We start from the raw sequence: 51,002 nt of genomic DNA, 5'->3' as shown, positions 1-51,002 counted from the left end.
CGGCAGGCCTCCCCAATTGCGTCATAGACAGACAGTGGGTGCTGGAGAGATTCCAGTGGTACCGGGCGGAGACTGTTATCCAGCAGGGGGGCCTCGTCGCGCCGCACACGGGATGGCAAGGGTTGCAGGTGTTCCCGCTCCTGCCGCCAACGGTCGATGGGGCGCTCGTTCAGGGTGGCGTGGACCCGCACATTCGCCTCGTCTGCCAACCAGTCACGGACGCGTCGGTTGGCAGCAGCACAATCGAGCAGCAGCCCCGTGCCCTTCATCCGGGTCAGCAACGGGTTGTAGAAGCTCTCGCGGAAGTAGCGATTGAAGCGCTCGACCTTGCCTTTGGTCTGGGCCCGATACGGGCGACACAGCCGGATCCGGAACCCCAGGTCATCGGCCAGTTGAAGCAAGCCGGGGTGAAAACGGTGCTTGCCGTCACCGTAGGCATCGCGTTCCAGCACCACGGTCTTCATGTTGTCGAACAACACCTCGCGGGGCACACCGCCCAGATAGTCAAAAGCCAGCAACAGGGAGTCCCGCACGGACTCGAAGGATTCGTCCGGTACGAAGGTGACAAACGTCATGCGGCTGTATCCCAGCGTGGCGACGAAGGCCGACATGGGGGATCTGGCCCGGCGCAAGACCACGAAATCAGCCTGCAACTGCCGTCCGGGCTCGGTCTCGAAACGGACGGCCGGACCTGCTTCGCGGCGGGCGGGCTTGAGCGTGGCGAGGAAGGCGCGCAATAACGAGAGACCGCCGCCATACCCTTGAGCGCGGATTTCCCGATTCAGGACGGTGGCAGGCAGCCAGATGGGGTGGGCCTGCTCGACCCGTTGCCGCAGATAAGATTCAAATGGCCCCAGTTTGGTGGGGCGTGGTTCACGGGGCTGGTATCGCGCTACCGACGGATCGCGGAGGTAGCGGCGCACGGTATTGCGCGAGACCCCCAACGTGCGGGCGATGTGCCGGATGGAGTGGCCCTGTCGGGCAAGAACTCTGATTTCCACGGTTTGCTCCTGGGTCAACATCGACGGCCTCGAAAAGGCCGCCAAACTAGCCCAGGTGGATCAGTTTTACTTCGCTGGGGTGGGTCAGTTTTACACTGCTGCTAACACGGAACCGCTGAAAATTCCGTCACTCCAGTTCCAGGCCTGCGACGATCGCATCGAGATCGATCGTCTTGCCGCTGCTTTGAAAGGTGTAGTGCCCGTTGAGCAGGATGTGCCGCCATGCCGCAGGCGAAATTTTTGTGATGAGTGCCAGCGCCTTGCTGTTGCCGGCCGCCTCGTACTTGGTCACCAGCCGCGACAAGATTGCCGAGTTGTAGAAAATGATCGTGTTGGCGATCAGCCGTGCGCACTGGTTGCTGATCTCGATTTCAATGTCGGTGCGACCGGTCAGTTCCTTCTTACCGCCGACCTGGGCAATGGCCGAGCGTAGCTGATGGTAGGACTCGAGGCGATTTTGCGAGCGGTGCACGTTGCGTTCCAGTTGCGGATCGCGCAGGTAGCGAAGCGTGTAGATGCTGCGGATGAGCTTGTCGAACTCGAAGATCGCGCGCCGCGTCGGGTTCGTCGTGGTGTAGGTGCACAGCTTGCGGATCAGCGTGCCCTGCGTCATTTCCTTCAGCCCGAGTGTGGCGACGATCCGGTCGATGTTCGGCTTCTCGCGATGGATGAGATCGCAGTCGATTTTCCCGACTGGCCGAATCAGGCACGCCTGATACTGTGCTGGATCGTCAGCGCAGTAGAGTTCTTTCAATTGCGCGTTGAGGTCGGTGAAGCGCGGCTCGAACCGCCGGCCAAACCAATGCAGGATGGCGAAGTTGGCCTTGTTGACGCTGTGCATGTCGCCGGTGATCGCGGTCGGCATGATGTCCGACGTGTTGCGATACCAGATGTCGAACACGTGGTGGGCCTCGTAGTCGTGCGCGCCGATCAGGTAGCCGTTGAGCGGGATGTGGTTGCACAGCAGCGTGTAGGCGACCACGCCCTTGCCGCGCCCGAAGTACTTGCGCGAATAGCGCGCCTTCACGGTCGGCCGTTCGACGCTGAATTTCTGCCCGTCGACGGCACCGTACAGCGTTTCGAGGTCGAACGAGTAGTATGGGAAGATCGGTAGCGTGGCGATGGCGTTGCTGATGCAGTCGTTGGCCGCGTGCAGCGTTGCCTGGCGCAGGTACTGCTGGTAGCCGCTATCCAGCACGTGGTACGGGATGTCGCTGGTGCGCGCCATGACGTGGTTGCCGTGGTTCATCGCTTGCGCGATGATGACCGCCATCAGGCTGTCAGCGTCGGCGACCTTCTTCGCGTAGCGCGGCTGCATGGGCGTGAACGCCGACAGAAACTTGCACTCGTCGTTGACGAAGCGAAACACGTCGGCCACGTCGCAGAACGGAAGCTTCTCGTAGAATGCCTTTTCGCGCGCTTTCTCATTCTCGCTCTTGGGCTTGCGCCAGGTCAGTTTCTGCGTGTCCTTGTTGTATTCGAGGTGCGTCAGCTTGCCCTGTTTCAGCTCGCGGTTGAACGCCAGCCACTGCGTGCGCAGTTCGGCAGTCAGCGCATCGAGTTGGGCATGGACGGGTTGCTGCAGGAAGGGGATCTCCATTTTTGCGAGCACATCGATCTTCCTGTCCATCTCAACCAGTTCATCTGAGAAGTGCCGGTGTTGCAGGCTGTCGTCGAGGTAGAGTTCACCCGATTGGAGACGCTTCCTGATCTGGCGGTACAGCCAGAACTCGTAGCGGTCAGCGTGCAGGCCGGTTGGTTTACCGTCGGCGTCGAAGGTCAGCAGGTACGGCCGCAAGCGTTTCGGAAGTGTCGCCGCGGGCCACTCGTCGAGTGGCCGTTGCGACAGCCGCTGCTGCTTGGCAAAAACACCTTTGGCCCAGGCCAGCGCGGCAAGCCATGGACTGTCTGGATTGGAGCCGGAGAGGTCGAGCGCAACGTACAGTGGACGAAGATGGCGGCGCATGCGGTCGGCCAGCCCGTCCACCGCCTGCCACTGCAAGGCCAGCTTGCTCGCCGGCTTCACGCTCATACGCTGCGCCGTGGTTTGCAGCGTATCGCGAGGCATGATCTTGTAGGCGCGCTGCCGCACCTCGCCGAAGGGCGTGGGATCGGCCACGCTATCATCAACGTAGAGTGACAGCAGGCGGCCTACCCGCGGCGTTTCCTGCTGACGGCGCACCTGCTCGTCGGCAAAGGATTGTTTGGCACCAGCGCTGCTTTCGTCCTCCAACTGCTTCATGTGGTACGCCATCGCATCGACCAGGTTGTCGGAGAGCTGCCGGTAGCGTACCCAGGCATAGCACAGCAGGTAGAGTTGGGTCTGATCGGCCTTCAGATTGCGCAGGTCGTGGACGGTGTAGAAGTTTGCCAGGCTCGCGTAGTACAGCAGGTTCTGCTGCGAGACGTCGAGTTTAGGCAGCAGTGTCTTGGCGATTGCGTGCAGCGGCTCCAGCGTGGCGCGCTTTTCGCGCTCGCGGACCATCTGGCGCCAGCCGAAATTCTTGGCGTCCTGCTTGAGCGCCGCCAGTTGCGACAGGGTGTCATCACGGACCAGAAGCTGGCTCAGCGCGGCCTTGGCAGATTCGTCCAACGCTTGCTCCAGCAGATTGCCCAGGCGCCGGCGCTCGGCGGATAGCGTTTCGCTGACCAACTCTTGCAAGGTCGTATAGCCGGGCCGGATAATCTTGTGCTCATTGAGCCAGACGATCAGCTCGGCGGCGACGAACCCCGGCGTTACGTCACGCCGCACGGTCCGTGCGGCCTGCTGCTCGAGCTGCGGCAGGAAGGCGGCCGACCACGGCCAGTAGCCGAATAGTTTGGCGATCTGCTCGCGCTGGGTGTAGCGTTCATGCTTGGTGATCGCCTTGGGTTCGAACACCTCGCCGTGGAAATAGCGGCTCAGCACGAAAGCGCAATCGTCCTCGACTTCGTCCCAGTCGAAACTGAAGAAGGCATGCTTGGCCTTGAAGTAGCCGATCTGCAAGAGGCAATAGACCTTGGCATGAAGACTGGGCCGGCTGTTGGCAAGCGCCAACTCGGTTTCTGTCACAGCCAGATATTCCAGCTGCTGCGCATCATCGAACTCCGGCAGGCCATACAAGGCCTCCTGTTCGGCGTCGGATAGGACGCTGAGTAGCTTGTTCTTCTTGCTCATGGCCCGTTCTTGCTATCTTGAGGTTTCGTAGAAACATGGGGCATTTTCGATTCTACTGAAATAATCGTTATTATCGCGTTACTCGCTTTTCGAATCGCAACCTGTCCATATGAAAACGGGCCAGACTACGGCTTCGAGTTCTACCCCAGTCGGCTTTCCCGATGCGGATTCGCTGGCTGCCTTGCGCGGCTGGTACGCGGGACTCAGCTCTCGCGCGGCCGTTGAACACTACCTGGCGGCACGCAAGGCCGCCGGTCAATCAGCGCGAGGGATGCTGGGGCATATCCGCCGCCAGCTCATCGTTTTCGCCAACAGCCGCCACCGGCCGGATCTGGCCGACGTGTTCCAGCACGCCCCCGAAGAGCGACAGGGGCGCGCGGGTGCCGTCGAACGCGCGATCCGGCTCTTGCCCACGCTGCCGGCGCCGAAGCCCCAGATCAGCGACAGCATCGACCAGTGGCTGTCTCCGAGGACCGTCAGGGCACTGCAGGCGTACGGTATCCACACCCTCTCGGCGCTGACCGTGCGCATTCCCCGCCGGCGTGGCTGGTGGAAAGCCATCGAGGGACTCGGCATGACAGGCGCCCGGCAGGTCGAGGCTTTCTTTGCCGCACATCCGCAGCTCACCGAGCGCGCCCGGGCCCTGATCCCGATTATTCAGCCCAGCGGCATCGTGCCGTGGGAGCAGTTGCGTCTGCCGAACGAAGTCGACGGCTCGCAGGGCAATTTCCGGGCCCCGCGCAACGCTTGCACGCTGAATGCGACCAACGACTACGAGGCCGTGCAGGCCTGGCTGGCGCTGCACGAGACTGTCGCCACACAGCGCGCCTATCGCAAGGAGGCTGCGCGGCTAATCCTGTGGGCCATCGTCGAACGCGGACGGGCGCTATCATCCCTGACCACGGACGATGCAATCGCGTACCGGGCCTTTGTCCGGCACCCGACCCCGCGCGAGCGTTGGGTGGGGCCACCTCGACCACGCGATTCGGTGGAATGGCGCCCCTTCTCGGGCGGCTTGTCCGCACGCTCGGCAGCGTATGCGCTGACGGTGCTCTCGGCGCTGTTCCGGTGGCTCATCGAGCAGCGCTATGTGCTGGCCAACCCTTTCGCCGGCGTCAAGGTACGCGGTCACGCCTTGCGGCCCGCACTGGATACGGCGCGAGGCTTTACCGAGGGAGAATGGCTACTGCTGCGCGCCATTGCAGACGGCCTGGAATGGTCCTACGGCTGGTCCGAGCCGGCAGCACAACGCCTGCGCTTCATGCTCGACTTCGGCTATGCCACGGGCCTGCGCGCTAGCGAACTGGTCGGCGCCGTCCTGGGTAATGTCCGCCTCGACGAGCACGGTGACCACTGGCTGCATTTGGTTGGCAAAGGTGGCAAACCAGGTAAGGTGGCCTTGCCGCCGCTCGCGTATACGGCGCTGGACCAATACTTGGCACAGCGTCAACTGCCAGTCAGCCGGGAACGGTGGAATCCGAAAACGCCCCTGGTGGGCAGTCTTGGGGAAGACGGTAATGCCGGCATCACCGGCCCTCACCTTTGGTGCGTGTTGCGAAGATTCTTTACGCAAGCCGCTGAGGCCATTGAGGCCGATCATCCGGTCGCCGCCGAAAAGCTGCGCCGTGCCACGCCTCATTGGATGCGTCACAGTCATGCCAGCCATGCGTTGGCCCGGGGAGCTCAGCTCACCGCGGTGCGCGACAACCTACGCCATGCGTCGATCGCCACGACGTCGATGTATTTGCATGGCGATGAGCTCGAGCGCGCCAGGCAGATGCGGCAGGCTTTTGGCGCTCGTCACGTCAAGCGAGGAGTCGACTGAATTTTCATCATACGGAATGACGGAATTTTCTGGGATTCCCGCTTAGAACCCCAGAACGTCCAATGCATCATCCAGCGCCAGCGTTTCCCATGCAAGGACAAAGGCAACCAGAACCGCCATCCTTTTCTGCGGTGACATCCTGGCAATATTGAACACCGAAGTCATACCAGCATAACGTGCGAGATTTTTCAGGCGCACAGCCGGGAGTGTACTCAGGTTTTCAGCATGCAGGCCAAAATCGTTCAGAGTTTTCCAGCGTTCAATTGCTTCATTAAACGCCGGACCACTGATGGTCACAGGGCCCTTTTTCAGTGATTCCAGTAAAGACAGGCGGCTGCAATCAGTTGGCCCCAGCAGCATCTCCAGCTGTGAACGCTGTTCGGCTGACGGTATCAGTGCCAGTTTGTTCCACAGGCGCAACGTCGCCTTTTCCCTTACCTCTGAAATCAACCGGGTCAGCGTAGTGGCTCCGGGGAGAATAATACGATGTTGCATAAGCCACCCTGTCGCCAGATCGAAAAGCAGGCCAGGACGTTCGTTGCTTATCCAGCTCCGGGTATATAAAAGACGGGTAAGGCGAAATGTCCAGGGCCAGGCAAATTCACGATACTGATAGTGCTGACGTATCAGCGCTGCATGCTCACGGCGGGTATTTTCCCTCTGACCGTATTCTGCAAGAACGGTGATATCACGAATCCCGAGCTGTCTGGCGGTAAAATGCCGGACGCCGGAAGGAATATGATTCATATCGGTGAGGAAGGTGCCCAGAAAACGGACACATCCAATTTGCAGGGCAATGCCCAGACGGTTGTGATCACCTCTGCTTTTTCCGATAAATTCCTTGTCTGCTTCATCAAGGTGAAAATATCGTGCCAGCTGAAGCTCATCCGGTTCACCGGTGAATCTGCCATAGCTTTCAGTCTGCTCAGTGGTCAGAAAGTCAACGGGCATATCGGCCTCCCTGCCTGACGGGCATTTAGTAACATTTTTCCAACCGTACGAAATGTTATAAATTATCGGACATACTAAAATGGTATTGTTTATGTGTCTATTAAATCGATTTTTTGTTATAACAGACACCTGTTGTCCGATATTTGATTTAGGATACATTTTTATGCGCCTTTTTGGTTACGCACGGGTATCAACTAGTCAGCAGTCGCTCGATATTCAGATCAGTGCGCTCAAAGAAGCAGGAGTGAAAGCAAATCGTATCTTTACTGATAAGGCATCCGGCAGTTCGGTTGATCGTCCGGGGCTTGATCTGCTGCGTATGAAGGTGGAGGATGGTGACGCCATTCTGGTGAAGAAGCTCGACCGTCTTGGCCGTGACACTGCCGATATGATCCAGTTAATTAAAGCATTCGACGCTCAGGGCGTAGCTGTCCGGTTTATCGATGACGGAATCAGTACTGATGGTGACATGGGAAAAATGGTGGTCACTATTCTGTCTGCTGTAGCTCAAGCCGAACGTCAAAGAATATTAGAACGAACAAATGAAGGTCGCCAAGAAGCAATGGCAAAGGGAGTTGTGTTCGGTAGAAAAAGAAAAATAAACAGAGGTGCGATATTAAATATGTGGAAACAAGGTTTAGGAGCCTCACACATATCAAAAACAATGAATATTGCTCGTTCAACAGTATATAAAGTAATAAATGAAAGCAACTAATATAAAAGGTTGAATATGGAATTTAATATTACTTCAAAGTCTAATCCGTTTGGCGATACAACAGCAGAAAATGATAAGAAAATGTTGAGCAGTGCTTTCATCGAAACTGCTGACTTTAGAACTTTAATTGAAACAGATGACCGAACTATTGTTGTAGGCAGACGAGGGACTGGTAAAAGTGCTTTATTCATTCAGCTAAATGAGCATTGGAAGAAAGATAAAAAAATATTAATCCTAAGTTTTTCACCAGACGACACGCAAATAATTGGCTTTAGATCAATGTTGAAGCCATTTACAGGCTCATTCAATTTAGCCAGGGCAGCAACAAGGTTATTATGGCGATATGCTATGTTAATGGAGATAGCATCATATATATCTTCTCATTATAAATTATCATCTCAAATTTCGACAGAAACATTGTTGAATGAGCATTTAAAGAAATGGAATGCTGCACAAGGTGATATTTTAAGAAAGTGTAGGATTGTAGCAAAAGAATATTTAGATGAAAACAATCCTGAAGAATCAATTGGTGACCTTCAATTTAATTTGAATATTTCAGAAATCGAAGGCAATATAGTTTCACTTCTTGAACGCTCAGACAGGAAAGTTGTCATTTTGATGGATAAGCTAGATGAAGCATATGAACCGGATAATATAGGAATCGGAATCATAGCTGGTCTGGCATATGCCTCAATCGAATTAAATCAAAAAGCAAAATGCATTCGCCCAATCATTTTTTTAAGGGATAATATATTTAGATCGCTATCAAAGGAAGATCCTGACTACTCAAGAAATATAGAGGGGCAAGTCATAAGGCTGCATTGGGATTGGGCACAACTCTTAATGCTATCGGCTAAAAGAATGAAAGTGGCATTTAATCTAGATATTGAGAAAGATCAACGGGTTTGGGATAGGTGTACAGCCGATGACCTCAAAGGAAGGAATGGTTTTAAGCGATGCTTGCAATTTACCCTTTACCGTCCCAGAGACTTACTGTCATTGTTAAATGAAGCTTTTTTCTCCGCATTTAGAGAGAATCGAGAAACCATTATTAACACTGATCTAGAATATGCAGCCAAGTCAATTTCCATGGCCAGGCTTGAAGATCTTTGGAAGGAGTACCAGAAGATTTTCCCTTCAATACAAGTTATAACTAGTGCATTCCGTAGTATTGAACCTGAATTAACAGTCTACACTTGCTTAAAAAAAATAGAAGCATCTTTCGAATCAATAGAAGAAAATGAAGACCCAAAAATAATCTCTGAAATACAATTACTAAAAGCTAGTGGGATCCTCCAAAGTTTGTATAGCGTAGGATTTGTGGGTATACGTGATAAAAACACTTCATCCTATTCATTTTGCCATGATGGACGAACCCCAGACAAAGGTTTTGAAAGCAGTGAAAAACTATTAATTCATCCATGTTATTGGCTTGGTTTGAATTTAAATCGCAACGCTCTTGCTCCAGAGGAAGCTGAGGAAATAAATGACGAATATGATATCAATGTTGTTTCCGATAATTCAGCCATTAGAAATAAAACAATAGGTCAAATAACCACTCATCTGGATCAAATACCGACAGGAAATGAAGGGGCTAATGAATTTGAGCAATGGTGCTTAGACGCACTAAGAATTGTATTTGCATCCCACCTGACAGATATAAAACCGCATCCAAACGGTAACGCGGTTCAGAGAAGAGATATTATAGGTACCAATGGTGGAAAATCAGATTTTTGGAAGCGTGTATTAGAAGACTATAAAACAAGACAAGTTGTTTTTGATGCAAAAAATTTTGAAGAATTAGGTCCATCTGAGTACAGACAATTACAATCATATTTAACAGGTCCGTATGGAAAATTAGGGTTTATTATTAATAGAGAAGAAAGTGAGGCATTGAAATCAGGGAGAGATTTGGATTGGACAAAAGAAATGTATCAATCTCATAATTCATTAATAATAAAATTACCTGCGAAATACATATCTAAATTGTTGCAAAAATTAAGAAACCCTGAGAAGCATGACGCTATAGATAGTCAGATGGGGAAACTTTTAACTCTATATGAAACATCATATATGGCCATTAAAAGCACTCAAAAGAAACGAAGAAAATAGCATCAGGTACATCATATGAGAGGGTTCCTGAAAAGGAACTTTCTCATATTTTATAATAAATCAATAATATATATCCTTAGCGTACGTTTTCGTTCCATTGGACCTCAAACCCCTGAAAGATGATGGCTGAGCGTGGAGGCAGGAATCTCAAGGTGCTTCTGCAGTTCGCCAACCGGCAGGCCTTCATGACCCGCCCTGACCAGCTCCCGGTATATGCTGAGACGTGTCGGGTGGCCCAGTTCTCGAAGTGCGTTTGCAGCAGTGTTTAAATCCATAATACCTCCTTTATCTATATTTCCAGAATAATAGAAATATAGCCTGCGTCAATCGTTTCTGCCGTGAGGGTACCGCTTTCCCAATCATGCTCTGTCCGCCAGGTTATGGGGGGCAGAGCCAGAGCACTACCGAAATCCTTGCGAATACCCGTGCAGGGAATAATTTCCGCCCCCTTTATGGCCGGAAAAAAAACTGATAAACGTCGCCTTTTCAGAAGGTTGCTTTCTTAACGTGGTTTTTCGCATGGTTGGACCTCAGACCCCAGCACCAAAGACCCGTCAACGGGCGTGCCCCCAAAATCTACTATGAGCAGCGCACCAGGCTTTATCCCTTCCCGGAAAGAGTAGGTATCACTTCGAAAAAAGAATACTCCCGGCGCTCCTGTATTACAGTGCTGATCGAGTGACAGCCTGTTTTCCTGGTAGTCGGTTGCTGGCGATGGAAAACCCATTTTTAACGGCCTCCGTTGGGGTTAAAAAGCATGAATGTCCGGTTCTCTCCTTCCTGAGTGGAAATGTCTTTAAAAACGGTCACGTAGGTTTCAATCCACTGATTTGCTTGGCGACAACTCCAGTGAAAATTAATCAGCGCAAGCTGGCTGACAAAGGCTTCTGTCGTAACTGTCTGACGACCGTTCGGCTCACGCTTAATGCTCGCACGCCAGGCTGAGTCAATTTCATAGTGTCTAGGCATGAAAAACCTCCGATCAATATAGCTGTATGCATATGGGTCTTCCCTTGTTGTGGTGGCTGAAGGCATGATAATGGTGTATTTAATCGCCAGAGGTCACCGCCATGGACGAAAAGTCCCTCTACGCTCATATTCTCAACCTGTCCGATCCGTGGCAGGTAAAGTCCCTTTCTCTCGATGAAAATGCCGGTTCTGTTACTGTCACTATTGAGATCGCTGAAAACACCCGGCTAGCCTGTCCGACCTGCGGTAAATCCTGTTCTGTTCACGATCACCGTCATCGTAAATGGCGCCATCTTGATACCTGCCAGTTCACCACTATTGTTGAAGCCGATGTTCCACGAATTATGTGTCCGGAGCATGGCTGCCTGACGTTGCCTGTTCCGTGGGCTGGCCCCGGAAGCCGGTATACGTTGCTATTCGAATCGTTCGTTCTCTCATGGCTGAAAATCAGCACCGTTGATGCTGTCAGGAAGCAACTTAAGCTCAGTTGGAATGCGGTTGACGGCATTATGACCCGGGCAGTTAAGCGAGGTCTTGCCCGGATAAAAAAGCCATTATCCGCCCGTCATATGAATGTGGATGAGGTCGCCTTTAAAAAAGGACATCGTTACATAACGGTGATCTCCGATCGCGATGGTCGGGCGCTGGCCTTAACGGATGATCGCGGCACAGAGAGTCTTGCCGGCTATCTTCGCACGCTCACTGATGGGCAGTTGCTGGCTATCAAAACGCTCTCAATGGACATGAACGCGGGCTATATAAGAGCAGCGCGTATCCACTTACCCAGTGCGGTTGAGAAAATCGCCTTTGACCGCTTCCATGTGGCGAAGCAACTGGGCGAGGTAGTTGATAAAACCCGTCAGAATGAACATCCGCACCTCCCTGTTGAAAGCCGACACCAGGCAAAAGGAACCCGCTTCCTGTGGCAGTACAGCGATAAGTGGATGACCGAATCCCGGCAGGAAAAGCTGATGTGGCTGCGTGCACAGATGAAGCTGACGAGCCAGTGCTGGGCGCTGAAAGAGCTGGCAAAGGATATCTGGAACAGGCCATGGAGCGAGGAAAGACGGAGTGACTGGCAGAGATGGTTGGCGCTGGCGGCTAACAGTGACGTTCCCATGATGAAAAATGCCGCGAAAACGATAGGAAAAAGGCTGTACGGGATCCTGAATGCGATGCGACACAGTGTCTCAAACGGAAATGCGGAGGCACTTAACAGCAAGATCAGGCTGCTGAGGATAAAAGCCAGGGGATACCGAAACCGGGAGCGCTTTAAACTGGGGGTGATGTTCCACTACGGAAAGCTGAATATGGCGTTCTGAGCCTTCCCACCATGATCGGGGAAGACCCATGCATATACAGTATAAAGAATCAGTTTTATTCTTCAACACACTGCTTATTATGTTGTAACTACTCCCTACCTTCAGGTTCATGGTTCATTTTGTTAACGGTCTGTTGCTTCACAGCTTTGCTGATAGTCGCCCGGCTACAACCCAGCACTTTTTGAATCTGGCTCCAGGAGCTGCCGCTCGCAATCAGCCTGTTTATGGCGTCATAGCGAGACTGATTAACCTGGCGGCCTTTATACTTCCCTTCCCTTTTCGCCCTGGCGATCCCCTGCTGCTGCCGTTCCCGGCGCTGTTCATAGTCTCGCCTGGCGACGGCGGCCAGCATATCCAGCAACATATCGTTTATGGCCGAAAACATTCGGCTGTCAAAATCATTGTGACCCGATGCGAGCCAGGTTGTCGGAACGTTGACGGCCACAACCCGGATATCTTTCTGCCGGATCATTTTCTTCAGTGTGTTCCAGTCCTCCCCTACCAGGCGTGAAAGCCTGTCCACATCCTCTACCAGCAAGATATCGTTTTGCTGACAATCTTTCAGGAGCCGGAACAACTCAGGGCGTTCAAGCTTAGAACCTGATTCATTTTCAATGTAGTAGTTACAGATGCTCAGGCCGCGCTCGATGGCGAAGGTATTTATCGTGTCCAGGGCGCGTGTTGCATCCTGTTCAGTCGTGGATGCGCGTAAGTAAGCTCTGACAAAGCCTTTCGGTACTGTTTGAGTCATTATAGGGAACCAGTTCATTTTGAGTTAACCAGACACACCCATACAGTACCCATTTCAGTTGGTTCAGGGAAGGCACACTCAAAAAGAACCAGCAAACACCCCCGACCCTATAGTGACAACGTCACACTAAAGATTTACAATATAAAGATATTGTAAAGACACACCACGCTTTACCAAGTAACCATCATGTAAAGACAGCGCTATATTTACCACGTAAAGATTAAATAAAGACATGCTTGTCTTTATTTGTGCTTTACATGGTAAATCTTTTTGATTATAAAGACACTGTAAAGACAAAAATATCTTTACGAAAAACACACGATGTAAAGACAAATAAATCTTTACATGAGCTTTACAACATAAAGAGAGGAGTTGTGAAAATGGGTAAAATCTTGCTTGTCGTATCAGATAAGGGTGGGGTAGGCAAAAGCACCTACGTAGCTAACACAGGCTCAATGCTGGTCAACAAAGGTAAGTCGGTAATTATCCTGAAGACAGATAAAAACCACGATCTGTTGAGCTGGAACGAAAAGCGGACAGATAACGGCTTACTCACTATCCCGGTTCACGCAGCTTACGGAAACGTCAGCAACGAAATTAAGCGCCTTAGTAAGCTGTGTGAAGTCCTCATTGTCGATTGCCCCGGCCATGACAGCCAGGAGTTCCGTAGCGCCCTGACAGTATCAGATATCGTGGTAACACTGGTTAAGCCGTCCTCTGATTTCGAAAGCGAAACACTGACCAGTGTTACAGAGAAAATCCGCACCGCTCAGAAAGCTAACGCAGCTCTGGAACCGTGGGTGCTGTTCACCAGAATCAACTCAGCGAAACCCCGCCACAGAAAAGCGGCCATTGATCTGGATAAATTACTGCGTTCGGACAACATCTGGATTCAACCTCTGAAAACCCGGATATCCGAGCTGGATGTGTATGAAAGCGCCTGTAATGAAGGGGCAGGGGTACATGACGTTAGCCGGGCATCGAGCCTTTCAACAGCGAAAGCACAGATTGAACTTGTGGCACAGGAAATTGGCATTTTATAGCAATATCAACAAGATTCATCGATATCTTTACATTGTAAATACACAATAAAGATACTATGATATTTACAATAAATGCATACCGTACAAGAGGAAATTTTCATGGCTTTAAAACTAAACCGTCCGAACATCGATGAATCTCAGCAACCAGCAACAAACGCAGAAACCGCGCGTTTTATCTCCGGCGCTACCAGAGCGCCTGTAGTGGGTAAACCAAAGTTGATGAACTTCAGACTGCCAGCGTACTTTGAGGAGATCCTGGAAGCTGAGGCGCAGAGAACAGGCCAGAGCAAGACAACCGTTCTAAAGGCAGCGCTGGCCGCATTCGATAACCTGGACGAGAACCTGAAAAACCACTGGCTGCTTGAATCTGCAAAATTAGGGTAGCGTTATGGCTAAGAAAAAGAGATATGTCGTGATGATTAGAGATAAAACCAAATACAGCGGCAATCAGCGATTATTAGCCTGGTTAGTATGGTTCGCTAACAGGCATAATAAGGCCGTTGCCTATGACTGCGGAGAATGGATTGTCGAACCATCATATTGGTTAAGAATTGGAAATCCAAAATAGAAAGCAACCTAAGGAAAGAAAAATGTTCATATTCAGATATATTAAAGCTCTTATTAATATCTACTTGTTATACATCCAACCGATATTGGGGATGTTCCTTATAGGTATAGGCTTATGGGGTTTCTATGCACCTGATGAGGGAACTTGTACTAATCTCAATATTGAGTTATGCGCTGTATCAGCTATTGATGTTCTGAAGCCTGCTATTTTTGTATTTTTAGGCATTATTACCGTTGCCGGATGGTACTTTAGCGAACTTCAGCCGAAGCTAAGGGGGGAGGGCAAGTATATGAAGGTAAAAACAGGTGTAAAACCGGAAGATTTCGTTAAGTAAAAACCGAGCCTAAAGACGTTAACCGTGGGGGATTTATGAATAAATCATGGCTTGAACAACAGGTGCAAAATGAAAAATTAAAAAAAGTACAGGAAGAGAAAAAAGATGGCACTATCCAAAAAGGATTGTACAGGGTTCGTATAAAAGACAAATACAGGTGGGATTTGTGGGAAAATGATTTCAGAGTTGTCATTGCTTATTCGAAAGATGATGCAGAGCTAAAATTTACGGGAATGACAGATTTTAATGAACATTACTATATAGAAAGCATTGAAAAAATAACGCTTTCAGATATAGAAAAAATCTTACTGGAAAACTGAACAGATAGATATCGAGAGGTTTAGTTAAATAATGGCGTTAGTTTTTCAACCAGTAGCAGATCGCTTAAACCGTCTAAAGAAACAACTTCTATACCAGAATCAACAAGTGAATCAACTCCAGATACTTCACCGAAGCCGATAACCATAATCGGCTTTCGGTCTATTAAATCCAAAATCACCAAAGGCAATATTACACTGTTAATCGCCTCAAACTCCTGAAAAAACATTTCAGAGCCGTATTCGCTGGCAGGAAAAAGAATCTCACTTAATCTCAAACCATAAAAAATATGGTAGTGTTCTTTAAGGTTATCCTTTAAAATATTAACAGCCTTAGAATATTTTTCGTTAATAAACTCTTTAACCTGATATTTCATAAATCTCTCCAACAAGAACCGACTGTAGGTCACCGGGCAAACGTTGCGGAATGGCGTCAGAGACGTCATTTTGCGGCGTTTGCCCTATCCTGCATCGCAGTGAAAAGAACTCACCTCGTGCGCTATGATAAACCGATGATAAAAGGCTGAAAGAAGCACTGCAAGCCTACGGACTAACATTGTTGCTTCACAGCTGGTCATCATTGGTTGCCTCAGTGCTGGTATGCTTTGCATCAGGAACCAGAAGGCAATACCACGGCATTTTTTTGTTAAGCAGCTCCATCAGGGGAGTGGCAAACAAACTCAATCCCCACAGCGTTACGATTACTGGAATGGTGAAATTTTGCGGCGTCCAGAACTGATGCTCAAGGTGAAACCATGTAACAACACACATCAGGCCACCAATCCAGAAAATAGCTGTACTGAAAGCCCCCAGGACTGCCAGAGTAATAACTGAGACTAAATGCAGTGCGCCAGCCGTTGCAAGACGCAGATAAAACCAGAACCATTTAGCGTGCCGGATAACCGGGTTACCGTTCTTTTCTCGCAATCGTTTTTTACGTTCCTGGATGATTTCATTTTTCAGCTTACTTCGTTCGGCTCCCAGCGGAAACTCATAGATTTTAGCCATGTTTTGCCTCACTTACTCTTTTTAGAGGGAACCGCTTTATCAAACTCTGCTAAGAAAGCGGCATCATCACCATTCATAAATTCATCTGTTTCACTATCAATACCAGTAAAATTATCTTCAGAGATAAGAAACTCAAAGCGTAAAACACTAACTTTACGACCTTCTTTACTTTCTATTAAACAGGAAAGGAATTCTATCTCTGTTTTTTCTTTGATCTCTTTTATTGCTTTGTTGATCACTTCTCTTTTGAAGATAGGAAACTCAGGATATTTATAAACCAGTTCGTCATCTTCTATAGTATATGCAATCAACTCATCTTTTAATTCGTTAAGCGGTATTGTGAAATAATTCTTTGATTTGAATTTGGAATAATTTTTCCTTATCAACTGATATAAAGCCCATGAGTATTGACCACTTAATCTCATCGCTGAAGTAAGCAATTGAGTAGTAAACTTATTTTCACCACCAATTAAATTTGAAATGTAAGGGTGTATTGTATGTGTAAACTTAAGAACAACATACCCCTCATTCGGGCTATATGCGCAATAATCAGTAATCCCCATATCCAATCGTTCTAAATTCTTGCGCATTGCATCAGGTAGACCTAATTCATTAGATAATGCCAAAATATCATCACTTGAAAGGGAAAGCTTACTAGTATTAAGTAAATCAGCACCTTCCTTTAGTTGACGATATGCAACTGAAGGTTTTACTTTCGTAATAGACGCATAGGTATCAGCGGTAATTTTAAAAATCATACCAGGTTCAAGCGGTTTTTTTGTATCTACAGACACCAATGCCAGACACAAAACCCTCTTTGCTGAAAGAGGTAACTGAGCAAGAGTTTTATTGATTTCATTTCGATGTCGAATTTTTGTCTTCTCGGAAATCTTTCTTATCGGCATTGTTTTATCCTCACCTACTGTTTGTCCAATTAACATACCAAAACAAACATGATGGCTCAACAAAAATTCATCATGTTTAGTGACAAATCCCATCATGTTTAACTCAGCAATTTTAGGGGGGACATGCTATGGCGAGCAGCTAAACAGTGAAAACATGTTTAAAACATGAACTGATCATCTGAAGATCGAAAGATCTGAAGTAAAAGAATCAATCGGTTAATTATGTGACCTAAACCATCATGGTTAGTGACACAGACCATCATGGATAGTGACCTAAACAATCATGGATAGTGACACAGACCATCATGGATAGTGACCTAAACCATCATGGATAATGACACAGACCATCATGGATAGTGACCTAAACCATCATGTTTAATCTTTATTTAATATAAATATCAGCACCTTACCAATCTCCTAAGTCTTTAAGTTTTTAAGTCTTTTAACAAAAAAAAAGAAAATATAAGTTTTTTAATGCACCGCGGCTGTGGATAACTCAGCATAAATCCAGAGGATAGATCCGTCTGGCCTCCCTGAGCACTGCACCACCAAAAATTGAGCAAATATTAACCTTGGCGCGTAAGTGCTTTATTGAAATCCCGTGGAAATTCCGCTTCCTCGCTCACTCGCGGGCTTCGCCCTGTCGTTCGGCTGCGGCGAGCGGTGTGATCTCTCAGAAAAGATCCAGACGCGATCCTTTTTCGATCCAATCCTAAAACGCAATCAGAAGCCCTCAGCGGCGTTATAACGGCTTTTACCCGGTCATGATTCAACGCAACGGGTAAAAAGCGCTTAGAGCGCCATACAGCTCGTTTTACGAAACAAGCCAAAAATTAGCCTGGGGGTGATCTCCGCTCGCACAGGATGCCAGCAAAATTTCACAACCGGCGAGGATGGCCACCGGATTTTTGATGGCAATTGTCGTTCTGCAGCTGGCGCCCGGATTCATTTTTTGCTGTCAGACATCAATCGGTTTCAGCAACACGCCCCGTAATTCGCTGCTAACGCATCTCATAACGCGCAGATACAGCGCCCCGCGCCAGTGTTTCACACTGACCCGGCGTACCGTTCGCAAGCTCACGCGCTAACTGCGACAGGCTAAACGTCGCCTGATAGTCAGAAATTGGCCTGGCAGGGGTGAGGGGGGGTTATCGCTATCATTCGGGCTTGTTGGTTCGCCAGTCCTGGCGAACGTCTCCGGCGCGATGTTACGACAGCGCATTATGTAACTACAGTTCGCGCCTCTTTTGGTAATCCCTTAAGCACGGTAAAGCAATACCTGTCTTTACTCAATCTTTACAATGTAAAGCAAAAAAAAGATGTTATAACCATCATTTGATGGTATAATACATTTGTTGGTTGGGAATGCTTCCCTGCCAGGTTCCAGAAGCCCACACGGGCGGGAGAAAAAATGAAAACTATCACTGAAATCAAAAACGAAGCTCAGGAACTGCTGTTCAAATTCAAGCAAGGCCAAATCAGTAAAAATGTACTGTATGCAGAAGGTTTCACGCTGACAATGCATTTTAATGAGGCTATGAACAACGCAAGTGACGATCCGGCATTCTCTGAAATCAAGAATACCGCGATTGCATTGCAACTGATAAAACATTTGGCGACATCATAAACTTAATAAATATTCAGGGGGATTTTTATCCCCCTTTTTCTGAACAATAATCTTGCAATACCATCATTTGATGGTATAATGAATTTGTTGGTTGGGAATGGTTCCCTGCCAGATTCCAGAAGCCCACACGGGCGGGAGCGAAAAATGAATATTCAGGAAGCATTAAACGTTTTTGGTTTATCCGGTGATCTGACTGAAAAGGACATCAAGGCGGCATACAAAAAAGCGGCTTTAAAATATCATCCAGACCGCAATCCATTGGGTGCTGAGCTGATGAAAGCAGTAAATGCAGCGTTTGATTTTCTCATGGCTAACATTGATAAAATCAATCAGTTTCAAAGCACTGATGAAAATGCACGTTACAACTACGGTGAAGATCTGGAAAAAGTTTTGAATACGCTTTCCGGCCTTACAGGGATTGTCTATGAAGTCATTGGTAATTGGGTCTGGATTAGCGGGGAAACTAAAGAACACAAAGATATTTTAAAGGAAATGGGCTGTAAATGGGCATCGAAGAAAAAACAATGGTTTTACCGTCCTGAAGAACACAAAAGCCGCTGGAACCGTAAAGAACACAGCATTGAAGAAATCCGTGAAATGTATGGTACAGCGGGTAAACGTAAGGCGTCAGGCTGGAGACGTGTAGAAGCTAGCGCATAACCGGAACGGGGGCGAAAGCCCCCTAGAACATGGCAAAGATTGATACGGAGACACGTTGATGAAAAACAAGACCATAACGGAAGCGGAGCTGATAAACATTTTTGAAAGTTACGGAGCCTACATTTGCCCGGATGAGATCGAAATTACAGCAAAAGAATGCAATGAAAATGGTTCAGTCTTACACCGTGGCTTAAACGCAGAAGGATGGGCGCATCTTTTTGCAAAGGAAGAAGCATATCAGCAGGAATGCGAAGCCCAGGAAGCTGCAAGTGATGATGGACACTTTGACGAATAGTCTTAAAACTGCCGTGATTCGATTTGCGGCTTTTTTTTGAGTTCAAAAGGCTGAATCAGATGAAAGAACAGAAAAATTTCTTTGAACGGTATCACCCTGTGTTTGAAATCGTTTGTCGAATCCTGGGGAACGGCTGGCGTGTAAACCTGCTCGATGATTGCCAGTACAGGATAAAGCTAACCTCGCCTCAGTATAAAAATTACTCTATACATATTCGAATGGAAAAGGGAAGGTTAGTTATCATTGGAAGTGTAGACAGTCGAAGCTGGCGAAGTCCTTACCATACTTGCACTGTATCGCCAGTACGTAACCCTGTAGAAATCGCCGCCGATATTGAAAAGAAAATCCTGGCTGATGCTTTAGATAATGTAGATATGGCGCGAGAATATGAACAACAGTTACAGCGAAAACGCGAGAAAAAACAGATCCTGAAAGGAATGTTATCTCGTTTAGTGCGTCTTGAAAGCTGGCATGGGACATTAACCGGGTTTAAAGTTGAGAATGGGTTAGATGGTAACGTATCAGAACGGGGCGACGGATATGAAATGGTAATTCGTGGCCTGAGTGTGGATCAGCTCATAAAGGTAGCGGGGTTTATTAAACAGCTATGAGGCAAAAAATGAATGAGATCCTGAGCGACAGGAAAAACAAAGGTAATGTAACATACAGGATTGTTGTGTCTGAAGATGCAACACGTTTGTTTATTGAACTTGAAAAACTGATGAAGGTACGCTCTAAAGAAGCGGATAAAAAAACAACTAAAAAGGTTGTTTTCCAAAAATCATTTTATTATGAAGAATTCTGTAACGTTAAAGATGAAATTGATGATCCAATTTTATTGCAATTCTATTCAGATACTATCGTGAAGGTACAAAATCATGAGTTTTAAACCAACACCTGAAGAGGTGAAACAAGCACGTATCAAAGCTGGTTTTACGCAGCAGGAAGCCGCTGAAAGGTTTGGTTTTACGTTATCAGCCTGGCAAGCCAAAGAAACATCCGGTAAAACGTCTCGCGGTTTAGCCGCTGGTACGTATGAATTACTTTTGCTCCTGGCTGATGAACATCCAGATTACCAGCTCGTTAAGCGAGAAAAAAATCAGGATAAAGTGACTAAATGAATTGCATTACCATCATATGATGGTATAATTTATTTGTAGGTCGGGAATAGTTCCTTACCATGATCCAGTAGCCCAAACGGGCGGGAGACTAAAATGAACACTTATGTTATCACTTTCCAGGCTTTAAACACTAAGAAAGAAAAAATCACCTGCTCCGCTTTTGTCCATTCAGAAACTCTCTTCCTTGCCGTTCATTCTTTCGAAGATAAAAATCGCGGTCGTGGTTATGCCATCACGTCTGTTAGTGAATTGTTTGATGATGAATTGACGGCTAAAAATTCCCTCAAGAAAAATATTAACTTTTGGTTTAATGAATGTGGTTTAAGTAAATCTGAGGTTATAAACGAAGTAATTAACTGGAAGAATTTCGCATATACCCTTAAAGAACTGGAGGAAGCCAAAAATGAAGCGATAAAAGAACTGCGGAGTTAATTAATTAGGGGTGGTATCAGGTTGTGGAGGCAACCTGATACCGTGACACTCAATTCCCTCGCGAGGAATATAAAATGTCGGAACGCATGTTATCAGCAATACAGACTATTGAAAAGGGTGGGCGTCCAGTTTTTCCCTTGATGCCATTCTCTGCTTTTCCTGAGTACATGGCATTACTTAGAAAAGCCCTGGAAAAGAAAGAAACAAAAGCACTGATAAAAAAACAGGAGGTGCTATGAAAAAACAGGAATTTTTAGATTTTATCAGTGCAGAACAGAGGCGGGGGGCTGTCCGGTTTTCGCTGGGATTTAACAGCAAAGGGGAAATTGTATTGCACTGGACTAACGAGGCCGGGTTAAGAGTCTGGAGTATACTAAGCGGTAACAGGGGTAAAAGTCCCAGCCGGGCAAACCGGGAAAGAATGAGTAACTTTCGTCGCTGGCTCCATGATGCCCGTCAGGGCATGGAAGGCGACACTCCAGAGGCAGAATAAAATTCCCGTTCCTGAATCGCCGAAGCCCTCCCGTTTACGGGAGGTGCTTTTTTGTATATTCCGCAAAACAGCGCTCGCGCCTCCTGCCAGGCCATTCGCGCAGCGAATTTATTTCCACCCAAGCTAGCCGCAAATCCGTTGTCTCCGGTCGCAGACGTACCAGATCACAGCCATGATAGCCTTTCATTCTTTGCATTTCGATGGACGCTGAAGCACAATTTGAGTGTGGAGGTAGTTCACTGCGATGCAGGATAGGGCAAACGCCGCAAAATGACGTCTCTGACGCCATTCCGCGACGTTTGCCCGGTGACCTACAGTCGGTTCTTGTTGGAGAAATTTATGAAAAAAGTTCAATTCAGGATTGAAGAAAGCCAACATGATGATCTACTTGATTGTCTTAAAACACTTTATCCAGATGAACCGGGTTTAACCGTGGCAAAAGGAATGAAGCTGCTTGCCAGTGCTTTACTGAAAAGCAAGGTTAAAAATGAAGATGTTAATGTTTCAAAAGACAATGATGATTTTATCAAAACCACAATGTATTTGACAGGGAAACAAAGAACTTTAATCGAGAAAGCGGCTCACCGTCATGGCTGGAATTTATCCAGAGAATGTCGTTACCGAATCCAGACGACACTTGAAAATGAACTTGATTTCTTCGATCAGGAACTTCTGGTGATGAATCGTTGCCGTAATGCAATAGATAAAATCGGGCGGAACTTTCATTATATTATCGTTAATGATAATGCCAGGGTACTTGATAAAGATGGGTTCTATCAGGACGCTGAGCGGTTGAGTACAGAGATAATGAGTCTCAAAAGTGAGTTTGAAAACTACATTATGTTATGCAAAGGGCGAACTGTTTCTAACAAGGTTGAGGTGTAATCATGGGCGTTTATGTTGACAAGGAATTCAGGGTAAAGCGTAAGTCCTCTGAAGCTGGCCGCAAGTCTGCTTTCGCCCATAAAGTTAAAAATGGTGGTAAGAATTATCAACGCAACGTTCAGGAACGTATCAACCGCAAGGGTGCCAGTAAGGAGGTTGTTGTCAAAATCTCAGGAGGTGCAATTACCCGGCAGGGAGTTCGAAACAGTATTGACTATATGAGCCGGGAGTCAGAGCTGCCAGTGATGAGTGAAAGCGGTCAGGTATGGAAAGGTGATGAGATTCAGGAGGCTAAAGAGCACATGATAGATCGTGCTAACGACCCTCAAAATGTTTTCGATGATAAAGGTAAGGAAAATAAAAAAGTAACCCAAAATATTGTTTTTTCACCGCCTGTATCAGCAAAAGTAAAACCTGAAGATCTGCTTGAATCTGTCAGGAAAACGATGCACAAGAAGTACCCAAACCATCGCTTTGTGCTTGGCTATCATAACGACAAAAAAGAACATCCACACGTACATGTCGTTTTTCGTATTCGTGATAACGACGGTAAACGAGCTGATATCAGGAAAAAAGATTTACGGGAAATTCGTACAGGTTTTTGTGAAGAGCTGAAGCTGAAGGGCTATGACGTTAAAGCCACTCATAAGCAGCAGCATGGACTTAACCAGTCTATTAAAGATGCTCACAAAACAGCGCCAAAAAGACAGAAAGGCGTTTATGAGGTCATTGATGTTGGATACGACCATTATCAGAACGATAAAACCAAACCAAAGCAGCATTTCATAAAGCTTAAGACACTGAACAAGGGCGTTGAGAAAACATATTGGGGGGCTGATTTTGGTGAGTTAACCACTCGTGAGAACGTTAAGAAAGGTGATCTCGTTAAGCTGAAAAAGTTAGGACAAAAGGAGGTAAAAATCTCTGCACTTGATAAGAACGGTGTACAGCATGGCTGGAAGACTGCCCACAGGAATGAGTGGCAGTTAGAGAACCTGGGGATTAAAGGCATAGACAGAACCACTTCATCCAGTAAAGAGCTGGTGCTGAACAGTGCGGAAATGATTAAGAAACAGCAGCTCCAGATGAGAAATTTCTCGCAAATAAAACAGTCGATGATTCAAAGCGAACAGAAAGTGAAAATCGGCATTCGTTTAGGATAATTCATACTCTCCGGTAACTTATTGATTAAGATCGATTTATTTATCTTGTTAGCAGAGTTTTTGTAAAAAGTAACTAGCGTTAAAAAATTTAGTTAACTTGACTATAAAATCAACGCAAGGCGATCAATCGATCTGCTTTTTTGTTATCAAATGGTGTTTAAATCTGGATATAACCAAAAAACCAGCACAAACAAAATGAAATATGTCGTAAATGCGATCTAAAGATCTGCTTGTGTGGTTGAACGCAGCACATGTAGCTGATAAAGTTTTTATGAGATGTAAATTTGTCCTTTTGTTTTTTTTCTCTGCTTCGGGGTCATCCGAGTCGAGAGAGCGCCTGAAAGGAAAAAACTATGGAATGGTATGTTTTGCAATTCACCACTACGAGATTTGCAGCAGTTTTTGCTCATCTCGAACGCCTGAACTTTTCTTACTTCTGCCCTATGGAGACAGAAAGATATCGTCGCCCGGATAAGATAATTTCATATCGAGAAAGACGTTTGCCGCTTTTCCCCGGTTATCTTTTTATCCAGGCAGATTTTGAAGAGGTTCATTCCACTACAATAACTGCTATCCCTTACGTACAACGCTTTATCTCATTTGGCGGTGAGCCTTTACCTGTACCAGAAGATGTGATGGCGGAGCTTTTGTGCAGACAATCGCATACAACAGCTCAGGCAAATATTTTAAGGAAATTAATTCCACACGAATTTGCTGAAATTCTCCTCATGGATAATCCACAGCAAAGAAGTATGGCTTTCATCCACTACATCACAGAGAGAAGCTTAACCCACAAAATGAAACGGAAGAAAAATGACTGCTACCCGGAAAAAAACCGCAACGAGACGCAAGCCCCAACGTAATACACTCTACCTGCCCTCAGCTTCTCGTGAGGAACTGGATAAAATTGCTCTTGAGATTGGCTATCGCAGGGGGCGGCGTATTTCAAGCTCTGGTGTTGTCCAGTACCTCATTAAAAAATATTCCAGCCAGGCTATTGAGGAGCTGATAAACGAAGACGATGACGACTTCGATGACTAACCATTAAGTCTAAACTTTCCGCGCTGTTCTGGCCGGGAGAAAATCATGTTATCTACTACTGCTTTTGCGGCGCTTGCTTTGCAATGCGCGGCCAGCGTTCATCCCGATACTGCGCATGAAGTTGCAAGGGTTGAATCTGGTTTTAACCCATATGCTATTGCCGAGATAATACCGAAGGTTGAACGTAAGCCCGGTGACAAAGGCGTAGTGTCCTACTTTCCCAAAACTAAGGAGGCTGCACTCCAGATCGTAAATCAAATTGAATCACGAAATCATCGTTACTCAGTCGGTCTTATGCAAATAACGAGTACCAATTTTGCAAACTTCAATACAACCGCTGAGAAAATGTTTGACCCCTGCGAAAACCTCAAGGTCTCAGAGCAAATTTTGGTGGACTGTTATAAACGTGGTGGCGACATTTTACGTGGTCTGAGTTGCTATTATTCCGGCAATCCAGAAACGGGAACTAAACCTGAACCAGATTTTAATAACACCAGTTATATACAGCGTATAGGGTTTAATCCGCCTGATAACAAAAAAAACTGGGTGGTTCCTTCAGTTAAAGATGCAATCAGAAAGGAGAATGTAACGCAGAGTATCAAGCCTAAAGAAGTTACCGTATATCCCCAATATGCCATGCGTGGCACTGTTTTAGATGAAAAGGAAACAAACGATGTTAAAACTCAATAAACGTTATTTAACTCTTTCTGTATTTATGGCTGCATTGATGCTTTGTGTAGCAGAACCTGCCTTTGCTGATGATGTATCCACTAAAACAACTGGCTTCTTGCAGAAGATCATCGATTTTCTGACGGATATCCGTAAGCCAGCAATCACCATCATTGCGCTGGTAATTGGTTATATTGCTATCTTCTCACGCCAGCATGCAGCGTGGATTACGCCTTTAATTATCGGGATTATCATCTTTATTGTTGCGCCATATCTGCCTGACTGGTTAGCGTAATATGTAATAAAAGGGGGCGTAAAAATGAGTACCGTTTTTAAAGGGCTGACACGCCCCGCTTTGATTAGGGGGCTGGGCGTTCCGCTCTACCCCTTTCTTGGAATGTGCGTTATCTGCGTTCTGCTTGGTGTCTGGATTCATGAGGCTATGTATGCCCTCATCCTCCCTGGCTGGTATGCCATCAAGCGAGTTACGAAGATAGATGAACGCTTTTTTGACCTGCTTTATCTGCGAATGCAAATCAAAGGTAATCCTCTGGCAAACAAGCGTTTCAATGCCGTCCATTATGCGGGGAGTTCGTACGACGCAGTCGATATATCGAAAGTGGACAATTTTATGAAGCTTAAAGACCAGTCTTCTCTTGAAGAGTTAATCCCGTATTCATCACATATTACAGAAAACCTCGTTGTTACCAAAAATCATGATTTAATCGCGACATGGCAGATTGACGGGGCTTATTTTGAATGTGTTGATGAGGCTGATCTGACATTACTTACTGACCAGCTCAATACGCTGATTCGTAGTTTTGACGGTAAGCCTGTTACTTTTTATGATCATCGTATAAGGGGGAAAAAGTCTGTCCAGCCTACTTTTAAAAGTAAAATCCCATTTGTTAACAGGGTGATGAACGATTATTACAGTTCGCTTTCTGAATCTGAGTATTTTGAAAACAAATTATACATATCTGTATGCTATAAACCGTTCAGTGCTGAAGATAAAGTTACCCACTTCCTTTCACGGAAAAAAGGTAATAAAAATATCTTCGAAGAACCCATTAATGATATGAATGAAATCTGTGGACGACTAAGTACCTATCTGTCCCGGTTCCATTCCCGCCGCCTTGGGTTATATGAAGAAAATGGTGTTGTTTACTCTGACCAGCTCTCATTGTTCCAGAAGCTGCTTTCCGGCCGCTGGCAGAAAGTCAGAGTTACCAACAGCCCGTTTTACACGTACCTGGGTGGTAAAGATGTGTTCTTTGGTAACGATGCAGGGCAAATCACCGCTTCAGATCATGCCCGGTATTTTCGTTGCATTGAGATTAAGGACTACTTTCAGGAAACGGATGCCGGAATTTTTGACGCCCTGATGTATCTCCCTGTTGAGTATGTTCAGACATCCTCTTTCACGCCGATAGACAAACAGTCGGCAATCAAGGCGCTGGATGATCAGATCGACAAACTGGAAATGACGGATGACGCGGCTCAATCCTTACTGACTGATTTAAAAGTTGCTCTCGACATGGTGTCCAGTGGTTACATTTCTTTCGGTAAAAGTCACCAGACCCTGATTGTCTACGCTGACACGCCGGAACGCCTGGTGAAAGACACCAATATCGTGACGACTACTCTGGAGGATTTGGGGCTTATCGTCACCTACTCAACTATGAGTCTTGGCGCGGCTTATTTTGCTCAGCTACCCGGTAACTATACGTTACGGCCACGCCTTAGCCCTATCAGCAGTCTGAACTTTGCCGAAATGGAAAGCTTCCACAACTTCTTTACGGGCAAAGAGAAAGGGAATACCTGGGGGAATTGTCTGTTAACTCTGGGGGGATCAGGCAATGATATTTATCACCTCAACTATCACATGACTACCGAGCATCAAAATTACTTCGGTAAAAACCCCACGCTGGGGCATACCGAAATTCTTGGTACGTCAAACGTGGGTAAAACGGTAGTGATGATGGCTAAGGCTTTTGCCGCCCAGCAGTTCGGTACGCCGGAGTCTTTCCCTCCTGAAAGGAAACACAAGAAACTTACTACCGTATGGTTCGATAAAGACCGGGCAGCGGAACCCGGTATACGTTCAATGGGAGGTGCTTACTATCGGGTAAAAGAAGGAGAGCCGACAGGCTGGAACCCTGCGGCTTTGCCCCCCACTAAACGTAATATTTCCTTTATGAAAGACCTGGTGAGGTTAATTTGTTCGCTAAACAGTGAGCCGCTTGACGACTACCAGAACCGCCTGATTTCTGATGCCGTTGAGCGCCTTATGCAAAGGTCAGATCGCTCTTATCCGATTAGTAAGTTGCGACCACTTATTCTGGAGCCTGATGATACTGAAACCCGGCGGCATGGGCTTAAAGCCCGTCTGAAGCCCTGGACTCAGGGAGAGGAATTTGGCTGGGTGATCGATAACCCTGAAGATACGTTTGATGTGGATAATCTGGATGTGTTCGGTATTGATGGAACGGAGTTCCTGGATAATAAGGTACTTTCCAGCGTTGCTTCATTCTACCTGATCTACCGTGTCACCATGCTGGCCGATGGCCGCCGACTCCTTATCTACATGGATGAGTTCTGGCAATGGATTAACAACGAAGCGTTCAGGGATTTTGTTTATAACAAACTCAAAACCGCTCGTAAGCTGGATATGGTGCTTGTCGTAGCGACACAATCGCCGGATGAACTAATTAAATCACCTATCGCGGCTGCCGTTCGTGAGCAATGCGCAACACATATTTATCTGGCGAACCCTAAAGGGAAACGTAATGAGTATGTGGACGAGCTGCAAGTCAAAGAGCTTTATTTTGACAAAATTAAAGCCATTGACCCGCTCTCTCGTCAGTTCCTGGTCGTTAAAAACCCACAGAGGAAGGGGGAAAGTGATGATTTTGCGGCTTTTGCAAGACTGGATTTGGGGAAGGCGGCGTATTACCTACCGGTTCTCAGCGCATCGAAACCTCAGCTTGAACTGTTCGATGAAATCTGGAAAGAGGGAATGAAGCCGGAAGAGTGGCTTGATACCTATCTGGAACGTGCAAACCTGATTTAAGGAACCTCCTATGAAAAAGCATATCGTTGCGGCACTTATCGCCTCTGTTACGGTTATCTCTGGTGCTCAGGCTGGTATTCCCGTTGCCATTGATGCAAGCCCTGAATGGGCTATCGAAGCGCAGCGCTGGACAGAACGTCTCAAACAGTGGCAGGACACGGTGAGCCACTACCAGAAACAGATCAATGCCTATAAGCAGGAGCTGCTGACCAAAACGGGCATTCGTGATGTTCAGGGACTGGTGCAGTCTGCGCAATCTGTCAGTAAGGAGCTGGAGAAGATTTACGACCAGGGGAACTCCTTCATTGATGATTACATTAAGAACCCGGAAGCCGCCCTGTCTGAGCAAGCCAGATCTCTTCTGGCCGATTATAAGGTGACAAACACCTGTAAAGGCCTGGGTTATACAGGTGACCTTGTGCGGGGCTGTGAAGCCTCGTTCCTGTCCCAACTGGCGGGGATCGAGTACGGCAATAAGCTGGAAAGTAAACTGCGTGAAGATAATCAGGAGATGGCCGATCTTATCGACCAGGTGAAGAACGCCCAGGACACGAAAGCCACGCAGGACGCGACAAACGCTGTATCTCTGGCAAGCCTGAAATTTAACAAGCTCAAATTTCAGTATGAAATGTATCGCGATAAGCAGCGCGATCTTGCAGAATACAAGGAGAAAATGTTACAGGCCGCATATCAGCAAAAACAATTAGGAGCGGTTAATACCGATACCCCTGTTGTAGACTATAAAGCGGCGTTTGATCAGCAGAGCTATGAAATGAACTGAGGAGGAATCTTGAAAAAATATGGAGTAGTTGCAGCGTTGGGGCTTACTTTCTTTCTTGCCGGGTGCGAAGAGGTTAAATCTGTAGATTGGTGGCAATCTCATCCTGACGAAGCAACTAAAAAAGTAGCTGAATGCAAAAAGTCAGGTAGTGATAGTGATAATTGCAAAAATGCTAAAGACGGTTTATTTAGATATAAGCAATTACATCCTAAGCACGTTGATTATAAAGATGCATTCAAAGATGTTTTGGGTAAAGAGGGAAGTTAAAAGGAGCCATTATGGCAACTTCTAGGTTTTTCCAAGCCGCCCATGACGTTATTGTTAAAAACATTGACCAGTCTTTGACTGGTCAATTAGATAATTTTTCTTCAATAGCGTATCAATTGGGTAAGTATGGTATTTCTATCTATATATTATGGTATGCATACACCACTGTAGTTGGTAAACAGAAAACCGCAGTTCAAGATTTTCTATGGAACTTATGTCGATTTTGGCTGATTCTTATCTTTGTCAGAAATATCGGTGGTTGGCTAGATAGTGCTAATCAGGCTATGGATGGGCTAAGGGAAACATTTGCAGGTGGTGACCCGTGGAAATGGGTTGATGAACTTTGGGAAAAAGTTCAGCAAGTGGCAGCATATCTTATGTCTAAAGATACATCTACATATGTTAAAACTGATGGCTCAATCGCAGCGATATTGACATATGCTGGCGGTATCTTAGCTCTGTTGTTGACATCTATAGTTTATCTTGCCGCTGAGGTGACGCTTAAAATGCTAGCTGTTACTGCACCTCTGTTTATTATTTGTCTGTCTTTCGGTTTTTTACGACAAATGTTTAATAGCTGGCTACAGCTAATATTTAGCTCATGCTTGATATTTCTGTTTTGCGGTTTGGCAATTAGAGCTGGGATGACTTTTTTAAATGGCATCCTGACAATATCTATAGCAAATGCAGATGAGCTAAATCTAATCTCAACTGGCGCTCAGGCCGGGGTTGCAGGTGCATTCATGGCCTGGATTATCTGGCAAGCCAAAACCTATGCTTCCCAGCTCGCAGGGGTAGGTGTTGAAGGCGCGATGCAGGGGGCAGCCGCAATGGGGATTGGTGCTGGCGTGTTCGGCGCTTCCCGTATGGGGCGCAATATGCTTGGCATGGGTAAAAATGCAGGGATAGGAGCATGGAAAGGTGTTCGCCGTCAGGATAATGGTTTTAGCCAGTCGCCTGGTGTTTCTGGCAAGCTGGGGAATCTGACAGGACAGGGAGTTAACATTGGTGCCAAGAGACTTCGACAGGCTGCTATTGATATGGCGAAAAAGAAATACGGAGGATAATTTCATGGATGCTCTTAATACAGGTTTGTGTATTCTTATTATCCTTCTTTTGATTACGATAATCTCAAGCATCTGCGTATAATATTCACTCCTTTGTTTAGGTAATATTAATATGAAACTACTTATCACGGCTATCGTGACGCTTTGCCTCGTCGGATGCCAGGCGTCACATAAACAACCCCCGGTGTCCGGGAAAAGCGAACCTGTTAATTCAGCAGAGGTAATGCGCAATGGGGTTTAATCTTTCAGAATTAAAACTGCCTGGTTTTAACAAGAAAAAAGAAGTAACGGACTCTTCAACTACTTTTGAAGAGAAAAATGTATTGATGCAGGAGAAAATGAACCGCATTTATAAATTCGGTGGTATTGCAGGGATGGCCGTAGGTGTATTGTCTCTGCTGGCTCTGAATGGGGCGCTGCCGTTAAAGAGTACGGTTGTCGAAGCTTATCTTATTAATGGTGTCACTGGTGTTGCTGAAAGGCTGACTTCCGTTAAAAAAGAAAACCTCTCTGAAAATGAAGCACTGGCGAAATACTTTATTACTCAGTATGTGAAGCGTCGTGAAGGGTATAACTATTTCAGTCTCCAGCATGATTATGATTATGTTCTGTTATACAGCGCTGAGAATGTTGCGACGGATTACAACGCTTTAATCAACAGCAACCAGTCACCAAAGGTTATTTATAATAAAGCGGAAAAAACAGCATCCGTTCAGGATAATCCCTCCGTGATTATCAGTCCGTCATCACGGCGCGATGATAAGGATATGGGGGCATATGTCAGGTTTAAATTAACCATTCGAAATGTCGCGACAGGCCAGGATGATTATGAATACTGGAACGTCAGACTGACCTACCGTATTGAACCACAGGTCGAAATGGCATCGGGTGACCGAAATAATAACCCGCTTAAATTCGTTGTAACGAGCTATGTACGCGATAAAGAAGTGAAAGGGTGAAAACTATGAAAATGAATAAAGGAGCGCTAATCGTGGCGCTTCTGTTGGTGTCTCACGTCTGCCATGCAGCCGTTACGCCAGCAGCCAGCCGTTTCGACCCCCGTAATCAGGTTGTCAGTTATAACCCGCAAAACACGACTGTTATAAACAGTGCGGTCGGCTATACAACCACACTGGTATTTGACGAGGATGAAACGGTAATCAGTGCCAGAACCGGCTTTCCCCAGGGCTGGGAAGTGAACAAAGAAGATAACCTGGTGTATCTGGAAGTAAAGCCCGTCAAACAGACAGTACAGAAGAACAGTACCGATGACAGTGGCAACCAGTCTTCAGAGGTGGTCAGTGTTGCTCTTGATCCTGAAAACGACCTGGAACGCTGGCGAACAAACCTGTTTGTTCGCACAACAAAACGTAATTACAGCATGGAGCTGAACGCCCGAACGTTCCGGCAGCCGGACAAGATCGCTTTTGTTGTTAATTACCAGTACCCGCAGGAACGCCGGAAGGAACAGGCCGAAATCGAGAAGAAACGGATTGAGGCTCTCAACAAGCGGCAGGAAGAACAGGCAATCAACCGTTCTCTTGAAAACGCGAAGTCCCCCCGGAACTGGGATTACTGGAAGCGGGTAGCTGACGGCAGTCAGTCAATCAGCCCGGATTATGCGTATGACGATGGCCGCTATACCTGGTTTGGCTTCAGCCCCCTGAAAAAAATCCCCAGCGTCTTTGTTATGAGTGGCGAACAGGAAACGCTGACTAACCCGGTAGTCAAAAACAGCGGCAGTTTCACCGTTGTTGGTGTTCCTGTAGACCAGCGTTTTGTATTGCGTATGGGAAATCAGGTTGTTGGGGTTGAAAACCGGGGCTTTGGCAAAGTCCGGCTTCCGGCAGGAGATACCGTTTCCCCGAACGTTGAGAAAGAGGTGATCCAGTGAGCGAACAGGAAAATAAAATCCCGACCGCAGTAGAAATTGAACAGGCACTACGGGAGAGACTTCAGAAAGATAATGAGCAAAACGATAAAACGGATAACGGAGAAAGTGAAGGACAACCAGTTAAACGCCTGGGTATCGAGAAGCTTAAAAAATCGCGTAAGGGGCTGGTGATTATTATCGCTGCATTTCTTCTGCTGGCCGCCGGGGTGTCGGTCTACTATATCCCGTCGATTATCCGTGCAATGTCCAGCGGTGACGAAAAGCCAGCCAGTAATGCGGTATCTACTGGTTCAGTAAAACGCGCGACAGGTCTCAGCGATGATGTTGATCCATTCAACACCAGGGCAGAACCGGCTAAGACGGAAGAGCGGAAGGAAAGCAGCGACAAAGCGGAAATGCCAACGGAAAAAGTACAACAGAACTTCAGTCGTGCGCTGGATGTGGCCTATGGAGGAAGCAGCTCTGCTTCCTCAGGTTCCGGTGGGAGTTCTTCATCGGCCAGCAATACAAGGAACGAGGAGAACGGCAGTGACAAACAGGCCGAGGTTCAGCCTGTTAACTCAGGGCAACCCGCGCAGCTTTCAAAAATTACACGCGTTCCTTATGACCCTAACCTTTTCATTCCTGAAAATACCGCGATTAAGTGCTCGCTGGACAGACGATTTATCTCTGATCTGGCTGGCAAGCTGGTCTGTACGATTAATGAGGACGTATACAGTGCAAACAGGAATGTAAAACTAATTGAAAAGGGAACTGCCGCATATCTGATGTATAAAACGGGAACGTTCAATCATGGTCAGGGAGCCGTGTTTATCGCTGCTACGAAGCTGAGAACACGCAAGGAACCTTTCATTGATATTCCGCTGATTGATACGCAGGCGGCGGGAGCGCTGGGTGAGGCCGGGGCTTCAGGCTGGATTGACACACATTTTGCAGATCGCTTTATGGGCGCGATGATGGTTGGCATGATCCCCGATGTGGCACAGGCGGCAAGCGGAGCAGCCAAAAGTAATAAAGACAATCAGACCGATTATACAGCTAACAGTCGCCAGGCTTTTGCTGATATAGCACGCGAAGCGTTTGCAAACAGTGTGAATATCCCGCCAACGCTTTATAAAAACCAGGGGGAAATCATTACTCTGATTGTTGGTCAGGATCTGGATTTCTCCAGCATCTACAAATTAAAAATGGTGGGTTCCCGGAGGTAATTTGATAACGCTGGATATCAAAGAGTTTTCAATGCTGTCAGGAATAAGGGAAAGCGAAATATACCATCATATTCGTAAGGGCATACCAATAAATGGCGTTCCTTTCCCCAAACCACTGAAACAATTCAAAACGCACCGATTTAATTACGAAGAAGTCATGCGTTTTATTGGAGATCTTAAAAGAAAAGGTGGATTATGAAGGATGCAGAGAACAGACATATTGTTTACGAAATAATAGATGAATACTTCCACCACTGGCTTAATGAAGTTGATGGTTTAACTGAAATCGCGGTAAATCGGCCTGATGAACTTTTTGTTAAAGTGAGTGGGAAATGGCAGCAGCATGAATTAAAAATGGATTTTAAAGATTGTATGTCATTTGCAGGAGCTATTTCTGATTATCATGATGGTGGGTCGGTTACACCAGAATATCCCTTACGTTCTGTTACGCTCCCCGGAGGGGAGCGTGTACAAATAGTCATTCCCCCGGCAACGGAACGGGAAACGGTGTCTATTACAATTCGTAAGCCGTCCAGTGTGTTTATCGACCATGATACCTTTGTTAAACAGGGGTTTTACTCAAGGCTAAATCAAGGTGTTGAATTCAGGGATAAAGAAGATGAATTATCTTTAATGTTTAAAGATAATTGTTTTGAACGATTTGTCCCTGAATGTCTGGTTAAGGGTAAAACGATGGTCTTTTGTGCAGGAACGGGGGCGGGTAAAACAACCTTTGCAAATGCCTGTCTTCAGTACATACCCCATCATTTACGATGTATTTCAATCGAAGATACAGATGAAGCAAAGTTCAGGTTTCACAAAAATCATGTGAAATTGTATTACCCGTCAGAAGGGGAAAGTAGCACTGTCAGCTCCGCTTCTCTTTTACGTTCTGGTTTTCGTATGAACCCGGACAGAATCCTCATGACTGAGGTTCGCGGTGCGGAAGCCTGGGATTTTCTCAAAGGCTCAAGTTCAGGCCATGCAGGGAACCTTACAACCGTCCATGAGAGCACCCCTGAAGATGCTGTGCTTGGGCTGGTTCAGCGGTGTTATATGAACCCTGAATGTCAGAATTTACCCTACAACATTATATTGCGGAGGGTGTTAAGCAACGTCGATGTGATTATGAGTATTAAGTACATTGATGAAGAGGATCGCCGATTTGCATCGGGTATTTACTATCGTGATATTCATTTTCAGGAATACTTTGAAAAGCTGAAGGAGTGATTATGTCTCTAAAACTACCCGATAAAGGCCAGTGGGCTTTTATTGGTCTGGTTATGTGTCTTGTGACGTATTATACTGGCTCAGTTGCTGTTTACTTCCTGAACGGAAAAACGCCGCTTTATATATGGAAGAATTTTGATTCCATGTTGCTGTGGCGGATAATAACAGAGAGTAATATACGGACAGATATCAGATTAACCGCTATCCCCTCTCTTTTATCAGGTATGGTTTCATCTCTCATTGTGCCTGTTTTTATAATCTGGCAACTGAATAAAACGGATGTTGCTCTTTATGGTGACGCGAAGTTTGCCAGTGATAATGATTTAAGGAAATCGAAGCTTCTGAAATGGGAGAAAGAAAACGATACTGATATTCTGGTCGGGGCGTATAAAGGTAAATACCTGTGGTATACCGCACCAGATTTTGTATCACTTGGCGCAGGAACCCGAGCAGGTAAAGGGGCTGCAATCGGTATTCCAAACCTGCTGGTCAGGAAACATTCCCTGATTGCATTAGATCCAAAACAGGAACTGTGGAAAATCACCAGTAAGGTACGTGAAAAACTGCTGGGTAATAAAGTCTATCTTCTTGACCCTTTCAACAGTAAAACGCATCAGTTTAACCCGCTTTTCTATATTGATTTAAAAGCAGAGAGCGGGGCTAAAGACCTGCTGAAGCTGATTGAGATCCTGTTCCCGTCTTACGGTCTGACCGGAGCGGAAGCTCACTTTAATAACCTCGCGGGGCAGTACTGGACGGGGCTGGCAAAACTGCTTCATTTCTTTATTAACTACGACCCTTCCTGGCTTGGTGAGTTCGGGCTTAAACCTGTTTTCTCAATTGGTTCTGTAGTCGATTTGTACAGCAACATTGACCGGGAACTGATACTCAGTAAGCGAGAAGACCTGGAGGGAACGAAAGGACTTGATGAAAACGCACTGTATCATCTGCGCGATGCACTGACCAAAATCAGGGAGTATCACGAAACAGAGGATGAACAACGTTCGAGTATTGATGGTTCGTTTCGTAAGAAAATGAGTCTGTTTTATCTTCCGACTGTCCGTAAATGCACAGACGGAAATGATTTTGACCTTCGCCAGTTGCGCCGGGAAGATATCACTGTTTATGTTGGCGTTAATGCTGAAGATATGTCACTGGCCTATGACTTCCTCAACCTGTTCTTTAATTTCGTTGTGGAAGTCACGTTACGTGAAAACCCTGACTTTGACCCGACCCTGAAACATGACTGTCTGATGTTCCTGGATGAGTTTCCGTCTATTGGTTACATGCCAATCATTAAAAAAGGTTCGGGTTATATTGCCGGGTTTAAACTCAAACTTCTGACGATTTATCAGAATATCAGTCAGCTTAATGAAATCTATGGTGTTGAAGGTGCCAAAACGCTGATGAGTGCGCATCCCTGCCGGATTATCTATGCTGTCAGTGAAGAAGATGACGCTAAAAAGATTTCGGAAAAGCTGGGCTATATCACCACTAAATCGACAGGATCAAGTAAGACAAGCGGACGCTCGACGTCGAAAAGTAGTTCAGAAAGTGAGGCGCAGCGCGCCCTTGTGCTCCCGCAGGAGCTGGGAACGCTGGATTTTAAAGAAGAATTTATCATTCTTAAAGGTGAAAACCCGGTTAAAGCAGAGAAAGCTCTCTACTTCCTCGACCCGTATTTTATGGACAGGCTGATGATGGTAAGCCCTAAACTTACCGAGTTAACCGCCTCCCTGAATAAGACTAAAAAAGTATTGGGTGTTAAAGGGCTTAAATATCCTTCTAAAGAAAAAATGCTCTCCGTCGGTGAGCTGGAGTCAGAGGTTTTACTATGAAAAAAATGTTAATGGTCAGTGTCCTTTTTCTCTCTGCCTGTTCCTCTCCACCGGAACCGCCACAGGTTGACTGGAAACAGAATCCCGAAACGGTGAATGCACAATTAATGGACTGGCAACCGACATATTCAGTCATTAAATCAGATAAGGTTAATTCATCGTGGGTTAAGGTTATCCATGATTTCAGACCTGAAAACCGCCTTTATGATGATGCTGTTTTTTATTCTGTTGCACATTCTGATTCAGTGATTGTTGAAACCAGTAATGGAAAAGACTTTTTCACAGCTAAAAACTGGTTGAGGGCGAATGGTGCAAACGGTGTCATACAGTATCGTTATAAAATGAACTGTCTTTCTTGCCGGACTACCAGTGTTTATTTATCCCGATAACGCCGGATTAATAAAATTCCTGCAATTTTATTGAGCCGGGGTTGAACAACCGCAGGGCGTTAGTTGCCCGTTATCCATGAGGTGTATATGAAAAAGACCGTAACAACGGCAGTGCTGCTTTGTGCGTTCGCTGCCGGAACTGCTCATGCTGAGGAAAAGGCCGACCCGAACGATCCATGTGCAATGGTGTTATGCCTTGCCGGAAAACTTGACGGAAGTAGTCCGGCAGAGTGTGACCCGATGTATAAAAGTTTTATGTCAATCAGGAAAAAAAATAAACATGGTTTTTTACCCAATCACACGGCAGATGCCAGGAAGAAAAAACTAAATGAATGTCCTTCGGCTGATGCAGGTACAGTAAACAAAATTATTTCAAGCTTTGGTCGATTGAAAAACTTTTAAGTCTGTTATGGTTTAATTCTGATGTGAATACGCAAGTTTCAGGGGTGAGACTGGAACTTGCGAACATTTTTTACAGGGGGGAAGGATGAAAATTATTAATGCACCTGATGCAAGAAGTGTACGGATCTCCGGAATTGAAATTATCGATAGTGCCAAAGCGGTCGCTTCTGTTTTTACTGAAATCTTGTTGTTTATGGTCTGGTTTCCGGCAATTGTCTATGGGCTTTATCGTGTTGTTATCGCTTTGTGGGATGCTTCCTTAAAGCCGCAATCGCTCATGGAGTTTATTAATTTCATGGTTGAGTTATACAGCTATGTACTTCCTTCACTGGCTGTTATCGCAGTGGCTTTAATTGTCGTTTTATCCATTTTTAAACGACTCTCATCAATATGGGAGGGAAGAAAGCAATGAGACATTTTCTTAATGCTCTTTCCTTTGCTGTTGCCCTGTTGCCAGCTACATTGTGTGCTGCTCAGATTCAGGGGAAGGTTATTCGTGTACTTGATGGTGACACCATTGAAGTATTGCAGGAGCAACAACCTGTCAGGGTTCGTCTCCTGAATATCGATGCCCCGGAAAAAAAACAACCCTTTGGACGCTGGTCAACTAATCAACTTAAAGCCATTCTTGCAGGACAATCCGTTACCGTCTCTTATACACAAACAGATCGCTACGGGCGAATCCTGGGACGAGTGATAACAGCGAACGGCACTGAGGCTAACCGCCAGCAAGTGCTAAAAGGGGCTGCATGGGTTTATGACAGGTACAACACCGATAACTCATTACCGGCTCTGCAACGGGAAGCACAGACACAGAAGCGCGGCCTGTGGGCTGATAATCAACCTGTTCCCCCGTGGGAATGGCGGCATAAAAAATAAGAGGGTTTTCATTATGAAATGTCCAGAGCAATTAGATGGATGGTGTGATTGCGGCAAATGCAAGGCTATGCGTTTTGATAAAGATAAAAATATTCATGTTTGTCTTGTATGTCACAAAAGAGCAGAGCCGTTAGTCCCGATTGAGCTAAATTCGAATGACTGGCTTCCTGATAAAACAGAACAGTTTAGCGTTAATCTGGGTGACTGGATTAAACAAGAGGAAGCAGAGTTAGGAGAAAATGCCTTTTATCATCCTAATACCGAATACTTAAAAGTCCTCCGTGAAAACAATCTTCACGAAAAGGAATTTATTGCTAACAGTCCCGATCTTTTGAAAATGGCGCGCAAGTATTCAAAGACATACAAACACCTCGCTGAAAAAGATAAATCCGTTATTGATTTTTGGCTGATGGAGGAAATTTTCTCAGTAACTTATGATGATGATTGAGCGAGGGAATGATGAATAAAGAAAAGGCTTTGCGTGAACTGGAAAGATTGCTTTCTAAAATGAAAGATCAGGCAAGGACTCTTGATGAATTAGAAACGGCTCAATGGCATTACATGGATTTAGTGGATATAACATCCAGTGGGTTGTTCGATATAAACACACTGGAAAAAGAAAGAAAGGAAAACCCTCATTTTATTAGAATCTCTGATGGCATGCGAGTTTTTGATGATGAACAATGTGCAGAGTTCATGTCGGTTAAACATAATCTTCCGTTACAGCTCTGTATGGCATATGTACGTAGTCATAAGTGGTGAAAACTATCATGTTTAATGAAATCGAAAAAGAACGTTTTAATAACAGAGTGAGTGTAAGGGAAGTTCGCGTCAGTGCAGATATTTTTGTTTCTTCTCTTATGACAGAAAGCGCGGCAGAAGTTGATATAGTCGTTCCTGATTCTGATTATCGATCCTTACAAAATTTGTATGACCGTCTTTGCCAGTATGCGGTTATGCATGGAGAAGATTTACAGGAGTTGTTCCAGACTGACAGTTATCAGTACATGTCATGTTTTATTCGTGATGTTGAATCATTCGTTGCTGAATTCGGTAGGGAGAATGCTTTAAAACCTCTCTTCAATCATGGTAAAGGAAGAACGGATGAGTTTCTTATTAGTTTCCCAGGAACCCACAACTCTGATGTTGGAGAGTAATCATGTACCTGCACCTTGTTCCAAGATTGTTTCATCTGATGGCAAATAAATGCCATCTTGAATCAATAACCATTCCTGAACTTGATTTCATAATCGAAGGTGATGCACTGTCAACGGGAAGACCCTACCCGAATAAAAATATCTGGGTTGGTATGAGGGAAGGCAGAAAAGCCATAAATGGACTTTTACTAAAGACTGATAAGCATCTTAAGTGGTTTACCACTGATTACCAGTGGAATATAGAAAATATGGGTATGATCAATCATCGTGTGACAACCTACATCGAAGATAACGATTTTGATATGGTCTCACACGATATAATGTTAAATGGCGGTTTTGATTCATGGGATCGTCGGGTTCATTCAGCTTATGAAAATCTTGCTCCGGTGAAAATTCAGCCAAAGATGGAGTCATTTCTCAATAAGCCAGGAGAAAATACCCATGATGTGTGGATTGAGTATGAATGGGGTGATTTTCTTAAGAGCAGAGAGGAAAGTCTGTTACTGCATACTATTCAGTCAGAGCGACTAAATACGCAACATTCTCTTTTTGAGCGACTGCCATCTTTTGAAAGCACTATTGATTTGACTAAGGGCTAATTATGAGACTTTTTATTGCAGAAAAACCCTCTTTAGCAAAAGCGATTTTTGAAGGGCTGGGTGGTAACCCAAATACTGAAAAGAAAAACGGCTACTTTGAACATGGCTCTGATGTCGTTACCTGGTGTTATGGTCATATGCTGGAGCTTTACGACCCGGAGGATTATGACGAAAAATATTCCAGGTGGAGCTTTGGTGATTTACCGATTAAATCGGTTTACCCGCCTCAGTATAAAATCAAGCCAGAATCCGAAGTACAGACCCGCATCATTTTGTCTCTTATCGATAAAGCCGACAGTATCGTTCATTCTGGCGACCCCGATGATGAAGGATGTTTGCTGGTCGATGAGATTTTAGGTTATGCCGGAAACAAGAAACCCGTCCAGCGGCTGCTTGTTGCCGACCTCAACCTTGCGCCAGTGCAAAAATCGCTGGCTAATTTACAGCCTAACGATAAATTTCGCGGTATGACGTTAAGCGCCCTGGCGCGTTCCCTGTGTGATCAGGGTTTTGGCTATAACATGACGCGGGGATGTACATTAAAAGGCCGTGAGAAGGGCTATGACGGCGTTCTGAACGTTGGTCGGGTACAAAGTGCTGTTCTTGGCCTGGTGAACATGCGCACGCTGGCGAACCAGAACCACACAGAAAGCTTTTATTACGATGTATTTGCCAGTCTGTCGATGAACGGGCATCAGATTAAGGCGAAATATCAGACAACAGACGACGATCAGATAGACGAGAAAAAACGCCTGATTTCCGAAGCTCAGGCCGAGCATATTGCCGGGCGGGTTACGGGTAAGGACGCTATTGTTACTATCGCGACGACAAAGCCGGAAAACACGAAACCACCGCTGCCGCTTAACCTTTCCACGCTACAGCAGCTATGCGCAAAGCGATTTGGTTATTCTGCAAAAGATACGCTCGATGTGATGCAGGGGTTGTATGAAACTCACAAGCTTCTGACCTATCCACGTTCTGACAATCGCTATCTTTCAGATGAGCATTACTACCAGGCCGGAGATATTGCTGCCGCGATAGCGGCCACCGTACCCGAACTGGCGTCTGCGATCGCAGATATGGATAAAGGCCAGAAGCACAAAGCCTTTAATGCCAGCAAGATTGAGGCGCACCACGCCATCATCCCGACGACAAAAAGCGGAGCCGGTATTCAGCTTAATGAAAAAGAGCGGAACGTTTATAACCTGGTGTCCGTCTACTTTATCGGGCTGTTCTACCCGGATGCGATCCGCAACAAGACGAAAATCCACTTTGATATTAAGGGGGATACTTTTACGGCCACACAGAGCGTTCTGGTACAAAAGGGCTGGGAGGCGCTAGGTAAGGATAGTGATGATGAGGACGAAACCGAAGATGCCGGAACGGATGGTTTTGATCTTTCATTGCTGAAATTTAATGACAGCGGCCTGTGTGAATCGGCAGACGTGGACAAGAAAAAGACTACACCACCTCGCTATTTCACAGAGTCAACCTTACTGGCCGCCATGACGAGTGCAGCAAAATTCATTGATGATCCGGCTCTCAGAAAGGCGCTGGAAGCGAAAGACGAGGGCAGCAGTGATCGTGGCAGTATCGGAACGGAAGCCACTCGCGCGGGCATTCTTGAGAAACTGGCGGCAAATACCGGGCTTATCTCCATCGAAAAAGAAAAGGGGTATTCGGAGCTGGTATGGAAAACCACAAAACAAGGCCAGGAGTTTTGCGCTGCACTGCCTCCTGAAATCACTAAACCGGATATCTCCGCTCTGTGGGCTGAAAAGCAGTCTCAGATCAAAGCCGGAGAGCTGACGGTTGAGGAGTTTATTAAGGAAAATGATGAGTATGTCCAGGGGTTAATCGACGAGCTGGACAGGAACGGAATTTCGATTTCTTCAAATGCCACGTCCTGCCCGGTCTGTAACAACGGTTTCCTGCGTAAACGTAAGGGGCAAAATGGCTTTTTCTGGGGATGCTCCTGCTATCCTGAATGCAAGACAACATTCCCGGACAAAGACGGCAAGCCGGATATGGAAGCAAAATCCAGATCAGAAGGTTCCATGTCCCGGCTCGAAGCCCCCTGCCCTTCATGTAGTAAAGAAATTATTATCCGGCCTAAAGGCTTTTTCTGTTCCGGGTGCGAGTTTAAAATCTGGTCTGAAGTGTCAGGAAAAAAACTGACACAAAATCAGGTTGAAACATTAATCAAAAAAGGTAAAACCGGAGAGATTAAAGGCTTTACCAGTAATAAAACCGGGAAAAAGTTTGACGCTGCAATTGTTTTGCAGGATAAAGCTACGGGTAAACTTGGGTTTCAGTTCAGTAAAAAATAAGGATTAACGCGATGAGTGAAAATGAAACATTTGATGCAACACGAAAGCTACTCCTGAATATTCGCTCTGTTCGTGTTTTTGCGCGAGAAACCAGCTTTGAACAACTGCTGGAAATGCAGGAAAAGCTTAATGCCGTGATCGAAGAACGCCGTGAAGAAGCAGAGCGTGAGGCAGCAGAACGCGCAGAACGCGAAAGAAAGCGCCAGGAGCTGCTCCAGCTGATCGCCGGAGAAGGTTTTTCACCGGAAGAACTGCTTGGCCTGTCCGAAGATGCGCCAAAAACACGGAAAAAGACGTTGCCAAAAGCGCCGCCTAAATATCAGTTTGACGAAAACGGCGAAACGAAATACTGGTCTGGCCGTGGCCGGACACCAAAACCAATCGACGAAGCATTAAAAGCTGGCCGTTCTCTTGATGAGTTTCTCATCAAAAAAGACGCTTCCAGCTCTGTTGGTGACGAACAGTAATCTAACAAGCCTCTGACACTGCGTCGGAGGCTTTTTTTTTAGCAAAAAGGGCGCGGGGGGTTATGGTGAAGAAATCTTTGGATATCTTCGCGGGGATAAGGGAAGTAGTCTCTGATATCTTTGGTTTCTAACTTACCAGTGCAGTGATACGTCTGAAAATAGATCCACTCAGCTATTGTTTTGTAGATGTGATTTCCCATGTTCGCACTTTGAGAACCATACTGCATGACTTGTGCATCCGGGTCGTTACACATTTCCGGCGGAGTGAGTACATGATATGTCCTGCATAACAGCGGGCGGTAATTGTAGATTGAGCATGTTCCCTTCTCAGACAAAAACGGACATTTTGACTCATGCCCGGTCGTAAGCGGGTTGTCTCTGGCAGTGAGTTTACTTGCTTGTGCAATATGTGTTGCCTCAAGCGCGGTTAAATGAACATCGATTTTACAGCACGAAGAGCACCCCTTTTGACAGGAGGTAAACGTGCTCACAAATTCTTTGTTAAAACGATCCAAAAAGGCGTACATCTGTTTTAACTTGAGGTAAATATTACCTGATTGAGTATTGAGTTTATTTATGAGTGCCTTTAACTCATCGAGATACTTATCAGGTACGGGTTTCAGATTGGTATGGCCGGGTAATGTATCGCCTGGCTCCAGGTGGATCACTGAGTTAGGTTTGATATCCATTGCTTTTGCTTCCTTTATTCTTCTCGCGCTGGTTGTTCTTTTGACACTAAAACAAGCGTCATTCAATGGCAAGGTATCAAGCCCAGCAGTAAATCACGCTTGCCAGCAAACCAGTTTCCTGCAGCCGGTTTGGCCGTTGATTTTTGCCAGCAATCTTACTCACTCGATACCCGCCTTGGGCTTGAAATTGCCAGCAAAAAAGATTGCCGCTAGCAAAGGTGTGGTTTATATTATCTGTATCGTACGATACAGATAATGGAGAAGCTTAATAGATGACTGAAAAAATCACTGACGAGGAACTGGCAGATTTGTTGGAGGCGCTCAAAAGAGCACATGGTATGGGCGTTTGTTCAAAGGCGGTTAAGCTGGCACAGCGTTGCGCTGATGTGTTCCCTGCTATTGTTGCAGAGTTACAGGAATATCGGAACGCCGCTAAGCGAACTTCAGCATGACAAGAGCCACGGAACGCGCTTACAGCGAGCTACAACAGGCGTTTGATTTCTATAACCAGCGCCTTTTTGACGGCGAACTCCCTGACTGTCTGATTACGTTCCAGCGCGGCAAGAACACAATGGGCTATTTCAGTTACAGGCGCTTTGTTGCTGCTGACGGCAGCGGCAGGATGATTGATGAAATCGCCCTCAATCCTGAATACTTCCCGGTGTACCCGCTTATTGAAGTCATGCAAACGCTGGTTCATGAGCAGTGCCATATGTGGCAGTACCACTACGGCAACCCGTCGCGTAAGACGTACCACAATGCGCAGTGGGCGGCAAAAATGGAAAGTATCGGACTTATGCCCTCCTCCACCGGGAGACCTGGTGGTGCGAAAGTCGGCCAGAAGATTAATGACTATCCGATCCCTGGTGGCCGCTTCCAGCGCGTCACACTGGAACTGTTCCAGGGGCAATTTGCTTTGAGCTGGTTTGATCGCTTCCCTGTCCAGGTCGAACAACAAAAAGATATGACCGCCGTAATAGAGCAATGGCGCGAAACGCTTGCTCTGGCGCATCAAAATGCTGAGGCCGGGATTGATATAGAAGCGGTGCTTTCTATGGCTCTGCTGCCGTCAGTGTCACCGCAGAACGGGAGCCATTCAGATGATATGGCCGGGAGCAATGACAATGATTTGTCAGTTGCAGCATTTGAGGACAAGCCAAAACGAAATAAAGTTAAATATCAGTGTCGCGGGTGTGGCGCTGCCGTGTGGGGCAAAGCCGGACTGAATATTGAATGCGGCGATTGCGAGCTGGCTTTCATCGAAAATTAATTGCCAGCAAATTTTCCCGGTCACATCTGTTGGCCAGTGTTTTTTTGCCAGCAAAGTTTCTTCCCGGGTTCGCGCCGGCAGCGCAAAAATGACAGCAAAAGAGGGGTATCATGGGGCATTACACAATCAGAACGAATGACGACGAAGATCAGGCCATTAAAAAGGCGCAGGAAGCGACCGGACAGGCATCAGCCAGCAAAACCTTTATGACGGCTATCCTTGAGCTTCAGCGTAACAGAGACGAGATGGCGCAGCTACGGCGTGAACTAGCGCAGGAAAAAGCGCGGAGTCAGGAGCTGGTATCATCGGTAAAACAATTCCGTTCCAGCCTGAACAATCTGTTTGATCTGGCTGACAACCCTTAAATAACAAGGAGCGAAACGTGCATACCACAAATGCGATTATCCTGTGCCTGGTGTCATATCCCTGCATCGTTGCATGGGTTATCTATAAAAACAGATTTGTCGATTACTTGTTTTTAACTCTGCTTGCTTGTTTGGGGAGCATTTTTTCAGTCGTATTGTATAAACAGCCCGACTACTCATTGACCATATATCAGGCCGTTGCTGTCGGCTATGCTGCCGTGATCATGCCAACGGTGTTAGTTTTGAGTGTCGTTAATATCTTCATGGGAAAAGCAGAGAGAACGTGCAAATGAATACACTGGCTGCACTGGAAAATACGTTTCGTGATATGAGAAAGCATGGCTGCCAAACAGTCATGGTCACGCAGTCTTTAGCTGATTTTGGCCGCTACAGCTATAAACCGCGCCCTGCATTTCAGGACTGGATCGAACGGCTGAAGACTGGCGAACGTCTGCCGCGAGGCCGTTACTTTGTTGGCAAGAAGCCTGGTGGCCGCCTGGTGCTCATTGATGAATTGGGGGGAACATGGACAGAAAAAGTAACAGTGATTCATACCAACGCTGGATGATAGAGAAGGCTGACAAAAGGGAAAGGACGCAAATCAGTATGTCGTTCGTAAAGATGAAGGACGTACTTTTTAACGTGCTGGCTATCGGTACTGTTTTAGCAGCCCTGGTGGTGATCTTTTATGAAGTGCAAAGCAGCTTATAAATTGATGGCCGTTGACAATGAATGTCATACTACCTGACCGGGCAATGCCGGAAGATTTCTTTCACGGGTGATGGTTTGTGATCCCGGCATTGTTCCGGCGCTCTCTCGTAAATTCTCGCGCCCAATCCCCCTCGCAAAACCTCAGAATTCACGTAACGCACCGCGATTTCGGCAACCATCAACCCTAACGTCCTTATGTTGTTGGGTTTGCCGCAGAACAATTTATTCATTTAAAATAGATTTAAACGAAGCGGGAAACCGCAGACGTAAAAAAACCGACTGGTGAGGTCGGCTTTTTTACGGTTCCGGTGCGAGCTGGTAACTCAGCCCGGAAGGGAAACTCTCTACAACTGACAATAGTATGATAATCCGTGAAGCCTGATTATGCAATATGACGGGCAGTGACTGTGCGTTAACGGTTTGCCTGAACGTTAGATAAACGTATAATCAGAGGGTTAGCTCTGTGGTGAGTCTCTCCCTGCATTCCGCTAAATGCGGCATGAACAGGTTCAAAGTCCTGACAGGTAATACAGGTGGTGCTGGTTATCTGTGCTCTGGCAGGAGTGAGACTCTCTACAACTGACAAGACGAAGAGAAGCCGTGGTGACAGGCAGTGTAAGAGCAAGCCACGGTGTCTTTACTCCATTTATGGAGAAAACGGATGATTAACCTGTTAATCATCGTTCTGAGGGCGGTAGCGGCGCTTGCAAACGCGCTGATTGCCATTCTGGAACTGATCCGCCAGTTCATCGACTAATGAACACGGAAACGTAATTAAGGCCGGAGGAGCACCACCTCCGGCCTTTAATAAAAATATAGTTTAGTTACAACATTCACTAGTCTGTACTAACCACCACACACCTGACCTTCTGCGCACAAGTTACCTTTAATCACTCCTAAACAGGCATTTCATGAAACTCCCCTGTTCTTGCATCGGTAACAATGTGCGTAATAGGGTCCGCTTGGAAAACGGAATCTATGGTCACTCCCGTTTTTGCAACACCGATTTTGACGACAAGTTGGCTTGCTTGAATCTATCCGGCGTCTGAATGGGGGGGTAAGCGGGAACCCCAGAAAATTCCGCCATTCCGCATTGTGGAATTTTTTGGGGGGGTGGTCCGCGGCATGACGACCCGCCAAAGGCTACCGCATCTATCTGAGGCGCTGTGGCGCGACGCTGAAACCCCGGGGAATTCCGCTACTCCAGTTCCAGGTCCGCAATAGTTCGTCCAGGTCGGGTGGCGTACGCCGGAAACGCCGATTTTTCCGCAACCGTTTCTGCGTTGTCGGCAAGGTGGTCTCAGAGAGCGCTCAAGAAGCGGTTTTTCTCGTATGTTTAGCTACGGTGGCCTAGGAGCCTGCGCGGCAGAAGCCAAATCGGCGGAAGATCGAGGACGATACGGGGATGGCTGCCAGTTACCTTCCTTACCGACCCGACCAATCCTATCTGCTGCCCCCTTCTCTGGGAGAGTGGCTACCTGAAGGGCATCTTGCCTACTTCATCAGCGAGACTGTCGATACGCTGGACTTGAGCGCATTCCACGCCCGGTATGCCGGCGGTGGTCCGGGCAATCAGCCGTTTCATCCGGCGATGATGGTCAAAGTGCTGATCTATGGTTACGCGAGCGGCGTCTTCTCTTCGCGCAAACTAGCCAGGAAGCTGTACGAGGATGTCGCGTTGCGTGTGCTGGCCGCTGGAAACTTCCCGGCCCACCGCACGCTGAGTGACTTCCGTGCCCTACACCTGACCGAGCTTGAGAATTTGTTCGTTCAGGTGGTGCAACTGGCGCGCGAATGTGGGCTGGTGAAGCTTGGCACGATCGCGGTCGACGGCACCAAGGTAAAAGCCAACGCCAGCCGCCACAAGGCGATGAGCTATAAGCGCATGAAGCCGGCCGAGGACGAATTGCATTGCGAGATCAAGGCGCTGCTTGATCGCGCCAAGGCTACCGACGACCAGGAGCGTAACGAGCCGGAGCTGGACATTCCTGCCGAGATTTCTCGCCGCGAGAAGCGCCTGGAGGCGATCCAGGCGGCAAAGGCGCGCCTGGAAGCGCGCCAGCGTGAAGCGGACCAGGCCCGGGGGCGCAGCGAAGACGATGGCCGCCGGCCTCGCCATCCGGATGGCTCGGACAAGGGCGGTGGCTCGTACAAACGCGAGTTTGGTGTGCCGGATGACCGTGATCAGGAAAGCTTCACCGATCCGGACAGCCGGATCATGAAACACGCCGGTGGTGGCTCCGAGCAGAGCTACAACGGGTACACAGCGGTCGATGCCGAGCACCAGATCATCGTGGCGGCGGAGTTGACCAACTGCGCCGCGGACAGTCAGGCGCTGCTGGGCATGCTGGCAGCAGTTCAGGCCAACACCGGAGAAATGCCGGCCCAGACGCTGGCGGATGCGGGATTCCGTAGTGAGGCTGTTCTGGCAAAGGTCGCCGATCACCACGGCGATGTCATCGTTGCCCTCGGCCGCGAGGGACGTGAAGATGCCAAGGTCAATGCCAAGACCCATCCGCATACGGCGGCGATTGCGGCGAAATTGAAAACGGAGCAAGGCGATGCAGCTTACCGCCGGCGCAAGTCGATCGTGGAGGCTCCGAATGGTTGGATCAAGGCGGTGATGGGATTGCGTCAGTTCAGCATGAGGGGCCTGGACAAGGTGCAAGCCGAGTGGAAGCTCGTCTGCATGGCGCTAAATCTGAGGCGAATGGCGTATCTGTGAGGGCGAAGGTTAAATGGGGCGGCTCAAATGCACCCCAGTCGTCATAACACGCCGCGCGCCGCAAGATTGGTATCCTTGGCGCCGACGCCTTGCCAATTGCAGAGAGCGCCGCCGCCATCGTCAGTGCTCTACAGAAAACCGGTCACACGGCTCTGCCGCGCAGACTCCTAGCCTAAATGTGACAGTGGTTGGTAATCCATGCCGCCCGCAAGGGCGGCGGTGGTGGGCCAATAGATGATTTTCAGAGCCTTACTGCCCGTTGACGCCCAATCCCTCGAGCGCGAGTCTAGCCGCAGCGGCGATGACGGCCTCGCTGTACTTGTCATCCTTGTTAGGCGCCCGGGTGTAGACGGCCAACACAATAGGTGCGCGCCCAGTGGGCCAGACGACGGCATAGTCATTTGCCGTGCCATACACTCCGCAGGTTCCGGTTTTGTCTCCGACTGCCCAGTCTGCCGGCACCGCCGCGCGGATGCGGTGGTTGCCGGTCGTGTTTCCCTTTAGCCAATCAACAAACTGCTGCCGCTGCGGCGCAGCCAGTGCAGAGCCCAGTGTCAGTTTTTGTAAGCTTTCCGTCACGGCGCGCGGCGATGAGGTATCGCGCGCATCGCCTGGGATGGCGGAGTTCAGCTCCAGCTCCCAGCGGTCCAGACGGAACGTGGTATCGCCGATAGAGCGCATGAAGGCCGTCAGCCCGGCCGGGCCGCCCAACTCCTTCAGCAACAAATTGGCGGCGGCGTTATCACTGTATTGCACGGCGGCCGCGGACAGCTCCGCCACCGTCATGCCTGTTGTCAGATATTTTTCCGAGATGGGTGACCACGGAACCAGCGCATTTTTGCCGTAACGGATGGGTGTGTCCAGCAAGCCGGCCTGCTGCTGGCTGCGAGCCAGCACAGCGGCAGCAAGAAAGCCCTTGAATGAGCTGCACAGTGGGAAGCGCTCCTCAGCGCGGTAACTTACAGTTGCGCCTGAGCCGGTATCCATCGCGTACACACCGATGGAGCCGCCAAAGTCCTGTTCGAGTTTAGCGAATGGTTCCGCGACGAGGTTGGTCAGCGCGGTGGCAGAAAAGCCAGCCAGCGGCCATGAGAGACAAGACAGCAGAACTAGACGGCGATACAGTGACATCAACGATATTCCTTGTTTGAAGGTGGAGCTAGGTGTAGCGGCCGGATGTAATCAGGCCGCTACAGCTGGGATTATCACCGAGCGGCAAGCCGCTCCCTCTCCAGAGGCTGTAACGGCTGTAACTGCCCCGGATGGGCACACATCGGGTTGGTAAGTCCCTGGCACCACAACGTCCAGCGCTATTGAAAAACGAATCAGGTCGGCGTTCATGGGTCGGCCACCTCGCCTGACCTCGGCATCCACGTTACGGACGGCCTCAGGAAGTCCTGGCCAAGCCCCGACTATTGGGGCGCGAAGATAGCACCGAGGGTACGCCGGTGTCAACACCAACTGAAAACTGACCCACTTTACCCCTGAATCACCAAAGTAATACTGACCCACCTGGATCATTCGGGTTTGGAATTTTTCCTGACCACTCCCGCCTTCCTCTTGTCCTTCAAGCGGTAGCTTTCGCCGCTCAGGGTCAGGATATGGGCATGGTGCAGCAGCCGATCCAGCATCGCGGCTGTCAGGGTGGTATCGCCGGCAAACGCGTCGGCCCACTGGCTGAACGGCAGGTTCGAGGTCAGGATCATCGCCCCTTTCTCATAGCGCTTCGCCACCACCTGAAAGAACAGGTTCGCTTCCTCGCGTCCGAAAGGCAGGTAGCCGATCTCATCGATCACCAGCAGCCGTGGACCGAGGATGGCGCGGTTGAAGTATTCCTTCAGCCGCCCTTGTCGCTGCGCCGTGCTCAGTTGCAGCATCAGGTCGGCTGCCGTGATGAAGCGTGTCTTGACCCCGGCTTGCGCGGCCTTGTAACCCAAGGCGATGGCGAGGTGGGTCTTGCCGATGCCAGAGGGTCCGATCAGCACCACGTTCTCGGCCCGTTCGACAAACGCCAGACTGCCCAGCTCCTGCACCAGTGCCTTGGGCACGCCGGGGTTGAAGCTGAAGTCATAGTCCTCCAGGGTCTTGATGCCCGGGAAGCAAGCCATCCGCGTCAGCAGTTCGCGGCTGCGCTGCTGGCGACACCCCGCTTCATGCCGCAACAGGTGTTCCAGGAAGTCGGTGAAGCTGAAGTCCTCGCGCACCGCCTGCTGCGCCAGGACGGGGTAATGCGTTGCCACCCGTTCGAGTTTGAGTTGCTGGCACAGGGCGTCGATCCGCTCATGCTGGAGGTTCAT

The 51,002-nt window shown here is 47.5% G+C and carries 59 protein-coding genes and 3 pseudogenes; 49 read left to right on the top strand and 13 right to left on the bottom strand.

Annotated features, from left to right (window positions below; translation table 11 throughout):
- Nucleotides 1-1,022, bottom strand: a 1,022-nt coding sequence (gene istA, locus AC0XWG_RS26090) for an IS21 family transposase (RefSeq protein ID WP_004199214.1), incomplete at its 3' end; no start/stop codon positions are given.
- Nucleotides 1,023-1,128: 106 nt separating this feature from the next.
- Entirely contained in the window at nt 1,129-4,158 is a 3,030-nt protein-coding gene (gene tnpA / locus AC0XWG_RS26085) for a Tn3-like element Tn4401 family transposase (RefSeq protein WP_004152392.1), read from the bottom strand.
- 109 nt (nt 4,159-4,267) lie between these two features.
- Between tnpA and tnpR the strand changes: the two genes are divergently transcribed.
- Complete coding sequence (gene tnpR / locus AC0XWG_RS26080; RefSeq protein ID WP_004152391.1) at nt 4,268-5,983, top strand: Tn3-like element Tn4401 family resolvase TnpR; 1,716 nt, start codon at nt 4,268-4,270, stop codon at nt 5,981-5,983.
- Nucleotides 5,984-6,034: 51 nt separating this feature from the next.
- Here tnpR and AC0XWG_RS26075 read toward each other — a convergent pair.
- A pseudogene (locus tag AC0XWG_RS26075) lies at nt 6,035-6,934 on the bottom strand (DUF4158 domain-containing protein); the annotation flags it as partial.
- A 163-nt stretch (nt 6,935-7,097) separates the two neighbouring features.
- Between AC0XWG_RS26075 and AC0XWG_RS26070 the strand changes: the two are divergent.
- A complete protein-coding gene (locus AC0XWG_RS26070; protein ID WP_032309862.1) occupies nt 7,098-7,649 on the top strand; it encodes a recombinase family protein in 552 nt (183 codons plus the stop codon).
- Nucleotides 7,650-7,664: 15 nt separating this feature from the next.
- Nucleotides 7,665-9,761 (top strand): P-loop ATPase, Sll1717 family, encoded by a 2,097-nt coding sequence (locus tag AC0XWG_RS26065; protein WP_032309855.1) that lies wholly within the window; start codon nt 7,665-7,667, stop codon nt 9,759-9,761.
- 107 nt (nt 9,762-9,868) lie between these two features.
- Here AC0XWG_RS26065 and AC0XWG_RS26060 read toward each other — a convergent pair.
- From AC0XWG_RS26060 to AC0XWG_RS26050, 3 genes and pseudogenes are all read right to left on the bottom strand, one after another.
- A pseudogene (locus AC0XWG_RS26060) lies at nt 9,869-10,036 on the bottom strand (ArsR/SmtB family transcription factor); the annotation flags it as partial.
- A 263-nt stretch (nt 10,037-10,299) separates the two neighbouring features.
- Nucleotides 10,300-10,488: pseudogene (locus tag AC0XWG_RS26055) on the bottom strand (S24/S26 family peptidase); the annotation flags it as partial.
- 2 nt (nt 10,489-10,490) lie between these two features.
- Complete coding sequence (locus AC0XWG_RS26050) at nt 10,491-10,730, bottom strand: hypothetical protein (RefSeq protein ID WP_001549892.1); 240 nt, start codon at nt 10,728-10,730, stop codon at nt 10,491-10,493.
- A gap of 101 nt (nt 10,731-10,831) precedes the next feature.
- On the opposite strand from AC0XWG_RS26050, the gene AC0XWG_RS26045 reads away from it, so the two are divergent.
- Nucleotides 10,832-12,052 carry an ISL3-like element ISKox3 family transposase gene (locus AC0XWG_RS26045; RefSeq protein WP_000343760.1) on the top strand — a complete coding sequence of 407 codons (1,221 nt, stop codon included), beginning with the start codon at nt 10,832-10,834 and terminating at the stop codon, nt 12,050-12,052.
- An 88-nt stretch (nt 12,053-12,140) separates the two neighbouring features.
- Here AC0XWG_RS26045 and AC0XWG_RS26040 read toward each other — a convergent pair whose 3' ends face one another.
- Nucleotides 12,141-12,803, bottom strand: coding sequence for a recombinase family protein (locus AC0XWG_RS26040; protein WP_001549893.1), 663 nt, complete (start codon nt 12,801-12,803; stop codon nt 12,141-12,143).
- Between the two features lie 380 nt (nt 12,804-13,183).
- On the opposite strand from AC0XWG_RS26040, the gene AC0XWG_RS26035 reads away from it, so the two are divergent.
- The 4 genes from AC0XWG_RS26035 (at nt 13,184) to AC0XWG_RS26020 (ending at nt 15,068) form a co-directional block, all read left to right on the top strand.
- A complete protein-coding gene (locus tag AC0XWG_RS26035; RefSeq protein WP_000516402.1) occupies nt 13,184-13,846 on the top strand; it encodes a nucleotide-binding protein in 663 nt (220 codons plus the stop codon).
- Nucleotides 13,847-13,945: 99 nt separating this feature from the next.
- Nucleotides 13,946-14,230, top strand: coding sequence for a hypothetical protein (locus AC0XWG_RS26030; protein WP_001549894.1), 285 nt, complete (start codon nt 13,946-13,948; stop codon nt 14,228-14,230).
- Nucleotides 14,231-14,436: 206 nt separating this feature from the next.
- Nucleotides 14,437-14,748 (top strand): hypothetical protein, encoded by a 312-nt coding sequence (locus AC0XWG_RS26025; RefSeq protein WP_001549896.1) that lies wholly within the window; start codon nt 14,437-14,439, stop codon nt 14,746-14,748.
- 35 nt (nt 14,749-14,783) lie between these two features.
- Nucleotides 14,784-15,068: a hypothetical protein gene (locus AC0XWG_RS26020; RefSeq protein WP_001549897.1), complete on the top strand. Its 285-nt coding sequence runs from the start codon at nt 14,784-14,786 to the stop codon at nt 15,066-15,068.
- 20 nt (nt 15,069-15,088) lie between these two features.
- On the opposite strand, the gene ddp1 (AC0XWG_RS26015) is transcribed toward AC0XWG_RS26020, so the two are convergent.
- The 3 genes from ddp1 (AC0XWG_RS26015) to AC0XWG_RS26005 form a co-directional block, all read right to left on the bottom strand.
- Nucleotides 15,089-15,442, bottom strand: coding sequence for a DNA distortion polypeptide 3 (ddp1, locus tag AC0XWG_RS26015; RefSeq protein WP_001549898.1), 354 nt, complete (start codon nt 15,440-15,442; stop codon nt 15,089-15,091).
- 187 nt (nt 15,443-15,629) lie between these two features.
- The gene (locus AC0XWG_RS26010) at nt 15,630-16,073 is read right to left on the bottom strand and encodes a hypothetical protein (protein WP_001549899.1); all 444 of its coding nucleotides are present in this window, start codon (nt 16,071-16,073) and stop codon (nt 15,630-15,632) included.
- Nucleotides 16,074-16,081: 8 nt separating this feature from the next.
- Nucleotides 16,082-17,074: a replication initiation protein gene (locus tag AC0XWG_RS26005; protein WP_077254586.1), complete on the bottom strand. Its 993-nt coding sequence runs from the start codon at nt 17,072-17,074 to the stop codon at nt 16,082-16,084.
- Between the two features lie 1,315 nt (nt 17,075-18,389).
- Here AC0XWG_RS26005 and AC0XWG_RS26000 point away from each other — a divergent pair.
- The 34 genes from AC0XWG_RS26000 to AC0XWG_RS25835 all read left to right on the top strand — a co-directional run bounded on the left by AC0XWG_RS26000 (nt 18,390) and on the right by AC0XWG_RS25835 (nt 42,945).
- Complete coding sequence (locus AC0XWG_RS26000; RefSeq protein ID WP_001549903.1) at nt 18,390-18,605, top strand: hypothetical protein; 216 nt, start codon at nt 18,390-18,392, stop codon at nt 18,603-18,605.
- A gap of 144 nt (nt 18,606-18,749) precedes the next feature.
- The gene (locus tag AC0XWG_RS25995; protein ID WP_001549904.1) at nt 18,750-19,265 is read left to right on the top strand and encodes a DnaJ domain-containing protein; all 516 of its coding nucleotides are present in this window, start codon (nt 18,750-18,752) and stop codon (nt 19,263-19,265) included.
- A 58-nt stretch (nt 19,266-19,323) separates the two neighbouring features.
- A complete protein-coding gene (locus tag AC0XWG_RS25990; protein WP_001549905.1) occupies nt 19,324-19,560 on the top strand; it encodes a hypothetical protein in 237 nt (78 codons plus the stop codon).
- A 59-nt stretch (nt 19,561-19,619) separates the two neighbouring features.
- Nucleotides 19,620-20,171, top strand: coding sequence for a hypothetical protein (locus AC0XWG_RS25985; RefSeq protein WP_001549906.1), 552 nt, complete (start codon nt 19,620-19,622; stop codon nt 20,169-20,171).
- 65 nt (nt 20,172-20,236) lie between these two features.
- The gene (locus AC0XWG_RS25980; protein WP_024194852.1) at nt 20,237-20,449 is read left to right on the top strand and encodes a hypothetical protein; all 213 of its coding nucleotides are present in this window, start codon (nt 20,237-20,239) and stop codon (nt 20,447-20,449) included.
- Entirely contained in the window at nt 20,439-20,681 is a 243-nt protein-coding gene (locus AC0XWG_RS25975; RefSeq protein WP_000008707.1) for a hypothetical protein, read from the top strand. The genes AC0XWG_RS25980 and AC0XWG_RS25975 overlap by 11 nt, the downstream gene beginning before the upstream one ends.
- Nucleotides 20,682-20,774: 93 nt before the next feature.
- The gene (locus AC0XWG_RS25970) at nt 20,775-21,113 is read left to right on the top strand and encodes a hypothetical protein (protein ID WP_001549908.1); all 339 of its coding nucleotides are present in this window, start codon (nt 20,775-20,777) and stop codon (nt 21,111-21,113) included.
- A gap of 74 nt (nt 21,114-21,187) precedes the next feature.
- Complete coding sequence (locus AC0XWG_RS25965; RefSeq protein WP_001549909.1) at nt 21,188-21,352, top strand: hypothetical protein; 165 nt, start codon at nt 21,188-21,190, stop codon at nt 21,350-21,352.
- Nucleotides 21,349-21,606: a hypothetical protein gene (locus tag AC0XWG_RS25960; RefSeq protein ID WP_001549910.1), complete on the top strand. Its 258-nt coding sequence runs from the start codon at nt 21,349-21,351 to the stop codon at nt 21,604-21,606. The genes AC0XWG_RS25965 and AC0XWG_RS25960 overlap by 4 nt, the downstream gene beginning before the upstream one ends.
- A gap of 339 nt (nt 21,607-21,945) precedes the next feature.
- Nucleotides 21,946-22,491, top strand: coding sequence for a DNA distortion polypeptide 1 (gene ddp1, locus AC0XWG_RS25955; RefSeq protein ID WP_001549911.1), 546 nt, complete (start codon nt 21,946-21,948; stop codon nt 22,489-22,491).
- 2 nt (nt 22,492-22,493) lie between these two features.
- Nucleotides 22,494-23,654 carry a MobP1 family relaxase gene (gene mobP1 / locus AC0XWG_RS25950; RefSeq protein ID WP_001549912.1) on the top strand — a complete coding sequence of 387 codons (1,161 nt, stop codon included), beginning with the start codon at nt 22,494-22,496 and terminating at the stop codon, nt 23,652-23,654.
- A 353-nt stretch (nt 23,655-24,007) separates the two neighbouring features.
- A complete protein-coding gene (locus AC0XWG_RS25945; protein WP_032309851.1) occupies nt 24,008-24,517 on the top strand; it encodes a transcription termination/antitermination NusG family protein in 510 nt (169 codons plus the stop codon).
- A gap of 223 nt (nt 24,518-24,740) precedes the next feature.
- The gene (locus AC0XWG_RS25940) at nt 24,741-25,385 is read left to right on the top strand and encodes a lytic transglycosylase domain-containing protein (protein ID WP_032309850.1); all 645 of its coding nucleotides are present in this window, start codon (nt 24,741-24,743) and stop codon (nt 25,383-25,385) included.
- A complete protein-coding gene (locus AC0XWG_RS25935; protein WP_000916156.1) occupies nt 25,369-25,659 on the top strand; it encodes a TrbC/VirB2 family protein in 291 nt (96 codons plus the stop codon). The genes AC0XWG_RS25940 and AC0XWG_RS25935 overlap by 17 nt, the downstream gene beginning before the upstream one ends.
- 24 nt (nt 25,660-25,683) lie before the next feature.
- The gene (locus tag AC0XWG_RS25930; RefSeq protein ID WP_001549916.1) at nt 25,684-28,437 is read left to right on the top strand and encodes a VirB4 family type IV secretion/conjugal transfer ATPase; all 2,754 of its coding nucleotides are present in this window, start codon (nt 25,684-25,686) and stop codon (nt 28,435-28,437) included.
- Between the two features lie 10 nt (nt 28,438-28,447).
- On the top strand, nt 28,448-29,218 hold the full coding sequence (locus tag AC0XWG_RS25925) for a type IV secretion system protein (RefSeq protein ID WP_001549917.1): 771 nt from the start codon (nt 28,448-28,450) through the stop codon (nt 29,216-29,218).
- A gap of 9 nt (nt 29,219-29,227) precedes the next feature.
- The gene (locus AC0XWG_RS25920; RefSeq protein WP_001549918.1) at nt 29,228-29,485 is read left to right on the top strand and encodes an EexN family lipoprotein; all 258 of its coding nucleotides are present in this window, start codon (nt 29,228-29,230) and stop codon (nt 29,483-29,485) included.
- Between the two features lie 11 nt (nt 29,486-29,496).
- A complete protein-coding gene (locus tag AC0XWG_RS25915) occupies nt 29,497-30,552 on the top strand; it encodes a TrbL/VirB6 family protein (RefSeq protein ID WP_001549919.1) in 1,056 nt (351 codons plus the stop codon).
- A gap of 230 nt (nt 30,553-30,782) precedes the next feature.
- A complete protein-coding gene (locus tag AC0XWG_RS25910; protein ID WP_001549920.1) occupies nt 30,783-31,511 on the top strand; it encodes a VirB8 family type IV secretion system protein in 729 nt (242 codons plus the stop codon).
- Nucleotides 31,512-31,516: 5 nt separating this feature from the next.
- On the top strand, nt 31,517-32,446 hold the full coding sequence (locus AC0XWG_RS25905) for a TrbG/VirB9 family P-type conjugative transfer protein (protein ID WP_001549921.1): 930 nt from the start codon (nt 31,517-31,519) through the stop codon (nt 32,444-32,446).
- Nucleotides 32,443-33,654, top strand: a complete 1,212-nt coding sequence (gene virB10 / locus AC0XWG_RS25900) for a VirB10/TraB/TrbI family type IV secretion system protein (RefSeq protein ID WP_001549922.1) — start codon at nt 32,443-32,445, stop codon at nt 33,652-33,654. The genes AC0XWG_RS25905 and virB10 overlap by 4 nt, the downstream gene beginning before the upstream one ends.
- A gap of 1 nt (nt 33,655) precedes the next feature.
- Entirely contained in the window at nt 33,656-33,853 is a 198-nt protein-coding gene (locus tag AC0XWG_RS25895; protein ID WP_024194855.1) for a hypothetical protein, read from the top strand.
- Nucleotides 33,850-34,884: a P-type DNA transfer ATPase VirB11 gene (gene virB11 / locus AC0XWG_RS25890; RefSeq protein WP_001549925.1), complete on the top strand. Its 1,035-nt coding sequence runs from the start codon at nt 33,850-33,852 to the stop codon at nt 34,882-34,884. The genes AC0XWG_RS25895 and virB11 overlap by 4 nt, the downstream gene beginning before the upstream one ends.
- A gap of 2 nt (nt 34,885-34,886) precedes the next feature.
- Nucleotides 34,887-36,722, top strand: a complete 1,836-nt coding sequence (locus tag AC0XWG_RS25885; protein WP_032309849.1) for a type IV secretory system conjugative DNA transfer family protein — start codon at nt 34,887-34,889, stop codon at nt 36,720-36,722.
- On the top strand, nt 36,719-37,111 hold the full coding sequence (locus AC0XWG_RS25880; RefSeq protein WP_001549927.1) for a cag pathogenicity island Cag12 family protein: 393 nt from the start codon (nt 36,719-36,721) through the stop codon (nt 37,109-37,111). The genes AC0XWG_RS25885 and AC0XWG_RS25880 overlap by 4 nt, the downstream gene beginning before the upstream one ends.
- An 87-nt stretch (nt 37,112-37,198) precedes the next feature.
- Nucleotides 37,199-37,513 carry a TrbM/KikA/MpfK family conjugal transfer protein gene (locus AC0XWG_RS25875; RefSeq protein WP_001549928.1) on the top strand — a complete coding sequence of 105 codons (315 nt, stop codon included), beginning with the start codon at nt 37,199-37,201 and terminating at the stop codon, nt 37,511-37,513.
- 85 nt (nt 37,514-37,598) lie between these two features.
- Nucleotides 37,599-37,925 carry a hypothetical protein gene (locus AC0XWG_RS25870; protein WP_032309848.1) on the top strand — a complete coding sequence of 109 codons (327 nt, stop codon included), beginning with the start codon at nt 37,599-37,601 and terminating at the stop codon, nt 37,923-37,925.
- Nucleotides 37,922-38,392: a thermonuclease family protein gene (locus tag AC0XWG_RS25865; RefSeq protein ID WP_001549930.1), complete on the top strand. Its 471-nt coding sequence runs from the start codon at nt 37,922-37,924 to the stop codon at nt 38,390-38,392. Before AC0XWG_RS25870 ends, AC0XWG_RS25865 begins: the two co-directional genes overlap by 4 nt.
- A gap of 13 nt (nt 38,393-38,405) precedes the next feature.
- Entirely contained in the window at nt 38,406-38,840 is a 435-nt protein-coding gene (locus AC0XWG_RS25860; protein ID WP_001549931.1) for a hypothetical protein, read from the top strand.
- A gap of 8 nt (nt 38,841-38,848) precedes the next feature.
- Nucleotides 38,849-39,154: a hypothetical protein gene (locus AC0XWG_RS25855; protein WP_015059068.1), complete on the top strand. Its 306-nt coding sequence runs from the start codon at nt 38,849-38,851 to the stop codon at nt 39,152-39,154.
- An 8-nt stretch (nt 39,155-39,162) separates the two neighbouring features.
- A complete protein-coding gene (locus AC0XWG_RS25850; protein ID WP_001549933.1) occupies nt 39,163-39,549 on the top strand; it encodes a hypothetical protein in 387 nt (128 codons plus the stop codon).
- Between the two features lie 2 nt (nt 39,550-39,551).
- On the top strand, nt 39,552-40,148 hold the full coding sequence (locus tag AC0XWG_RS25845; RefSeq protein WP_475681178.1) for a DUF6012 family protein: 597 nt from the start codon (nt 39,552-39,554) through the stop codon (nt 40,146-40,148).
- 2 nt (nt 40,149-40,150) lie between these two features.
- Complete coding sequence (locus AC0XWG_RS25840) at nt 40,151-42,478, top strand: type IA DNA topoisomerase (protein ID WP_001549937.1); 2,328 nt, start codon at nt 40,151-40,153, stop codon at nt 42,476-42,478.
- Between the two features lie 11 nt (nt 42,479-42,489).
- Complete coding sequence (locus AC0XWG_RS25835) at nt 42,490-42,945, top strand: H-NS histone family protein (protein WP_001549938.1); 456 nt, start codon at nt 42,490-42,492, stop codon at nt 42,943-42,945.
- A 38-nt stretch (nt 42,946-42,983) separates the two neighbouring features.
- Here the strand turns inward: AC0XWG_RS25835 and AC0XWG_RS25830 are convergent, their stop codons facing one another.
- Nucleotides 42,984-43,634 (bottom strand): YkgJ family cysteine cluster protein, encoded by a 651-nt coding sequence (locus AC0XWG_RS25830; protein ID WP_001549939.1) that lies wholly within the window; start codon nt 43,632-43,634, stop codon nt 42,984-42,986.
- A gap of 272 nt (nt 43,635-43,906) precedes the next feature.
- On the opposite strand from AC0XWG_RS25830, the gene AC0XWG_RS25825 reads away from it, so the two are divergent.
- The 7 genes from AC0XWG_RS25825 (at nt 43,907) to AC0XWG_RS25795 (ending at nt 48,705) form a co-directional block, all read left to right on the top strand.
- Nucleotides 43,907-44,086, top strand: a complete 180-nt coding sequence (locus AC0XWG_RS25825; RefSeq protein ID WP_000136657.1) for a hypothetical protein — start codon at nt 43,907-43,909, stop codon at nt 44,084-44,086.
- Entirely contained in the window at nt 44,083-44,904 is an 822-nt protein-coding gene (locus tag AC0XWG_RS25820; RefSeq protein WP_000196235.1) for a SprT-like domain-containing protein, read from the top strand. The genes AC0XWG_RS25825 and AC0XWG_RS25820 overlap by 4 nt, the downstream gene beginning before the upstream one ends.
- A gap of 110 nt (nt 44,905-45,014) precedes the next feature.
- Nucleotides 45,015-45,269, top strand: coding sequence for a hypothetical protein (locus AC0XWG_RS25815; protein ID WP_000510385.1), 255 nt, complete (start codon nt 45,015-45,017; stop codon nt 45,267-45,269).
- Nucleotides 45,270-45,286: 17 nt separating this feature from the next.
- Nucleotides 45,287-45,562 (top strand): hypothetical protein, encoded by a 276-nt coding sequence (locus tag AC0XWG_RS25810; protein ID WP_000557557.1) that lies wholly within the window; start codon nt 45,287-45,289, stop codon nt 45,560-45,562.
- The gene (locus tag AC0XWG_RS25805; protein WP_001093608.1) at nt 45,559-45,837 is read left to right on the top strand and encodes a hypothetical protein; all 279 of its coding nucleotides are present in this window, start codon (nt 45,559-45,561) and stop codon (nt 45,835-45,837) included. The genes AC0XWG_RS25810 and AC0XWG_RS25805 overlap by 4 nt, the downstream gene beginning before the upstream one ends.
- An 804-nt stretch (nt 45,838-46,641) precedes the next feature.
- Nucleotides 46,642-46,737, top strand: a complete 96-nt coding sequence (gene dqlB / locus AC0XWG_RS25800; protein WP_000609145.1) for a DinQ-like type I toxin DqlB — start codon at nt 46,642-46,644, stop codon at nt 46,735-46,737.
- 648 nt (nt 46,738-47,385) lie between these two features.
- Nucleotides 47,386-48,705 carry an IS1182-like element ISKpn6 family transposase gene (locus AC0XWG_RS25795; protein WP_004152397.1) on the top strand — a complete coding sequence of 440 codons (1,320 nt, stop codon included), beginning with the start codon at nt 47,386-47,388 and terminating at the stop codon, nt 48,703-48,705.
- Nucleotides 48,706-48,954: 249 nt separating this feature from the next.
- Here AC0XWG_RS25795 and AC0XWG_RS25790 read toward each other — a convergent pair whose 3' ends face one another.
- Both AC0XWG_RS25790 and istB read right to left on the bottom strand, forming a co-directional pair.
- A complete protein-coding gene (locus AC0XWG_RS25790; RefSeq protein WP_004152396.1) occupies nt 48,955-49,836 on the bottom strand; it encodes a carbapenem-hydrolyzing class A beta-lactamase KPC-3 in 882 nt (293 codons plus the stop codon).
- Nucleotides 49,837-50,222: 386 nt separating this feature from the next.
- Nucleotides 50,223-51,002 (bottom strand): IS21-like element ISKpn7 family helper ATPase IstB (gene istB / locus AC0XWG_RS25785; protein ID WP_004152394.1); only part of this gene is annotated, 780 nt, incomplete at its 5' end.

Source organism: Enterobacter sp. DVT3837, from assembly GCF_056238685.1.
Note: the sequence above shows the minus strand (reverse complement) of the source record. Positions and strands in the feature narration are given on the sequence as shown.

What these genes read in the sequence shown, in the direction of transcription:
- tnpA (WP_004152392.1), bottom strand. Translation starts at nt 4,158, where the DNA reads ATGAGCAAGAAGAACAAGCTACTCAGCGTCCTATCCGACGCCGAACAG.
- tnpR (WP_004152391.1), top strand. Translation starts at nt 4,268, where the DNA reads ATGAAAACGGGCCAGACTACGGCTTCGAGTTCTACCCCAGTCGGCTTT.
- AC0XWG_RS26070 (WP_032309862.1), top strand. Translation starts at nt 7,098, where the DNA reads ATGCGCCTTTTTGGTTACGCACGGGTATCAACTAGTCAGCAGTCGCTC.
- AC0XWG_RS26065 (WP_032309855.1), top strand. Translation starts at nt 7,665, where the DNA reads ATGGAATTTAATATTACTTCAAAGTCTAATCCGTTTGGCGATACAACA.
- AC0XWG_RS26050 (WP_001549892.1), bottom strand. Translation starts at nt 10,730, where the DNA reads ATGCCTAGACACTATGAAATTGACTCAGCCTGGCGTGCGAGCATTAAG.
- AC0XWG_RS26045 (WP_000343760.1), top strand. Translation starts at nt 10,832, where the DNA reads ATGGACGAAAAGTCCCTCTACGCTCATATTCTCAACCTGTCCGATCCG.
- AC0XWG_RS26040 (WP_001549893.1), bottom strand. Translation starts at nt 12,803, where the DNA reads ATGACTCAAACAGTACCGAAAGGCTTTGTCAGAGCTTACTTACGCGCA.
- AC0XWG_RS26035 (WP_000516402.1), top strand. Translation starts at nt 13,184, where the DNA reads ATGGGTAAAATCTTGCTTGTCGTATCAGATAAGGGTGGGGTAGGCAAA.
- AC0XWG_RS26030 (WP_001549894.1), top strand. Translation starts at nt 13,946, where the DNA reads ATGGCTTTAAAACTAAACCGTCCGAACATCGATGAATCTCAGCAACCA.
- AC0XWG_RS26025 (WP_001549896.1), top strand. Translation starts at nt 14,437, where the DNA reads ATGTTCATATTCAGATATATTAAAGCTCTTATTAATATCTACTTGTTA.
- AC0XWG_RS26020 (WP_001549897.1), top strand. Translation starts at nt 14,784, where the DNA reads ATGAATAAATCATGGCTTGAACAACAGGTGCAAAATGAAAAATTAAAA.
- ddp1 (WP_001549898.1), bottom strand. Translation starts at nt 15,442, where the DNA reads ATGAAATATCAGGTTAAAGAGTTTATTAACGAAAAATATTCTAAGGCT.
- AC0XWG_RS26010 (WP_001549899.1), bottom strand. Translation starts at nt 16,073, where the DNA reads ATGGCTAAAATCTATGAGTTTCCGCTGGGAGCCGAACGAAGTAAGCTG.
- AC0XWG_RS26005 (WP_077254586.1), bottom strand. Translation starts at nt 17,074, where the DNA reads ATGATGGGATTTGTCACTAAACATGATGAATTTTTGTTGAGCCATCAT.
- AC0XWG_RS26000 (WP_001549903.1), top strand. Translation starts at nt 18,390, where the DNA reads ATGAAAACTATCACTGAAATCAAAAACGAAGCTCAGGAACTGCTGTTC.
- AC0XWG_RS25995 (WP_001549904.1), top strand. Translation starts at nt 18,750, where the DNA reads ATGAATATTCAGGAAGCATTAAACGTTTTTGGTTTATCCGGTGATCTG.
- AC0XWG_RS25990 (WP_001549905.1), top strand. Translation starts at nt 19,324, where the DNA reads ATGAAAAACAAGACCATAACGGAAGCGGAGCTGATAAACATTTTTGAA.
- AC0XWG_RS25985 (WP_001549906.1), top strand. Translation starts at nt 19,620, where the DNA reads ATGAAAGAACAGAAAAATTTCTTTGAACGGTATCACCCTGTGTTTGAA.
- AC0XWG_RS25975 (WP_000008707.1), top strand. Translation starts at nt 20,439, where the DNA reads ATGAGTTTTAAACCAACACCTGAAGAGGTGAAACAAGCACGTATCAAA.
- AC0XWG_RS25970 (WP_001549908.1), top strand. Translation starts at nt 20,775, where the DNA reads ATGAACACTTATGTTATCACTTTCCAGGCTTTAAACACTAAGAAAGAA.
- AC0XWG_RS25965 (WP_001549909.1), top strand. Translation starts at nt 21,188, where the DNA reads ATGTCGGAACGCATGTTATCAGCAATACAGACTATTGAAAAGGGTGGG.
- AC0XWG_RS25960 (WP_001549910.1), top strand. Translation starts at nt 21,349, where the DNA reads ATGAAAAAACAGGAATTTTTAGATTTTATCAGTGCAGAACAGAGGCGG.
- ddp1 (WP_001549911.1), top strand. Translation starts at nt 21,946, where the DNA reads ATGAAAAAAGTTCAATTCAGGATTGAAGAAAGCCAACATGATGATCTA.
- mobP1 (WP_001549912.1), top strand. Translation starts at nt 22,494, where the DNA reads ATGGGCGTTTATGTTGACAAGGAATTCAGGGTAAAGCGTAAGTCCTCT.
- AC0XWG_RS25945 (WP_032309851.1), top strand. Translation starts at nt 24,008, where the DNA reads ATGGAATGGTATGTTTTGCAATTCACCACTACGAGATTTGCAGCAGTT.
- AC0XWG_RS25940 (WP_032309850.1), top strand. Translation starts at nt 24,741, where the DNA reads ATGTTATCTACTACTGCTTTTGCGGCGCTTGCTTTGCAATGCGCGGCC.
- AC0XWG_RS25935 (WP_000916156.1), top strand. Translation starts at nt 25,369, where the DNA reads ATGTTAAAACTCAATAAACGTTATTTAACTCTTTCTGTATTTATGGCT.
- AC0XWG_RS25930 (WP_001549916.1), top strand. Translation starts at nt 25,684, where the DNA reads ATGAGTACCGTTTTTAAAGGGCTGACACGCCCCGCTTTGATTAGGGGG.
- AC0XWG_RS25925 (WP_001549917.1), top strand. Translation starts at nt 28,448, where the DNA reads ATGAAAAAGCATATCGTTGCGGCACTTATCGCCTCTGTTACGGTTATC.
- AC0XWG_RS25915 (WP_001549919.1), top strand. Translation starts at nt 29,497, where the DNA reads ATGGCAACTTCTAGGTTTTTCCAAGCCGCCCATGACGTTATTGTTAAA.
- AC0XWG_RS25910 (WP_001549920.1), top strand. Translation starts at nt 30,783, where the DNA reads ATGGGGTTTAATCTTTCAGAATTAAAACTGCCTGGTTTTAACAAGAAA.
- AC0XWG_RS25905 (WP_001549921.1), top strand. Translation starts at nt 31,517, where the DNA reads ATGAAAATGAATAAAGGAGCGCTAATCGTGGCGCTTCTGTTGGTGTCT.
- virB11 (WP_001549925.1), top strand. Translation starts at nt 33,850, where the DNA reads ATGAAGGATGCAGAGAACAGACATATTGTTTACGAAATAATAGATGAA.
- AC0XWG_RS25885 (WP_032309849.1), top strand. Translation starts at nt 34,887, where the DNA reads ATGTCTCTAAAACTACCCGATAAAGGCCAGTGGGCTTTTATTGGTCTG.
- AC0XWG_RS25880 (WP_001549927.1), top strand. Translation starts at nt 36,719, where the DNA reads ATGAAAAAAATGTTAATGGTCAGTGTCCTTTTTCTCTCTGCCTGTTCC.
- AC0XWG_RS25875 (WP_001549928.1), top strand. Translation starts at nt 37,199, where the DNA reads ATGAAAAAGACCGTAACAACGGCAGTGCTGCTTTGTGCGTTCGCTGCC.
- AC0XWG_RS25870 (WP_032309848.1), top strand. Translation starts at nt 37,599, where the DNA reads ATGAAAATTATTAATGCACCTGATGCAAGAAGTGTACGGATCTCCGGA.
- AC0XWG_RS25865 (WP_001549930.1), top strand. Translation starts at nt 37,922, where the DNA reads ATGAGACATTTTCTTAATGCTCTTTCCTTTGCTGTTGCCCTGTTGCCA.
- AC0XWG_RS25860 (WP_001549931.1), top strand. Translation starts at nt 38,406, where the DNA reads ATGAAATGTCCAGAGCAATTAGATGGATGGTGTGATTGCGGCAAATGC.
- AC0XWG_RS25855 (WP_015059068.1), top strand. Translation starts at nt 38,849, where the DNA reads ATGATGAATAAAGAAAAGGCTTTGCGTGAACTGGAAAGATTGCTTTCT.
- AC0XWG_RS25850 (WP_001549933.1), top strand. Translation starts at nt 39,163, where the DNA reads ATGTTTAATGAAATCGAAAAAGAACGTTTTAATAACAGAGTGAGTGTA.
- AC0XWG_RS25845 (WP_475681178.1), top strand. Translation starts at nt 39,552, where the DNA reads ATGTACCTGCACCTTGTTCCAAGATTGTTTCATCTGATGGCAAATAAA.
- AC0XWG_RS25840 (WP_001549937.1), top strand. Translation starts at nt 40,151, where the DNA reads ATGAGACTTTTTATTGCAGAAAAACCCTCTTTAGCAAAAGCGATTTTT.
- AC0XWG_RS25835 (WP_001549938.1), top strand. Translation starts at nt 42,490, where the DNA reads ATGAGTGAAAATGAAACATTTGATGCAACACGAAAGCTACTCCTGAAT.
- AC0XWG_RS25830 (WP_001549939.1), bottom strand. Translation starts at nt 43,634, where the DNA reads ATGGATATCAAACCTAACTCAGTGATCCACCTGGAGCCAGGCGATACA.
- AC0XWG_RS25825 (WP_000136657.1), top strand. Translation starts at nt 43,907, where the DNA reads ATGACTGAAAAAATCACTGACGAGGAACTGGCAGATTTGTTGGAGGCG.
- AC0XWG_RS25820 (WP_000196235.1), top strand. Translation starts at nt 44,083, where the DNA reads ATGACAAGAGCCACGGAACGCGCTTACAGCGAGCTACAACAGGCGTTT.
- AC0XWG_RS25815 (WP_000510385.1), top strand. Translation starts at nt 45,015, where the DNA reads ATGGGGCATTACACAATCAGAACGAATGACGACGAAGATCAGGCCATT.
- AC0XWG_RS25805 (WP_001093608.1), top strand. Translation starts at nt 45,559, where the DNA reads ATGAATACACTGGCTGCACTGGAAAATACGTTTCGTGATATGAGAAAG.
- dqlB (WP_000609145.1), top strand. Translation starts at nt 46,642, where the DNA reads ATGATTAACCTGTTAATCATCGTTCTGAGGGCGGTAGCGGCGCTTGCA.
- AC0XWG_RS25795 (WP_004152397.1), top strand. Translation starts at nt 47,386, where the DNA reads ATGGCTGCCAGTTACCTTCCTTACCGACCCGACCAATCCTATCTGCTG.
- AC0XWG_RS25790 (WP_004152396.1), bottom strand. Translation starts at nt 49,836, where the DNA reads ATGTCACTGTATCGCCGTCTAGTTCTGCTGTCTTGTCTCTCATGGCCG.